Origin of the sequence: Chryseobacterium sp. CBTAP 102, assembly GCF_003201365.1 — a bacterium.
Taxonomy (GTDB): domain Bacteria; phylum Bacteroidota; class Bacteroidia; order Flavobacteriales; family Weeksellaceae; genus Chryseobacterium; species Chryseobacterium candidae.
Window position 1 is genome coordinate 57,672 of the sequence record NZ_QICX01000002.1, and the last position, 56,738, is coordinate 114,409.

The 56,738-nt window shown below is 36.3% G+C and carries 63 protein-coding genes and 1 pseudogene; 16 read left to right on the forward strand and 48 right to left on the reverse strand.

The window, feature by feature from the left end; translation table 11 throughout:
• Window positions 1–174: 174 nt before the first annotated feature.
• The 4 genes from C8D70_RS03550 to C8D70_RS03570 all read right to left on the reverse strand — a co-directional run bounded on the left by C8D70_RS03550 (window position 175) and on the right by C8D70_RS03570 (window position 3,400).
• Window positions 175–498 carry a hypothetical protein gene (locus tag C8D70_RS03550; RefSeq protein WP_076596989.1) on the reverse strand — a complete coding sequence of 108 codons (324 nt, stop codon included), beginning with the start codon at window positions 496–498 and terminating at the stop codon, window positions 175–177.
• Between the two features lie 67 nt (window positions 499–565).
• Window positions 566–1,354, reverse strand: a complete 789-nt coding sequence (locus C8D70_RS03555) for a sensor histidine kinase (protein WP_110366420.1) — start codon at window positions 1,352–1,354, stop codon at window positions 566–568.
• Between the two features lie 596 nt (window positions 1,355–1,950).
• Complete coding sequence (locus C8D70_RS03565; RefSeq protein WP_110366422.1) at window positions 1,951–2,763, reverse strand: hypothetical protein; 813 nt, start codon at window positions 2,761–2,763, stop codon at window positions 1,951–1,953.
• Between the two features lie 4 nt (window positions 2,764–2,767).
• The gene (locus C8D70_RS03570) at window positions 2,768–3,400 is read right to left on the reverse strand and encodes a response regulator (protein WP_110366423.1); all 633 of its coding nucleotides are present in this window, start codon (window positions 3,398–3,400) and stop codon (window positions 2,768–2,770) included.
• 568 nt (window positions 3,401–3,968) lie between these two features.
• Between C8D70_RS03570 and C8D70_RS03575 the strand changes: the two genes are divergently transcribed.
• Complete coding sequence (locus C8D70_RS03575; protein ID WP_076596993.1) at window positions 3,969–4,403, forward strand: hypothetical protein; 435 nt, start codon at window positions 3,969–3,971, stop codon at window positions 4,401–4,403.
• Between the two features lie 140 nt (window positions 4,404–4,543).
• On the opposite strand, the gene rplQ is transcribed toward C8D70_RS03575, so the two are convergent.
• The 29 genes from rplQ to C8D70_RS03720 all read right to left on the reverse strand — a co-directional run bounded on the left by rplQ (window position 4,544) and on the right by C8D70_RS03720 (window position 19,361).
• Window positions 4,544–5,065, reverse strand: coding sequence for a 50S ribosomal protein L17 (rplQ, locus tag C8D70_RS03580; protein ID WP_066695984.1), 522 nt, complete (start codon window positions 5,063–5,065; stop codon window positions 4,544–4,546).
• 6 nt (window positions 5,066–5,071) lie between these two features.
• Window positions 5,072–6,067: a DNA-directed RNA polymerase subunit alpha gene (locus C8D70_RS03585; RefSeq protein WP_047376582.1), complete on the reverse strand. Its 996-nt coding sequence runs from the start codon at window positions 6,065–6,067 to the stop codon at window positions 5,072–5,074.
• A gap of 33 nt (window positions 6,068–6,100) precedes the next feature.
• Entirely contained in the window at window positions 6,101–6,709 is a 609-nt protein-coding gene (gene rpsD / locus C8D70_RS03590; protein WP_076596994.1) for a 30S ribosomal protein S4, read from the reverse strand.
• A 19-nt stretch (window positions 6,710–6,728) separates the two neighbouring features.
• Window positions 6,729–7,118 (reverse strand): 30S ribosomal protein S11, encoded by a 390-nt coding sequence (rpsK, locus tag C8D70_RS03595; protein ID WP_002983263.1) that lies wholly within the window; start codon window positions 7,116–7,118, stop codon window positions 6,729–6,731.
• A gap of 12 nt (window positions 7,119–7,130) precedes the next feature.
• On the reverse strand, window positions 7,131–7,508 hold the full coding sequence (rpsM, locus tag C8D70_RS03600) for a 30S ribosomal protein S13 (protein WP_002983260.1): 378 nt from the start codon (window positions 7,506–7,508) through the stop codon (window positions 7,131–7,133).
• A 7-nt stretch (window positions 7,509–7,515) separates the two neighbouring features.
• Window positions 7,516–7,632, reverse strand: coding sequence for a 50S ribosomal protein L36 (gene rpmJ, locus C8D70_RS03605; protein ID WP_007839480.1), 117 nt, complete (start codon window positions 7,630–7,632; stop codon window positions 7,516–7,518).
• 63 nt (window positions 7,633–7,695) lie between these two features.
• Complete coding sequence (infA, locus tag C8D70_RS03610) at window positions 7,696–7,911, reverse strand: translation initiation factor IF-1 (protein WP_027381317.1); 216 nt, start codon at window positions 7,909–7,911, stop codon at window positions 7,696–7,698.
• Window positions 7,912–7,914: 3 nt separating this feature from the next.
• Entirely contained in the window at window positions 7,915–9,294 is a 1,380-nt protein-coding gene (gene secY, locus C8D70_RS03615; RefSeq protein ID WP_062673613.1) for a preprotein translocase subunit SecY, read from the reverse strand.
• A gap of 9 nt (window positions 9,295–9,303) precedes the next feature.
• On the reverse strand, window positions 9,304–9,753 hold the full coding sequence (gene rplO, locus C8D70_RS03620) for a 50S ribosomal protein L15 (protein WP_034694692.1): 450 nt from the start codon (window positions 9,751–9,753) through the stop codon (window positions 9,304–9,306).
• Window positions 9,754–9,774: 21 nt separating this feature from the next.
• Window positions 9,775–9,951: a 50S ribosomal protein L30 gene (gene rpmD / locus C8D70_RS03625; protein WP_029297759.1), complete on the reverse strand. Its 177-nt coding sequence runs from the start codon at window positions 9,949–9,951 to the stop codon at window positions 9,775–9,777.
• 11 nt (window positions 9,952–9,962) lie between these two features.
• Window positions 9,963–10,484: a 30S ribosomal protein S5 gene (rpsE, locus tag C8D70_RS03630; protein WP_002983245.1), complete on the reverse strand. Its 522-nt coding sequence runs from the start codon at window positions 10,482–10,484 to the stop codon at window positions 9,963–9,965.
• Window positions 10,485–10,503: 19 nt separating this feature from the next.
• Complete coding sequence (gene rplR, locus C8D70_RS03635) at window positions 10,504–10,857, reverse strand: 50S ribosomal protein L18 (RefSeq protein ID WP_002983242.1); 354 nt, start codon at window positions 10,855–10,857, stop codon at window positions 10,504–10,506.
• Window positions 10,858–10,872: 15 nt separating this feature from the next.
• The gene (gene rplF / locus C8D70_RS03640) at window positions 10,873–11,418 is read right to left on the reverse strand and encodes a 50S ribosomal protein L6 (protein ID WP_076596995.1); all 546 of its coding nucleotides are present in this window, start codon (window positions 11,416–11,418) and stop codon (window positions 10,873–10,875) included.
• Between the two features lie 17 nt (window positions 11,419–11,435).
• Window positions 11,436–11,834, reverse strand: coding sequence for a 30S ribosomal protein S8 (rpsH, locus tag C8D70_RS03645; RefSeq protein WP_002983236.1), 399 nt, complete (start codon window positions 11,832–11,834; stop codon window positions 11,436–11,438).
• A 147-nt stretch (window positions 11,835–11,981) separates the two neighbouring features.
• Window positions 11,982–12,251 (reverse strand): 30S ribosomal protein S14, encoded by a 270-nt coding sequence (rpsN, locus tag C8D70_RS03650; RefSeq protein WP_002983233.1) that lies wholly within the window; start codon window positions 12,249–12,251, stop codon window positions 11,982–11,984.
• A gap of 3 nt (window positions 12,252–12,254) precedes the next feature.
• Entirely contained in the window at window positions 12,255–12,806 is a 552-nt protein-coding gene (gene rplE, locus C8D70_RS03655) for a 50S ribosomal protein L5 (protein ID WP_034694682.1), read from the reverse strand.
• Window positions 12,807–12,817: 11 nt separating this feature from the next.
• On the reverse strand, window positions 12,818–13,144 hold the full coding sequence (gene rplX, locus C8D70_RS03660) for a 50S ribosomal protein L24 (RefSeq protein ID WP_047427597.1): 327 nt from the start codon (window positions 13,142–13,144) through the stop codon (window positions 12,818–12,820).
• A 21-nt stretch (window positions 13,145–13,165) separates the two neighbouring features.
• Window positions 13,166–13,534, reverse strand: coding sequence for a 50S ribosomal protein L14 (rplN, locus tag C8D70_RS03665; protein WP_002983226.1), 369 nt, complete (start codon window positions 13,532–13,534; stop codon window positions 13,166–13,168).
• A 2-nt stretch (window positions 13,535–13,536) separates the two neighbouring features.
• Window positions 13,537–13,791, reverse strand: coding sequence for a 30S ribosomal protein S17 (rpsQ, locus tag C8D70_RS03670; RefSeq protein ID WP_027371715.1), 255 nt, complete (start codon window positions 13,789–13,791; stop codon window positions 13,537–13,539).
• 12 nt (window positions 13,792–13,803) lie between these two features.
• Entirely contained in the window at window positions 13,804–13,989 is a 186-nt protein-coding gene (rpmC, locus tag C8D70_RS03675; protein ID WP_027381309.1) for a 50S ribosomal protein L29, read from the reverse strand.
• A 12-nt stretch (window positions 13,990–14,001) separates the two neighbouring features.
• Window positions 14,002–14,427 (reverse strand): 50S ribosomal protein L16, encoded by a 426-nt coding sequence (gene rplP, locus C8D70_RS03680; protein ID WP_076596996.1) that lies wholly within the window; start codon window positions 14,425–14,427, stop codon window positions 14,002–14,004.
• Window positions 14,428–14,524: 97 nt separating this feature from the next.
• The gene (gene rpsC / locus C8D70_RS03685) at window positions 14,525–15,274 is read right to left on the reverse strand and encodes a 30S ribosomal protein S3 (RefSeq protein WP_034694675.1); all 750 of its coding nucleotides are present in this window, start codon (window positions 15,272–15,274) and stop codon (window positions 14,525–14,527) included.
• A 7-nt stretch (window positions 15,275–15,281) separates the two neighbouring features.
• The gene (gene rplV, locus C8D70_RS03690) at window positions 15,282–15,680 is read right to left on the reverse strand and encodes a 50S ribosomal protein L22 (protein WP_002983214.1); all 399 of its coding nucleotides are present in this window, start codon (window positions 15,678–15,680) and stop codon (window positions 15,282–15,284) included.
• Between the two features lie 2 nt (window positions 15,681–15,682).
• Complete coding sequence (gene rpsS / locus C8D70_RS03695; RefSeq protein ID WP_002983209.1) at window positions 15,683–15,961, reverse strand: 30S ribosomal protein S19; 279 nt, start codon at window positions 15,959–15,961, stop codon at window positions 15,683–15,685.
• Between the two features lie 2 nt (window positions 15,962–15,963).
• The gene (gene rplB / locus C8D70_RS03700; protein WP_027381305.1) at window positions 15,964–16,785 is read right to left on the reverse strand and encodes a 50S ribosomal protein L2; all 822 of its coding nucleotides are present in this window, start codon (window positions 16,783–16,785) and stop codon (window positions 15,964–15,966) included.
• A 22-nt stretch (window positions 16,786–16,807) separates the two neighbouring features.
• Window positions 16,808–17,098 (reverse strand): 50S ribosomal protein L23, encoded by a 291-nt coding sequence (rplW, locus tag C8D70_RS03705; RefSeq protein ID WP_002983204.1) that lies wholly within the window; start codon window positions 17,096–17,098, stop codon window positions 16,808–16,810.
• 3 nt (window positions 17,099–17,101) lie between these two features.
• Window positions 17,102–17,731 carry a 50S ribosomal protein L4 gene (gene rplD / locus C8D70_RS03710; protein ID WP_034694672.1) on the reverse strand — a complete coding sequence of 210 codons (630 nt, stop codon included), beginning with the start codon at window positions 17,729–17,731 and terminating at the stop codon, window positions 17,102–17,104.
• On the reverse strand, window positions 17,722–18,348 hold the full coding sequence (gene rplC, locus C8D70_RS03715; protein WP_002983195.1) for a 50S ribosomal protein L3: 627 nt from the start codon (window positions 18,346–18,348) through the stop codon (window positions 17,722–17,724). Before rplC ends, rplD begins: the two co-directional genes overlap by 10 nt.
• Before the next feature lie 248 nt (window positions 18,349–18,596).
• Window positions 18,597–19,361: a DeoR/GlpR family DNA-binding transcription regulator gene (locus C8D70_RS03720; RefSeq protein ID WP_110366596.1), complete on the reverse strand. Its 765-nt coding sequence runs from the start codon at window positions 19,359–19,361 to the stop codon at window positions 18,597–18,599.
• 116 nt (window positions 19,362–19,477) lie between these two features.
• Between C8D70_RS03720 and C8D70_RS03725 the strand changes: the two genes are divergently transcribed.
• The 7 genes and pseudogenes from C8D70_RS03725 to C8D70_RS03755 all read left to right on the forward strand — a co-directional run bounded on the left by C8D70_RS03725 (window position 19,478) and on the right by C8D70_RS03755 (window position 28,769).
• The gene (locus C8D70_RS03725; protein ID WP_110366424.1) at window positions 19,478–21,076 is read left to right on the forward strand and encodes a glycerol-3-phosphate dehydrogenase/oxidase; all 1,599 of its coding nucleotides are present in this window, start codon (window positions 19,478–19,480) and stop codon (window positions 21,074–21,076) included.
• 10 nt (window positions 21,077–21,086) lie between these two features.
• Window positions 21,087–22,583 carry a glycerol kinase GlpK gene (glpK, locus tag C8D70_RS03730; RefSeq protein WP_110366425.1) on the forward strand — a complete coding sequence of 499 codons (1,497 nt, stop codon included), beginning with the start codon at window positions 21,087–21,089 and terminating at the stop codon, window positions 22,581–22,583.
• A gap of 21 nt (window positions 22,584–22,604) precedes the next feature.
• A pseudogene (locus C8D70_RS03735) lies at window positions 22,605–23,339 on the forward strand (MIP/aquaporin family protein); the annotation flags it as partial.
• A gap of 4 nt (window positions 23,340–23,343) precedes the next feature.
• Window positions 23,344–24,156, forward strand: coding sequence for a hypothetical protein (locus C8D70_RS03740; protein ID WP_110366426.1), 813 nt, complete (start codon window positions 23,344–23,346; stop codon window positions 24,154–24,156).
• 191 nt (window positions 24,157–24,347) lie between these two features.
• Entirely contained in the window at window positions 24,348–24,770 is a 423-nt protein-coding gene (locus C8D70_RS03745) for a hypothetical protein (RefSeq protein ID WP_110366597.1), read from the forward strand.
• Between the two features lie 224 nt (window positions 24,771–24,994).
• The gene (locus tag C8D70_RS03750; protein WP_110366427.1) at window positions 24,995–25,972 is read left to right on the forward strand and encodes a hypothetical protein; all 978 of its coding nucleotides are present in this window, start codon (window positions 24,995–24,997) and stop codon (window positions 25,970–25,972) included.
• A gap of 76 nt (window positions 25,973–26,048) precedes the next feature.
• Window positions 26,049–28,769, forward strand: coding sequence for a hypothetical protein (locus C8D70_RS03755; protein ID WP_110366428.1), 2,721 nt, complete (start codon window positions 26,049–26,051; stop codon window positions 28,767–28,769).
• A 40-nt stretch (window positions 28,770–28,809) separates the two neighbouring features.
• Here C8D70_RS03755 and C8D70_RS03760 read toward each other — a convergent pair whose 3' ends face one another.
• The 9 genes from C8D70_RS03760 to C8D70_RS03800 form a co-directional block, all read right to left on the reverse strand.
• Window positions 28,810–30,630 carry an acyltransferase family protein gene (locus C8D70_RS03760; RefSeq protein ID WP_110366429.1) on the reverse strand — a complete coding sequence of 607 codons (1,821 nt, stop codon included), beginning with the start codon at window positions 30,628–30,630 and terminating at the stop codon, window positions 28,810–28,812.
• Between the two features lie 143 nt (window positions 30,631–30,773).
• Complete coding sequence (locus tag C8D70_RS03765; protein ID WP_410493703.1) at window positions 30,774–31,259, reverse strand: low affinity iron permease family protein; 486 nt, start codon at window positions 31,257–31,259, stop codon at window positions 30,774–30,776.
• 136 nt (window positions 31,260–31,395) lie between these two features.
• Window positions 31,396–31,683 carry a hypothetical protein gene (locus C8D70_RS03770; protein ID WP_110366430.1) on the reverse strand — a complete coding sequence of 96 codons (288 nt, stop codon included), beginning with the start codon at window positions 31,681–31,683 and terminating at the stop codon, window positions 31,396–31,398.
• 14 nt (window positions 31,684–31,697) lie between these two features.
• Entirely contained in the window at window positions 31,698–33,953 is a 2,256-nt protein-coding gene (locus C8D70_RS03775; RefSeq protein WP_110366599.1) for a TonB-dependent siderophore receptor, read from the reverse strand.
• Between the two features lie 329 nt (window positions 33,954–34,282).
• Entirely contained in the window at window positions 34,283–34,588 is a 306-nt protein-coding gene (rpsJ, locus tag C8D70_RS03780; protein WP_002661363.1) for a 30S ribosomal protein S10, read from the reverse strand.
• Window positions 34,589–34,604: 16 nt separating this feature from the next.
• Window positions 34,605–36,722 carry an elongation factor G gene (gene fusA, locus C8D70_RS03785; RefSeq protein WP_076597006.1) on the reverse strand — a complete coding sequence of 706 codons (2,118 nt, stop codon included), beginning with the start codon at window positions 36,720–36,722 and terminating at the stop codon, window positions 34,605–34,607.
• Window positions 36,723–36,728: 6 nt separating this feature from the next.
• Entirely contained in the window at window positions 36,729–37,205 is a 477-nt protein-coding gene (gene rpsG, locus C8D70_RS03790) for a 30S ribosomal protein S7 (protein WP_062673583.1), read from the reverse strand.
• A gap of 23 nt (window positions 37,206–37,228) precedes the next feature.
• Window positions 37,229–37,642 carry a 30S ribosomal protein S12 gene (gene rpsL / locus C8D70_RS03795; RefSeq protein WP_002983146.1) on the reverse strand — a complete coding sequence of 138 codons (414 nt, stop codon included), beginning with the start codon at window positions 37,640–37,642 and terminating at the stop codon, window positions 37,229–37,231.
• Window positions 37,643–37,956: 314 nt separating this feature from the next.
• Window positions 37,957–39,087, reverse strand: a complete 1,131-nt coding sequence (locus C8D70_RS03800; protein ID WP_146212848.1) for a hypothetical protein — start codon at window positions 39,085–39,087, stop codon at window positions 37,957–37,959.
• 235 nt (window positions 39,088–39,322) lie between these two features.
• Between C8D70_RS03800 and C8D70_RS03805 the strand changes: the two genes are divergently transcribed.
• The 5 genes from C8D70_RS03805 to C8D70_RS20645 all read left to right on the forward strand — a co-directional run bounded on the left by C8D70_RS03805 (window position 39,323) and on the right by C8D70_RS20645 (window position 43,866).
• Window positions 39,323–39,799, forward strand: coding sequence for a Dps family protein (locus C8D70_RS03805; protein WP_110366432.1), 477 nt, complete (start codon window positions 39,323–39,325; stop codon window positions 39,797–39,799).
• Between the two features lie 89 nt (window positions 39,800–39,888).
• Window positions 39,889–41,067, forward strand: a complete 1,179-nt coding sequence (pncB, locus tag C8D70_RS03810) for a nicotinate phosphoribosyltransferase (RefSeq protein WP_076597009.1) — start codon at window positions 39,889–39,891, stop codon at window positions 41,065–41,067.
• Between the two features lie 15 nt (window positions 41,068–41,082).
• Window positions 41,083–41,616, forward strand: a complete 534-nt coding sequence (locus C8D70_RS03815) for a YciI family protein (RefSeq protein WP_228402607.1) — start codon at window positions 41,083–41,085, stop codon at window positions 41,614–41,616.
• A gap of 182 nt (window positions 41,617–41,798) precedes the next feature.
• Window positions 41,799–43,394 (forward strand): GEVED domain-containing protein, encoded by a 1,596-nt coding sequence (locus C8D70_RS03820; RefSeq protein ID WP_136521098.1) that lies wholly within the window; start codon window positions 41,799–41,801, stop codon window positions 43,392–43,394.
• Window positions 43,395–43,629: 235 nt separating this feature from the next.
• Window positions 43,630–43,866 (forward strand): hypothetical protein, encoded by a 237-nt coding sequence (locus C8D70_RS20645; RefSeq protein ID WP_146212849.1) that lies wholly within the window; start codon window positions 43,630–43,632, stop codon window positions 43,864–43,866.
• Window positions 43,867–43,949: 83 nt separating this feature from the next.
• Here the strand turns inward: C8D70_RS20645 and C8D70_RS03830 are convergent, their stop codons facing one another.
• Window positions 43,950–45,350 (reverse strand): MAC/perforin domain-containing protein, encoded by a 1,401-nt coding sequence (locus tag C8D70_RS03830; protein ID WP_110366434.1) that lies wholly within the window; start codon window positions 45,348–45,350, stop codon window positions 43,950–43,952.
• Window positions 45,351–45,492: 142 nt separating this feature from the next.
• Between C8D70_RS03830 and C8D70_RS03835 the strand changes: the two genes are divergently transcribed.
• Window positions 45,493–46,248, forward strand: a complete 756-nt coding sequence (locus C8D70_RS03835; RefSeq protein WP_110366435.1) for a DUF5995 family protein — start codon at window positions 45,493–45,495, stop codon at window positions 46,246–46,248.
• Window positions 46,249–46,305: 57 nt separating this feature from the next.
• Here the strand turns inward: C8D70_RS03835 and C8D70_RS03840 are convergent, their stop codons facing one another.
• The 5 genes from C8D70_RS03840 to C8D70_RS03860 form a co-directional block, all read right to left on the reverse strand.
• The gene (locus C8D70_RS03840) at window positions 46,306–49,404 is read right to left on the reverse strand and encodes an efflux RND transporter permease subunit (RefSeq protein ID WP_110366436.1); all 3,099 of its coding nucleotides are present in this window, start codon (window positions 49,402–49,404) and stop codon (window positions 46,306–46,308) included.
• Window positions 49,404–50,519: an efflux RND transporter periplasmic adaptor subunit gene (locus C8D70_RS03845; RefSeq protein WP_110366437.1), complete on the reverse strand. Its 1,116-nt coding sequence runs from the start codon at window positions 50,517–50,519 to the stop codon at window positions 49,404–49,406. Before C8D70_RS03845 ends, C8D70_RS03840 begins: the two co-directional genes overlap by 1 nt.
• Window positions 50,520–50,522: 3 nt before the next feature.
• Window positions 50,523–51,797, reverse strand: coding sequence for a TolC family protein (locus C8D70_RS03850; RefSeq protein WP_228407972.1), 1,275 nt, complete (start codon window positions 51,795–51,797; stop codon window positions 50,523–50,525).
• Between the two features lie 146 nt (window positions 51,798–51,943).
• A complete protein-coding gene (locus C8D70_RS03855) occupies window positions 51,944–53,308 on the reverse strand; it encodes a sensor histidine kinase (protein WP_110366439.1) in 1,365 nt (454 codons plus the stop codon).
• Window positions 53,309–53,310: 2 nt separating this feature from the next.
• Window positions 53,311–53,985, reverse strand: a complete 675-nt coding sequence (locus C8D70_RS03860; protein WP_076597035.1) for a response regulator transcription factor — start codon at window positions 53,983–53,985, stop codon at window positions 53,311–53,313.
• Window positions 53,986–54,177: 192 nt separating this feature from the next.
• Between C8D70_RS03860 and rmuC the strand changes: the two genes are divergently transcribed.
• Window positions 54,178–55,683, forward strand: coding sequence for a DNA recombination protein RmuC (gene rmuC, locus C8D70_RS03865; RefSeq protein WP_076597017.1), 1,506 nt, complete (start codon window positions 54,178–54,180; stop codon window positions 55,681–55,683).
• Window positions 55,684–55,889: 206 nt separating this feature from the next.
• Window positions 55,890–56,657, forward strand: a complete 768-nt coding sequence (locus C8D70_RS03870; RefSeq protein ID WP_110366440.1) for a TrmH family RNA methyltransferase — start codon at window positions 55,890–55,892, stop codon at window positions 56,655–56,657.
• The last annotated feature ends 81 nt before the right edge of the window (window positions 56,658–56,738 follow it).

The following is a 56,738-nucleotide window of genomic DNA, read 5'->3' on the forward strand; positions in this document are numbered from 1 at the left end:
TTTCAGGGGTATTTCAGCGTATTTTTTTGAAATAAATCCGAGTTAAATTTTAGTTAATTTATATTATGATAATTCCCCATTTTAAAGCCAATAGATCAGGAGTTTAAAATAGGCCAATAATAAAGAAAACTCACCTTAAAAAGTGAGCTTTATTATACGTTACATAAGTTACTGTTATTTTCTGGGAGAAGGAGATAAAAGACCTGCAAGGGCACCTATTGCTCCTGATGAAATAGTAGCAAAGATTGTTACCAGCTGACTATCCGGTTTTTCTTTACTGTGAACGGAAAGAATAATAAGTCCTGCAATAATGGCGATCACCGCCAGCCCGAGCATAAGAACAATAATTCGGTAGATCCAATAATCGGTTTCTTTCGGATTTCTTATCTCTACACCTTTTATAGCTTCTACAGGGTTGGTTTTGAATTTTTCCTGAAGATCACTGTTGTTTTTTAAAGCACCTTCTAAGTCTTCGATGTCGTTAATAAGAGTTTTCATGGCTTTTAGTTTTATATATCAAATTTCCCTCTAAAAACCAGATCTGTCAATTACACAAAAGGGTAATTTATACTGTTATTTTGAAAACCATACTGGTTCCGGGGTTTTCGGTTATGATGTGACATTCACCAGACAATTCGCTCATTCTTCGTTTCATATTTCTAAGACCATTACCTTGCTTATGTACCTCAGAAATCCCGATTCCATTATCTGATATTTTCATAGAGAAATTATTTCCTTCCTGTGAAAATGAAAGTTTCAAAATATTTGCATGACTGTGTTTGTACACATTATTAACAGCTTCTTTTAAACAGAGAAAAAGATTACGTCTCATTTCTGTAGAAATAGGCTTTTCTGCTATGATACCTTCATATTCTGACTGCACGACTATTTTCGTTTTCTTCAAAAAGTTTCCGGTATAAAAGATAGCATAGTCCACAAAGCTTCCCAGAGTGTCATTTCCTGAATTCAGGCTCCAAAGCATTTCTCTCATGGAGATATTCATTTCTTCGGACGTTTTCAGAAGTTCATCGATATCGTTTTGCAGATCATCGTCTTCTGCTTTCTGTTTCAGAAATTCTGCCTGAAGTTTTAATGCTGAAATTCCGGCTCCGAGATCATCATGCATATCGTGGGAGATACGTTCTCTCTCCTGTTCCAGCATTTTTTGTTTTTCCAGTTCTTTCTGGAGGAGCTGGTTTTGGTACTCAGCTTCTTTGAGCTGTTGTTCTTTAAGATAAAGAAGTTGTTTTCGATTGTATGTTAGAACAACAAAGATGATAAACAATACAAACAGCATCACTACAATGATAGCCGTTATATATACGATCTTTATTTCTAATGGAAGATTTTTCATCGTTTGCAAAATAAACCTCGTAAGAATAATGAATATGCAATTATATTAATTATAGTAAACACATAAGATATTTCTTTTAAAAACTCAGGGTCTTTTTTATTAAATAAATACATCGGAAACATCCTAAAAATATAAAACATTGCCCAAAATAATAATGAACTGCTTATCCAAAAAAAACATAAATTCAAAATATTCTCTTCTTGATCTTTACTTGATATTTTCTTATAAAACCAAAACAAGGAAATGAAAAACAAAAAAATACAATATAAGTACCCTGTAATGATGGAATAATTAGTTTTGGAAATGAAAATAAATATTCCTCCCAATATAAAAAATAAAAGGGTGGTTACCTTAATTACGTATTTATCATTAATCTCTTTATTATAAATATATCCAAAATAAATTATACAGAACAGATCCAGATAATTATACATTCTTGCAGCTACAAAGCTTGCTTTTATTGTAAATAATATTTCAGTTATAATTGTAATTCCGAAATAAATCCAAAATAATTGTTTCCATAATTTCTTTTCAATTATGGAAACAGTAAAATTTGTAATAATTACAATATAGTATATTATATCAAGAATGATCATTTAGCACCCCGGAGGACAGAGTCCGTTTCTATCATAAGCACCTAAACCAGATATCGGGGTAAATTTATTCCCTTCGTAATAACCCAATATCATAATAAATGTTAGTCTGTGATTATAGTTTGCTTTAAAAGAAGTTCCATCATCCTTTACTACTTCAACCAAATCGTCTGAAATATGCATTGCCGGATGAAAAGAGATAACAAGATTCGGATACTTTGGTTTTAGTCTCACAAGTTCAGCATAAAAAGTATCATATAAGATAAATCTTTCGGTATTTGAAGTTGCTGGATCATGCCTACGAATAAGTGCATCTAATATTTTTTTAAGCCCATCATTATACGTCTTTTTATAGTTGTCAAATTCATCTCTAATGATTTTCTCTTTAGCTAATTTGTTATCTAAAATATAGTACTCATTTTTATTTTCATCTTCGTATAAAAAAACTAATCCATATTTATCTGCACCTATAAAAATTTTAACCTTTTTATTATTTTTAAATAAATCTGTGGCTACTTCATAGGATATGTGAAGAATTTCTTTATAAACTCCAGCAATATCATCTGACTTACTAAATGCATTTGTCATGTCCATGGCAGTTCCTGCATCAATTTCATGATTTGTACTTTGTTCTCGAATTTTATAATCATTCCAGTCAATTTCTGTACGCTCTATAAATTCACTAGAATTGAGCCTAGAAATTTCATCGTTACAGAATGATTTTATCTGACTTAACTCATCAACAGTTACAATTCCGTAATCCACGAGTTGGTGAATTCTCCCTGTTAGGTTTAATAAATCTTGTTTTTCACTCATAATTTCAGTTTTTAAAATGGTTAAACTTATTAATTGCCTCCACTTTGTTGTTTACGTGAAGTTTTCTGTAGATATTTCCGACGTGTTTTTTCACGGTATCAATGCTGATGAATTTCTGATCTGCGATTTCTTTGTAGAGAAGTCCCTGTGAAAGAAGTTCAAGAATTTCCTTTTCACGTTCGGTAAGTTCATCGAAACCCTTAATCTCAGGAAGTTTTTTCTCAAAATGCATAAGTACTCTTCGTGCAATAGAAAAACTCATAGGAGCACCTCCGTGGTATACGTCCCGGATGGAAGAAAGAATCTTGTCCATACTTTCTCCTTTTACAAGGTATCCCATAGCGCCAGCTTTTAAGGAATTAAAGATCTTTTCATCATCGTCAAAGCTGGTACACATGATGAACTGTGTATTGGGCATTTCTTTTCGCAGCTTTTCTATGATTTCGATTCCGAGCATATCCTGTAATTGGATATCCATCATCACTACATCCGGAGAAAAATCGGCTAGGTTTTTCATAGCATCATTCCCGTCAAAGAACTGAGCGATTACTCTCATGTCGTTCTGGTAATTGATGACCTTCTTCAACGCATTGTTGTAGTTTTTTTCGTCCTCTACTATGGCAATGGAAATGCTCATGACCTTTTTTGTTTGTAGCAAATTTCAACAGAAAACAATTTGAAATCAATTACACCTTTGTGTAATATTAGAGTTTGAGTTTGAAGTTATGTTCAGTCTTTTAGTTTTTACTAAATTTAATCATTTTTTCACTTTAAAAACAAGATTAATCCAAATATTTCACAATAAATTAAAATAAAAATCAAGAAGTTATAATTACAATTTTAAAATTAATTATTATTTCATAATCTGATCAAAGATAGGATGATCAATACTGCTTACGGTATTATGGAATTTGATCCACACAAAAATCTGAATCCGGTTCTTATCTTTCTTAAACCATATTCCAGGAATGTAAAGCACTTGCTCATAACCTGATATGGTTCACCAGTATCTTCCGGCATTTTCTCATTTGATAAAAAGAACCGCCTCTCTCTAATTTCAAAATTTTCTTTTTGTCTAGACCTAATGTTCAAGGAGAAAAATAAAAGAATTATGCCTCAATATCGGTTAAAATTTCTCATATTGTAAGGCATGATTTTTGTAAAATTAAAGTATAAAATCATATTGAATATCAAATAATATAATCATGAAAAAAAGTCTTTTAGCACTAAGTGCTGTACTGGCACTAGTGGTAGTGAGCTGTAAAAAAAGTGAAAGCGGAAACAAAAGTGTTATCAAAACAGAAAGTTCAGAAACTGTGGTTACAGACCATAACGGAAAAATAGATTCGGTAACCCAAAGCTCCTCGACAGTGGATATCAACGGTCAGAAGACTGAGAAAACAGATTTTGTTTATAAAGCTACAGACGGAACGTTAGTAAAGGTAGTATTCAAAAATGATCCGAAGGAAAGTACAGTAGCCATTACCAGCAATAAGAAAACATTTACATTACCTAAATCAGAAACTAAAGGTGATGAAACGATTTACAAAAAAGATGATATGACTGCAAGAGTAAAAGGAGACAGTCTTCACCTTGAACAGGGTAATAATATTATTGAGTTGAAAAGAACAAAAATCTAAATAAAAAATGTCCTTCAATATTGAGGGACATTTTTATCGGGTACCTCCCCATTATTTCTCAACATACCTTTTCATCCATATTATGGAAAATAAAAAAACCATCCGAAAACGGATGGTTTTTATGTATATCTGAATGAATATTACTCTTCAGTTTTTTCTTCAGTAGTATCAGCTTTAGCTTCTTCTACTTTCTCTTCTACTGCTGGAGCTTCAGCAACTACTGCTTCAGCTTTTTTAGGTGCAGCAGATGATCTTCTGCTTCTTCTTGTAGCTTTTTTCTCCTCTGCATTCGGGTTGTAAAGCTCGTTGAAATCTACCAATTCGATAAGAGCAGTATCAGCAGCATCACCTGGTCTGAATCCTGTCTTGATGATTCTTGTATAACCACCGTTTCTTTCAGCGATTTTAGGAGCTACAGTTCTGAATAATTCAGCAACCGCAAATTTATTTTGAAGGTAAGAGAATACTACTCTTCTGTTGTGTGTAGTATCTTCTTTTGCTTTTGTTAATAGAGGCTCAACATATACTCTTAAAGCTTTAGCTTTAGCTACAGTAGTGTTGATTCTTTTATGCTCAATTAGAGAACAAGCCATATTAGAAAGTAAAGCACTTCTGTGAGAAGCTGTTCTTCCTAAGTGATTGAATTTTTTACCGTGTCTCATTATTAATTATTTATCAGCGTCTAACTTATATTTTGCAACGTCGAAACCGAAGTTAAGACCTTTTGAATGCACTAATTCTTCTAGTTCTGTCAAAGATTTTTTACCAAAATTTCTGAATTTCATCAAATCAGACTTACTGTAAGAAACCAATTCTCCAAGAGTTTCTACTTCAGCTGCTTTCAGACAGTTAAGGGCTCTTACAGAAAGATCCATATCTGCTAATTTAGACTTAAGAAGTTGTCTTGTGTGAAGAGTTTCTTCATCGTACTGGATAGATGCTTTTACAGCTTCAGTTTCAAGCGTGATTCTCTCATCAGAGAACAGCATGAAGTGATAAATTAATATCTTGGAAGCCTCAGTTAAAGCATTCTGAGGGCTGATAGACCCATCAGTTTCTATATCTAATACAAGTTTTTCGTAGTCTGTTTTTTGCTCTACACGATAATTTTCAATGCTATATTGTACTTTCTTGATCGGCGTAAAAATAGAGTCAATAGCAATAGTTCCTACAGGAGCATTGTTTGATTTATTTTGTTCAGAAGGAACATACCCTCTACCTTTTTCAATATTGAAAGTAATTTCGAAAGTTACATCACTGTTTAGGTTGCAGATCACCAAATCCGGGTTTAAAACCTCAAATCCGTTGATAGACTTTCCTAAATCACCAGCAGTAATAACCGTTTGACCTGAAACTTTAGCAACAACCTGCTCGTTAGCCTGGCCTTCTGCTGCAGCTTTTAATCTTACCTGCTTAAGGTTTAGAATAATTTCGGTAACGTCTTCGATTACTCCTGGAATAGTTGAAAATTCGTGCTCTACACCTTCTATTTTGATAGATGAAATAGCGTATCCTTCCAGAGAAGAAAGCAACACTCTTCTCAAAGCATTACCGATTGTAAGCCCGAAACCTGGTTCTAAAGGTCTGAATTCAAATTGACCTTTAAATTCATCAGAGTTAAGTAAAATTACTTTATCGGGTTTTATGAATTGTAAAATTGCCATATTATTGGGTTGAGCAAAAATTTGATTAAAAAATTATTTAGAGTAAAGTTCGACGATAAGGTTTTCCTTAATGTCCTCCGGAATCTGGATTCTTTCAGGAGCAGAAATGAAAGTTCCTTCTTTCTTCTCATCGTTGAATTGTAACCACTCATAGTTTGACTTAGAAGCCAATGCATTGGTAACAACTTCAAGAGACTTAGACTTTTCTCTTACAGTGATTACATCACCAGCTTTTACCAAGTAAGAAGGGATGTTAAGAATCTCTCCGTTCACAGTGATGTGTCTGTGAGAAACCAATTGTCTAGCACCAGATCTTGTTTTAGCAAAACCTAATCTGTATACTACGTTATCCAATCTTGATTCACAAAGTTGTAATAGAACTTCCCCTGTTACACCTTTACTTCTGTGTGCTTTGTCAAATAAGTTAGCAAACTGTCTTTCTAAAATACCGTAAGTATATTTAGCTTTTTGTTTTTCTGCCAACTGAACTGCATATTCTGATTTTTTAGCACCTCTTCTTTTGTTAGGACCGTGTTGTCCTGGCGGTTGGTTTTTTCTTTTTTCGAAGTTTTTATCATCTCCGTAGATTGCAGCACCAAACTTTCTAGCAATCTTAGTTTTAGGTCCAATATATCTTGCCATAATGGGTAAATTCTAAAAATTAAACTCTTCTTCTTTTTGGTGGTCTACATCCATTGTGTGGCATAGGAGTCACATCAATGATTTCGCTAACTTCAATTCCTGAATTGTGGATAGATCTGATAGCAGATTCTCTACCTGCACCCGGACCTTTCACAAACACCTTTACTCTTCTTAAACCAGCTTCGTGAGCTACAGCAGAGCAATTTTCAGCTGCCATCTGAGCAGCAAATGGAGTATTCTTTTTAGAACCTCTGAAACCCATTTTACCGGCAGAAGCCCAAGAGATAACCTCTCCGTTTTTATTTGTTAAAGAAATGATGATGTTATTGAAAGAAGCCTGAATATGAGCTTCACCAATAGCTTCAACTTTTACTTTTCTTTTCTTAACTACTTTAGTTTGTTTTGCCATAATTCCTAACGATTATTTACTAGCTTTTTTCTTGTTAGCAACAGTTTTTCTCTTTCCTTTTCGGGTTCTAGAGTTGTTTTTCGTTCTCTGGCCTCTTAAAGGTAATCCAAGTCTGTGACGTATTCCTCGTTGGCATCCTATGTCCATTAATCTCTTAATGTTCAATTGCACTTCAGATCTTAATTCTCCTTCTACTTTTACGTTTTCTGAGATATACGTTCTGATTGCAGCCAATTCATCGTCATTCCATTCGTTGACTTTTTTGTCTTCGCTGATACCGGCAGCTTTAAGGATTTCAGAAGAAGTACTTCTTCCAACTCCATAGATGTAAGTTAAACCGATAACTCCTCTTTTGTTTTTTGGTAAATCAATACCTGCAATTCTCGCCATAATTTAATTAACCTTGTCTTTGTTTAAATTTTGGGTTCTTCTTGTTGATTACGAATAGTACACCTTTTCTGCGTACGATTTTGCAATCAGCGCTTCTTTTTTTAATTGATGCTCTTACTTTCATTTTGATAGTATTTATTTTTTAACAATAGCCAAATGAAATCCTAAGACTCCATTTGGCATTTGTTTAATATCTAAATGTGATTCTCCCTTTTGATAAATCATAAGGAGACATTTCTAGTTTCACCTTATCACCAGGTAAAAGTTTAATATAATGCATTCTCATTTTACCAGAAATATGAGCGATAAGAATATGCCCATTTTCTAGTTCTACACGGAACTGAGCGTTCGAAAGTGCTTCCGTTATAACGCCGTCTTGTTCAATATGTTTTTGTTTTGCCATAAATTAATATCCAGTCGTTCTTGATAATTTAGACTGCATTAAGCCATCATAATGATGGTTCAGCAGATATGTATTAATCTGTTGAACTGTATCTAAAATTACACCCACCATAATTAATAGTGACGTTCCCCCGAAAAATAGGGCAAACGCATCTGTCTGAACAAAGGTTCCGTGCACAATTGCCGGAAGGATTGCAAAGATAGATAAAAATATTGCACCTGGCAAGGTAATTTTTGATAAAATATCATCTAAATAATCAGCCGTCTCTTTTCCTGGTCTTACTTTCGGTACTAAACCTCCATTTCTCTTCAAATCATCAGCCATTTGGTTTACCGGGATTGTAATTGCAGTATAGAAAAACGAGAAGATAATAATTAATAGCGCAAACAATACGTTGTACTGCCAGCTAAAAACATTCTTGAAACCTGCAAGAAAAGTATTAGACTCATCGAATTTTGTTAATAATCCTGGTACGAACATCAGTGCCTGAGCAAAGATAATCGGCATTACACCAGCAGCATTTACTTTCAATGGAATCCATTGTCTTGCTCCCTGCATAAGATTTCTGTTTACACCTCCTCTTGCTTGAGCTCTGCTTACATACTGAATGGGAATTTTTCTAACAGCTACTGATAAGATTACTGCTAAAAGAACTACCAACATCCAGAATAATACTTCAATAAGGATCATGATAGATCCCATTCCTCCTTTTCCGTTCTGCACGGCCATCTCCTGTACGAATGCCTCAGGTAATCTTGAAAGGATCCCCACCATAATAAGGATAGAGATACCATTTCCGATTCCTTTATCGGTAATCTTTTCACCCAGCCACATTGCGAATACTGAACCGGCAACCAAAATAACAATACTTGGCAACCAGAACATGATTGAATTTGGCTCTACATAGTATGCAGACTGGAACTGAGCATATGGTAAGAATAATTGAGTAATAGAAGTTAAGTAAGAAGGTGCCTGTACCAGACAAACTCCAATTGTTAACCATCTTGTAATTTGGTTCAATGTATTTCTACCTGACTCTCCATCTTTCTGAAGCTTCTGAAGATAAGGAATAGCCATCCCCATCAACTGAACAATAATAGAAGCAGAAATATAAGGCATGATTCCCAACGCCATTACGGAAGCGTGGCTGAAAGCTCCCCCCGTAAACGACGAAAGCAAGCCAAGGAGACCTGCTCCTTGCTTGTTACCGCCTTGATTTTTATAATGCTCTAAGAGATCTCCCACCTCTGCAAGGTTAATTGCAGGAAGCGAGATATAAGATGCGAATCTATACACAAGGATAATACCTAAAGTAAAGAGAATTTTATCTCTAAGTTCTTTAAGACTCCAAATATTTTTAAGTGTTTGTATAAATTCTTTCATTAGTAAGTATTATAAGGTAATTGCTTTTCCACCTGCTTTAGCAATAAGCTCTTCAGCAGATTTAGTGAATTTGTCAGCAGAGATTGAAACCGCAGATTTCAATTCTCCTCTACCCATAATTTTCACTAATTCGTTTTTAGAAACTATCCCGTTTGCTACTAAAACTTCTTTCGTGATATCTCCAGTGATGGATTTGTTCTCGATTAAAGTTTGAATAGTATCAAGGTTAACTCCTCTAAACTCTTTTCTGTTTACGTTTTTGAATCCGAATTTAGGTAATCTTCTTTGTAAAGGCATCTGTCCACCTTCGAAACCGATTTTTTGAGAATAACCAGCTCTAGCTTTCTGACCTTTGTGTCCTTTTGTTGAAGTACCTCCTTTTCCGCTACCCTGACCTCTACCAATTCTCTTTGAGTTGAAAGTAGATCCTGCAGCAGGTTGTATGTTATTTAAATTCATTTTAATTTCTCTTTTATAAAATTATTTTTGAACTTCAAGTAAGTGGCTTACTGCAGCGATCATTCCTAAGATTGAAGGAGTAGCTTCGTGCTCTACAACTTGGTGAAGTTTTTTTAATCCTAATGCTTCAAGCGTTCTCTTTTGGGTTTTTGTTCTACCAATAGCGCTTCTTACTTGCTTTACTTTAATTGTTGCCATTGCTTTAATTATTAACCGTTAAACACTTTACTTAGAGAAATTCCTCTCATTCTAGCGATTTCTTCAGGTCTTCTGATATCTAATAACGCTTTGAAAGTAGCTTTCACCACGTTGTGAGGGTTAGAAGATCCTTTAGATTTTGAAAGGATATCGTGAATACCAGCAGATTCCAATACCGCTCTTACCGCACCTCCGGCGATCAATCCTGTACCGTGAGAAGCAGGTCTTAAAAAGATATCTGCACCACCGTATCTGGCAGTAGTTTGGTGAGGGATAGTATGGTTCATTACAGGAACTTTCACAAGGTTTTTCTTAGCGTCTTCAACTGCTTTAGCAATTGCAGAAGCTACCTCTTTAGATTTTCCTAAACCGAAACCGATAACACCTTCTTCGTTTCCTACTACAACAATAGCAGAAAATCCGAAAGCTCTACCTCCTTTTGTTACTTTTGTTACTCTGTTAACAGCTACGAGACGATCTTTTAATTCTAATCCTCCCGGTTTTACTCTTTCTATATTATCTAGTCCTAACATATTTTCCGAAATTTAATGATTAGAATTTAAGTCCACCTTCTCTCGCTCCATCAGCAAGAGCTTTCACTCTACCATGGTAAACGAATCCGTTTCTGTCAAATACAATACTTTCAATTCCTGCAGCGATAGCTTTAGCAGCGATAGCTTTACCAACAGCAGCAGAAACTTCAGTCTTAGTACCTTTAGCGTCTACACCTTTTTCTCTAGAAGAGGCAGATACTAAAGTTTTACCATTTTTATCGTCGATTAACTGAGCGTAAATTTCCTTATTACTTTTATATACAGATAATCTTGGCAATTCAGAAGATCCAGAGATTTTCCCTCTTACTCTTCTTTTGATTCTTATTCTTTTTTCTAATTTACTTAATGCCATAATACTTATAATTTATTAAGCAGATTTACCAGCTTTACGTCTAACAATTTCTCCTACGAATCTTACACCTTTTCCTTTGTATGGCTCAGGCTTTCTGAAAGAACGGATCTTTGCAGTAACCATTCCTAGAAGTTGCTTGTCGTGAGACGCTAAAGTAATAATTGGGTTTTTACCTTTTTCAGTCAATGTATCAACTTTTACTTCACTTGGAAGTTCCAATACAATACCGTGAGAGAATCCTAAAGCTAACTCAAGTTTTTGACCTGAGTGAGAAGCTCTGTATCCTACCCCTACTAGTTCTAGTTTCTTTTCGAAACCTTCTGATACACCAACGATCATGTTAGCGATCAACGCTCTGTATAAACCGTGAAGCGCTTTGTGTTGTTTAGAATCAGATGGTCTGTTTACGTTAAGTTCACCATCTTTTTGTTCTAAAGTAATTCCTGCTGTAAGCTCCTGAGAAAGTTCTCCTTTAGCTCCTTTTACAGTTACTACACCGTTGTTTTCAGTGATTGTAACTCCTGCTGGAATTGTTATAATTGCTTTACCAATTCTTGACATTTTCCTGTGATTAAAAATTAATAAACATAGCAGATTACTTCACCGCCTACTTTCTCTTCTCTAGCTTTCTTGTCAGTCATTACTCCTTTAGAAGTAGAGATGATAGAAATACCCAAACCGTTTAGTACTCTTGGAAGCTCAGCTGAACCTTTGTACTGTCTCAAACCTGGTCTAGAAGCTCTTTGGATAGACTTGATAGCCGGTTTGTTAGTTTGCTTATCGTACTTTAAAGCGATTTTGATCACTCCCTGAACAGCGTTATCTTCAAACTTGTAGTTTAAGATATACCCTTGATCAAATAAGATCTTAGTAATCTCCTTTTTGATTTTCGATGCAGGAATTTCCACCACTTTGTGGCCTGCGCTTTGTGCGTTCCTTACTCTTGTTAGGAAATCTGAAATTGGATCTGTTACCATTTTTCTTTTATAAATTATTGGTTAAAGAACAATCAGTATTGAAAAGACTTGAAGATTAAAATATCAGACTTCAGAAATCTTCGGTCTGATATTTTTATTCTTTAGTATCCTGACAACTTAATTGTCCCGATTTTTAATTAGTAATTATTACCAACTAGCTTTTCTTACCCCTGGGATAAGACCGTTGTTTGCCATTTCTCTGAAAGTTACTCTGGAAATACCGAACGTTCTCATGTATCCTCTTGGTCTACCTGTTAGTTTACATCTGTTGTGTAATCTTACAGGAGAAGCATTTTTAGGCAATTTTTGAAGTCCTTCGTAATCACCAGCTTCTTTAAGAGCTTGTCTTTTAGCAGCGTATTTAGCAACCAGTGCTTCTCTTTTGCGCTCACGCGCTTTCATTGATTCTTTAGCCATTTCTTAGTTCTTTTTAAATGGTAAACCGAAGTGAGTTAATAATGCTTTAGCTTCTTTATCTGTTTTCGCAGTAGTAACGAAAGTGATATCCATCCCCTGGATTTTTTTCACTTTGTCAATTACGATTTCAGGGAAGATAATCTGCTCAGTAATACCTAAGTTGTAGTTACCTCTACCATCGAAACCATCAGCTTTGATACCAGAGAAATCTCTGATACGTGGTAAAGCAGAAGCAGTAAGTCTGTCTAAGAATTCATACATCTGATTTCCTCTTAAAGTAACTTTTGCACCTACAGGCATACCTTTTCTCAATTTGAAAGCAGCTTCGTCTTTCTTAGAGATTGTACCAACAGCTTTTTGACCTGTGATATTTGTAAGCTCTTCTACAGCATAATCAATGATTTTTTTGTCTGCAGTAGCATCACCTAAACCTTGTGATACAACGATTTTCTCTAATTTAGGTACTTGCATTACTGACTTATACCCGAATTCTTCCATCATTGCAGGAACAATTGTCTCTTTATATGCTTTTTTGGGTCTTGCTATATATTCCATGTTAATTCAAATTATAAAGTTTCACCCGTTTTTTTGTTAATTCTTACTTTCTTATCTCCTTCGATTTTGTAACCGATTTTGATAGCTTTTCCGTCTTTACCAACTAAAGCTACGTTTGAGATATGAATAGAAGCTTCCTTTTCAGTAATTCCTCCCTGAGGATTAGAAGCTGAAGGCTTAACGTGTTTTTTAACGATGTTAAGTCCTGCAACGATTACTCTTGGGTCTCTACCTTCTTTCTTGATCACTTCAATAACTTCACCAGTCTTACCTTTGATATCTTTCTTACCAGTAGTAATGATGACGTTATCTCCTCTTTTTATTTTTAACTTTGACATTTCTTTTAAAAATTTTTAAAATTAAAGTACTTCAGGAGCTAATGAAATGATTTTCATATATTCTTTGTCTCTCAACTCACGAGCAACTGGTCCGAAAACACGCGTTCCTCTCATTTCTCCCGCTGCGTTTAGTAATACACAAGCATTGTCGTCGAATTTGATGTATGAACCATCTTTTCTTCTTACAGCTTTTTTAGTTCTTACTACTACAGCTTTAGATACCTGACCTTTTTTAGCGTTTCCAGATGGCGTAGAATCCTTGATCGTAACAACGATTTTATCACCAACTGAAGCATATCTTCTTCTGGTTCCTCCCAGAACTCTGATCACTAGTACTTCTTTAGCACCTGTGTTATCAGCAACTTTTAATCTTGATTCTGTTTGTAACATTATTACTTAGCTTTTTCAATGATTCTTACTAATCTCCATCTCTTGCTCTTGCTCAAAGGTCTAGTTTCCTGGATCAAAACTGTATCACCTTCTGTGCATTCGTTGTTCTCGTCGTGTGCAGTATATTTTTTCGTTTTCAAAACGAATTTACCGTACATCGGGTGCTTTACTCTTGTAGTTTCGCTAACAACAATAGTTTTTTCCATTTTATTGCTGGAAACCACTCCGATTCTTTCTTTTCTTAAATTTCTATCCATTGTAAAATGAAATTATTGTTTGTTAGTTAACTCAGTATTTAGTCTAGCGATTGTTTTTCTCAAATCTCTGATTTGAATCGGGTTTTCAATTGGGCTGATTGCATGAGCCAATTTCAATTTAGAATATTGAGCTTTTGCTTCAGTTAATTGAGCTTGAATATCACCCGCGCTTAAATTTTTAATATCAGCTTTTTTCATTGTATTCAAAGATTAAAGAGGTTTAACAAAATCGTTAGCAACGATGAATTTAGTAACTACTGGTAATTTTTGTGCAGCAAGTCTTAAAGCTTCCTTAGCGATATCGTAAGGCACACCTCCAACTTCGAACATAATTTTACCTGGTTTTACTACAGCTACCCAGTATTCAACAGCACCTTTACCTTTACCCATACGTACTTCCGCTGGTTTCTTAGTAATTGGCTTATCCGGGAAGATTTTGATCCATAGTTGACCTTCTCTCTTCATATATCTTGTCGCAGCGATACGAGCTGCTTCAATCTGTCTTGCAGTGATCCAAGCTCCTTCCGTTGCTTTGATCCCAAAAGTTCCGTATGCAAGTTGACTACCTCTCTGGGCATTCCCCTTCATCTTCATCTTATGAACTCTACGGAATTTGGTTCTTTTTGGTTGTAACATAATTTCTAAATTTTAGATTTTAGATTTTAGATTTTAGATTTTTTTTATTTTAAAAAAGTAACGGTAATTTAAAATTCAAAATTTCTAATCTAAAATTTTAATTATTATTGTTATTGTTGTTGTTTTTTCTAGGTCTTCTGTTGTCTCTGTCTCCTCCTCTGTTTCCTCTGTCTGACTGACCTCCTTTTTTCTGTTGTCCCACTAGTGGAGAAAGTTCTCTTTTACCGTAAACTTCACCTTTCATGATCCAAACTTTTACCCCTAGTCTACCGTAAGTAGTGTGAGCTTCTGCCCAGTGGTAATCGATATCAGCTCTGAAAGTTGACAATGGAATTCTTCCTTCTTTGAAAGATTCTGATCTTGCCATCTCAGCTCCGTTTAATCTACCGGAGATTTGAACTTTGATACCTTCAGCACCCATTCTCATAGTACTTGCCATTGCCATTTTAACAGCTCTTCTGTAAGAAATTCTGTTTTCAATTTGCTTAGAAATACTATCAGCAACTAATACAGCGTCTAATTCAGGTCTTTTGATTTCGAAAATGTTGATTTGAATATCCTTACCAGTCAATTTCTTCAACTCTTCTTTCAATTTATCAACTTCCTGACCTCCTTTCCCGATGATAAGTCCCGGTCTAGCAGTAGTAATAGTTACTGTAACTAATTTTAAAGTTCTTTCAATATAAATTTTTGAAATACCACCTTTAGATAATCTAGCTTCAAGGTATCTTCTGATTTTGTAGTCTTCAGCGATTCTGTCTCCATAATCGTTTCCACCAAACCAGTTAGAATCCCATCCTCTGATGATACCTAATCTGTTACCAATTGGATTTGTCTTCTGTCCCATACCTTGATTAATTTTCTTTGTTACCTAAGATTAATGTAACGTGGTTAGATCTTTTTCTGATTCTATACCCTCTACCTTGTGGAGCTGGTCTTAGTCTCTTCAATTGTCTTGCACTATCCACAAATATTTCTTTAACGATAAGGTTTGCTTCCTCAATGTCAGCACCTTCGTTTTTTACTTGCCAGTTAGCCATAGCAGAAAGAAGTAATTTCTCTAACTTGTTAGAAGCATCCTTCTTAGAATATTTTAGGATATAAAGTGCTTTGTCTACCTGCTCTCCTCTAATGATATCAGCAACTAATCTCATTTTTCTTGGAGAAGACGGGCAATTATTTAATGAAGCTTTTACAACGTCTTTGTTAGCTTCTTTTCTTGCGATTGAACTATCTTGTTTTCTTGATCCCATGATTATCTGCTTCCTTTGTTTTTGTTACCACCATGACCTCTGAAAGATCTTGTTGGAGAAAATTCGCCTAACTTGTGACCAACCATGTTTTCTGTAACGTAAACAGGGATAAAAGATTTCCCGTTGTGTACAGCAATAGTTTGTCCTACGAAGTCCGGAGAGATCATAGATGCTCTAGACCAAGTTTTGATAACTGTCTTCTTACCAGACTCTATATTTGCCTGAACCTTCTTATCTAAAGTATGATGAATGAACGGTCCTTTTTTAAGTGATCTTGCCATAATTATTTTCTTTTAGATACGATGTAACGGTTAGACACTTTGTTTTTCTTTCTAGTTTTGTAACCTTTAGCCGGTTTACCGTTTCTAGATCTTGGGTGACCTCCTGAAGAACGTCCTTCACCACCACCCATTGGGTGATCTACCGGGTTCATTACAACCGCTCTTGTTCTTGGTCTTCTACCTAACCATCTGCTTCTACCAGCCTTACCTGATACAGTTAATTGGTGATCTGAGTTGGAAACAGAACCAATCATTGCCATACATTCAGTAAGGATCATTCTTGATTCTCCTGAAGGTAACTTGATGATTGCATATTTCCCATCTCTGGAAGTTAATTGAGCTGAAGAACCAGCACTTCTTGCTAAAATTGCACCTTGTCCAGGCTTCATTTCAACACAAGAGATTACAGTACCCAATGGAATATTTTTCAATTTCATTGCGTTACCTACGTTTGGTTCAACGCTTTCTCCTGATACTACTTTCTGATCAACTTTGATACCGTTTGGAGCGATGATATATCTCTTCTCTCCGTCTGCGTACTCTAATAAAGCGATAAATGCAGTTCTGTTTGGATCGTATTCTACAGATTTTACAGTGGCTTCAACGTTTGCTTTGTTTCTTTTGAAGTCAATAATTCTGTATTTCTTTTTGTGTCCACCTCCGGTGTAACGCATGGTCATTTTACCTGTTTGGTTACGTCCACCTGACTTTTTAATACCAACTGTTAGAGATTTCTCTGGTTTGTTGGTAGTAATTTCCTCAAAATTGTTTACAATTCTGAATCTCTGTCCCGGGGTGATAGGTTTTAATTTTCTAACAGACATTACTATTATTTATAATTAATAATTAATTTACAGCAAAAATATCGATAACCTCACCTTCAGCAAGTTTGATTACCGCTTTTTTCAATTTATTTGTCTTTCCTACTTGAAGACCTTTTTTAGTGTATTTTGAAGAAACCTTCGGAGCATAAATCATTGTGTTAACGTCTGCTACTTTTACACCGTAAGCCGCTTCAACAGCTTTTTTGATCTCGATTTTATTCGCCTTAGGATTCACTAAGAAAGAATAAGAACCTCTTAAATCTGTAAGGTAATTAGCCTTTTCTGAAATAACTGGTTTAATAATAACTGACATGATTTATTTCTTTAAATTTTCCTGGAATTTTTCAACTGCACCTTCAAAGAAAATAATCTCACCAGCGTTTACTAAATCGTAAGAACTGATCTCGTTGAAGTTCATTACTTTAGTTTTAGGCAAGTTTCTTGAAGATAAATATACATTCTTGTTAGCTTCAGGAAGAACGAATAAAGATTTTTTACCGTTAAGTTCCAATGCATTCAATACATTGATGAAATCTTTAGTCTTAGGAGCATCAAAGCTCACATCTTCTAAAACTTTAATGCTGTTGTCTCTCATTTTCTGAGATAAAACAGATTTCTTAGCTAATCTCTTAAGAGCTTTGTTCAATTTGAATCTGTAGTCTCTTGGTTTTGGTCCGAATACTCTACCTCCACCTCTGAATACCGGAGATTTGATATCACCGTATCTAGCAGATCCTGATCCTTTTTGCTTCTTAAGCTTTTTAGTAGAAGCCGTAATTTCGCTTCTTTCTTTTGCTTTATGAGTACCTTGTCTTTGAGCAGCAAGATACTGTTTAACTTCTAAGTAAACCGCGTGCTGATTTGGCTCAATTCCGAATACTGTTTCGTCTAGAGTTACTTTTCTTCCGGTCTCTTTTCCTGATGTATTTAATACTACTAGTTCCATTTTCTGATAATTACATAAGAATTTTTAGCTCCCGGAACAGCACCTTTTACTACTAAAAGATTTTGTTCTTGATCAACTTTTAACACTTGAAGGTTTTGAACAGTTACCTGCTTACCTCCCATTCTTCCAGCCATTCTCATCCCTTTGAATACTCTTGAAGGGTCTGAACCAGCACCGATAGAACCTGGAGCTCTAAGTCTGTTGTGCTGACCATGAGTTGCCTGCATTACACCTCCAAATCCGTGTCTTTTAACAACACCCTGGAAGCCTTTACCTTTTGAAGTTCCTGTTACGTCAACATATTCACCTTCAGCGAATAAATCAACTTTTACCTCTTCTCCTACTTTTACTTCATCAACGAATTCTCTGTAGAATTCAACTAATTTAGCTTTAGGAGCAGAACCAGCCTTTTTAAAATGGCCAGCTAACGCTTTACCAACGTTCTTCTCACTCTTGTCATCGAAACCTAACTGAACAGCTTTATAACCGTCTTTTTCTAAGGTTCTGACCTGTAAAACCGAGCATGGACCAGCTTGAATAACTGTACAAGGAATGTTTTTCCCTTCTTCGTTAAACAAAGATGTCATACCGATTTTTTTACCAATAATACCTGACATTGTTTATATTATAATAAAATTTATCCTTTATTTTTCCCATTTTTCGGAGGTCTGAAGCAATTTCTACTTTTGATATAGGCATACTACGCCCCTAAAATGAGTGTGCAAATTTATGAATAATTTTGTAACTGACAAATATTTCGACTAAAATATTTTGATTTTTAATCAATTAGATGATTTTGAAAAAATCCAGAACAAAATTCCCAACAATTTATTTTGATTTTTAAAAAGAAATTAAGATGAAGACCTTACTGCGTGATCACCTTCACCCCCACTTCTTCCAGCCCAGCTCTATCCTCAGCACAAATACCACTATCTGTTATAAGATAATCCACCTGATCCAGTGCCGCTATCTTTCCGAATCCTTTCTTATTCAATTTTGAAGAATCCGCAAGAATCACCGTCTGATCAGCACACTCCATCATAATCTGATTCAAATGAGCTTCTGCAGCATTAGAAGTACTGATTCCGAACTCAGTATCAATTCCATCTACTCCCAGAAAAAGTTTATTACATGAAAATTGTTTTAGAATTCCTTCTGAAATAGAACCCACTATAGAAGTAGAGCTTTTTCGCACTTCACCTCCCAGCTGTATAATATTAATGTTGGGATTATTGCAAAGTTCAATAGCAACCCGTAAAGAAGAGGTCAATACCGTAAGCGGTCCAAAATTCACCAGCATCCTGGCAAGATAATGCATGGTTGTTCCGGATGCCAGTATAATGCAGTCATTTTCCTGAATCAATGACAGCGCTGCTTTTGCTATAACCTGCTTTGCTTCTACATTGATACTCTCTTTCTCCCCAACATTTTTTTCATAAGCATATCTTACCTGCTTACTCGCTCCTCCATGATTCCTGAAAAGAAGCCCCAGACTTTCGAGATAGTTCAGATCCTTTCGGATCGTAACCGAAGAAACATTGAGCTTTTCACATAGATCCTGAACAAGCACATATCCTTTCTCATCAAGCTCTTTAAGTATTTCATCCTGCCTTGGTAATAGCTTTTCCATTTTATTCGTTTCATCAAAATTATCGATTTTTTCCGACATGCTAAAATTTCATTTATTTTCTTTTTGCTTTCATTTTTAATTTATATATTTGAAAACGAAACATAAACGAAACATTTATGAAACGAAACGAAGAACTCAATAAATTAACCCAAGTAAAAGAATGGGACTTTATAGTCATAGGAGGAGGAGCCAGTGGTTTAGGTTCAGCATTAGATGCAGTAAGCAGAGGATTCAAAACATTATTGCTAGAATCTCATGACTTTGCAAAAGCAACATCCAGCAGAAGTACCAAACTGGTACACGGCGGAGTTAGATATCTCGCTCAGGGAGATGTCGGATTGGTAAAAGAAGCATTGAAGGAAAGAGGATTACTAGCAAAGAACGCAGCTCATATCGTAAAAAATCAGTCTTTCATCATTCCAAACTATACATGGTGGGGAGGAATTTACTATAAAATAGGATTATCTGTTTATGACTTTCTTGCCGGAAAACTGAGCCTGGGTAAAACGAAATACATCAGCAAAGCGAAAACAGTTGAAAAGCTTCCCACTATTGAACAAAATCACTTAATGAGTGGTGTTGTTTACCAGGACGGACAGTTTGACGATGCCCGACTTGCAATCAACCTTACCCAAACTATTATTGAAAAAGGGGGAAGTGCTGTTAACTATGTAAAAGTAATTAACCTTTTGAAAGATGCTTCCGATAAAGTAATAGGTGTAGTTGCAGAAGACAAGTTTTCTAAGCAGCAATATCAGATACACGGTAAAGTAGTCATCAACGCTACCGGCGTATTTACGAATGACATTCTTAATATGAACAACCCTAAGCATGGTAAACTTGTAGTACCAAGCCAGGGAATTCACCTTGTGCTGGATAAATCCTTCCTGAAAAGTGATGATGCTATCATGATCCCGAAAACATCTGACGGCAGGGTTTTATTTGTTGTTCCGTGGCATGACAGGGCTTTAGTAGGAACCACAGATACTCTTTTAAAGGATGAAAGCTTTGAACCCCGTGCACTGGAAGAAGAAATCAGCTTTGTTTTAAACACAGCAAGACAATATTTAGCAAAAAAGCCCACGCGTGAAGATGTAAAATCTGTTTTCGCAGGTCTTCGTCCGCTTGCAGCTCCTAAAGACGGAAGCAAAAGCACAAAAGAAGTTTCCCGAAGCCACAAAGTCATTACTTCAGAGACAGGATTAGTTTCTATTATCGGAGGAAAATGGACTACCTACCGTAAAATGGCAGAAGACACCGTAGACGAAGCTATTAAAGTTCACAGATTGGGAAATACTCCATCAAAAACAGAACATCTTTCTATCCATGGAAATGTAAAACCCGAACAGGTAGACAGAACCAATCATCTGTACGTGTACGGCTATGATATTCCAGCCATCAGAAAATTACAGGAAAGCAACCCGCGTTATGCTCAAAAGATCCACCCGGATCACCCTTTCACGGTAGCAGAAGTGGTATGGGCTGTAAGAGCAGAAATGGCAGAAACCATTGAAGATATTCTGGCAAGAAGAGTACGCTTACTGTTCCTCGATGCAAGAGCTGCTATAGACAGCGCTCATAATGTAGCAAGAATCATTGCTGAAGAGAAAGGTTATTCTGAAGAATGGTCTCAGCAGCAGGAAAATGAATTTATTGAACTGGCAAAAGGATATTTATTAACACCTTATTCCCCTAAAGTTATCAACCTAAATTAGCACTATATACATGAATGAAAAGCTTATCCTCGCTCTAGATCAGGGAACAACTTCCTCCAGAGCGATTCTCTTCAACCATAGTGGAGAAATTAAGTATGTATCTCAGAAAGATTTCAGACAGATATTTCCTACTCCGGGTTGGGTAGAACACGACCCCAACGAAATCTGGTCTTCACAGATATCCGTAGCCGCAGAAGTTATTGCAAAAGCAGGTATCTCCGGACTGGAAGTTGCCGCTATCGGAATTACCAACCAACGTGAAACTACCATCGTCTGGGATAAAGAAACCGGTGAACCTGTCTACAATGCTATTGTATGGCAGGACCGCAGAACTTCAAAGTATTGTGACGAACTGAAAGAACAGGGGCATACAGAAACAATCAAAGAAAAAACAGGACTTGTTCTGGATGCTTACTTTTCAGCAACCAAGTTAAAATGGATCCTGGACAATGTAGAGGGAGCAAGACAAAAAGCTGAAGAAGGAAAACTATGTTTCGGAACAGTTGATACATGGCTTGTATGGAAACTGACCCGTGGAAAAATGTTTATCACAGACGTTTCCAATGCGAGCAGAACAATGCTTCTGAATATTCATACTTTAGAATGGGATAATGATTTATTAGAATTATTCAACATCCCTAAAAACATTCTCCCCGAAGTAAAGCAAAGCAGCGAAATATACGGAGAGACTGCTACTACTCTATTCTCTACCAAAATTCCTATTGCAGGTATTGCCGGTGACCAGCAGGCTGCCTTATTCGGACAGATGTGTACCACTCCCGGAATGGTAAAAAACACTTACGGAACAGGATGTTTCTTATTAATGAATACAGGAACGGAAGCCGTTTCTTCCAAAAACAATCTTCTAACAACCGTAGCCTGGAAAATCAATGGAGAAGTCAACTATGCTCTTGAAGGAAGTGTATTCGTAGGAGGCGCAGCTATTCAATGGCTGAGAGACGGCCTTAAGCTAATTCGTTCTTCTGATGAAGTAAATAGATTGGCTGCTTCTGTACCAGATAATGGTGGCGTTTACTTTGTACCTGCGCTGACAGGTCTTGGCGCTCCTTACTGGGATCAGTACGCCCGTGGAACAATTGTAGGAATCACCCGCGGAACAACTGATGCACATATTGCAAGAGCCACCCTGGAAGGAATTGCATTTCAGGTTTATGAAATTGTAAAAGCGATGGAAGCAGATTCAGGAAGAGCAAGTCTTGAATTAAGAGTAGACGGCGGTGCTTCTGCCAGCGATCTTCTGATGCAGATACAGTCTGACCTGTTCGGTTTCAAAACCACAAGACCTAAAACACTTGAAACAACAGCATTAGGAGCAGCTTATCTTGCCGGACTAGCTGTAGGATACTGGAAAAGCATTGACGAAATCCAGGAACAATGGATTGTAGACAAAGATTTCCATCCTCAATTAAACAGAGAACAAGTGGATAAAATGACCCACTTCTGGAAGAAAGCTGTAAAAAGCGCTCAAAGCTGGATAGAAGATTAACTCACTTATCAAAAAAAAACTTATATGACCCCATTTATTGCAGAAGTTATCGGAACGATGCTTCTTATACTGTTAGGCAACGGTGTTGTAGCCAATGTTGTCTTGAAAGATACGAAAGGAAATAATTCCGGATGGATTGTTATCACTACCGCATGGGCACTGGCCGTATTTGTGGGGGTAACCGTTGCAGGACCAATAAGTGGGGCCCATCTGAATCCGGCTGTAACCATTGGTCTTGCAACTGCAGGAAAGTTTTCGTGGGATCTGGTTCCCTCTTATATTGCAGCCCAAATGATCGGCGGAATGCTGGGTGCATTTTTAGTATGGCTGTTTCATAAAGATCATTTTGCCATCACGGAAGATGAAGGCGCAAAACTGGCATGTTTCAGTACAGGCCCGGCGATCAGAAAAACATCATCCAATCTTATCAGTGAGATTATCGGAACATTTGTACTGGTATTCTGTGTCTTCTATTTTGCCAATCCAAGCATTACTTTACAGGCAGATCCAACGGCTAAAGTAGGATTAGGTTCTATTGGAGCAATCCCCGTTACATTTGTAGTCTGGGCAATAGGCTTATCTCTTGGAGGAACTACCGGATATGCCATTAACCCGGCAAGAGATCTTGCGCCAAGAATCATGCATACCATTTTGCCTGTAAAAGGAAGCAGTGACTGGAGCTACGCATGGATTCCGGTAGTAGGTCCGATTACAGGAGCTATTATCGCAGCAGTACTATATGGATTTTTAAAATAAACACATGATGAGAAAAATCTTAAAAGGGATCTTCTTTCTTGTTTTAGGAACAGGAAAGCTACTTTCACAGGAAAATACTGAACCCAAGGCAACGAAAGAAGGAAGACTTGATTTTACGGCCAACATTCAGAACAATCACTTATGGAGAGGTCTTATTATTACTGATAAACCTGTTGTAATGGGAAATCTGTCGTATGCCCTAGATGAAGAGAAAAAATGGAAGGTAGGAATCTGGGGAGCATCTGCACTGGCGGATGATAAAGACAACACCCATTATAAAGAGATCAATTATTATATTCAATATTCTGACGGTCGTTTTTATATCGGGTTATGGGATCTTTATAACTCCAGGAACATCAATACTGCAGTAGCTGCAGATGATATTTTCAGTTATTCACAGAGAAGAACTGCTCATATTATTGATTTAAGAACCAACTATACTTTCGGGCCGTCATTTCCGATCAATATTGAAGCTGATATCATGCTGTACGGAGGAGCCAATGCAGGAGAAGTTATTCTTGAAGCTGACGGAAGCTACAAAAAGAACAGATATTCTACCTATGTGCAGGCAAGCTATCCTGTTATTAAGGGACAGAAAGTAAATCTGGATGCATTTGTAGGAGCCGGATTTGCTCTCAATGACAAAACGTTTTTATACGGCAATGGCCAAAACAGCTTTGACATCGTAAATGTAGGCGTAAAAGCCGGAAAAACTGTTAAGATTACGGATCATTACAGTCTTCCGGTATCCATGATGGCCATGTGGAATCCATCCAATAAGTTTGCAAGGATTCAGCTTGCAGCCACCGTTTTTTAATCTGATTTGAACTCAATGATAAAAAGCCACTTCTTTAAGGAGTGGTTTTGTTTTGATGAAACACCTTCCAGCCAAAGAAAGTAAACCGTTTTGCAACTCCATTATCCAGGCCTTCTATTTGATAATTTACAACAACCGTGTTTTTACAATGAATGTTTTCCTTAAAAATCTTTACTTTTGAAAAAATATCTATGAAAAAGTTTTTCAGTGTAATGATTCTGTGCATCAGTATTTTTACATGGGCACAGCAGACAGAAGTTCCATTTATTGGATACAGAGCTTTTGATATTATGAAAGGATATAGCGGTACTGGTACTCCTCATTATTATCTGGATCTAAAAAACAATGGTGATGTGCATTTTGGATACGTCCAGGTGAATCAGGCGAGCGGAGAAGAAACAACGGAGGAAATCAATGCCGGAAAATATGCTCCGAATAAGGTAATGAAAGTGGTCTTTAAAAAATATGAGGAAACATTTTTCGTGAAATTTGATAAAGATAAAATCTACCTTACCGATGAAAAAGGAAACGTTAAGAATCTTGAAGGCTGCTGCTCATCCACTGAGAGCATCAATAAAGAAACCTGTACATGCGAAAGCGAATTTTTAAAGTAGTACAATAATATACAAAGAAATCCATTCCATCCGGGGTGGTTTTTTTGTTGTGAGATATCATCCTGAAATTGCAAAAGGATACTATGATAATTTTCCGTCTGCAAAAACTTTATACATTTGTTACAGTTCATCTTCATATAGTCGAGTCTCATTCTCCAATCACCGGGATTTTACGGTATATATTCTGCCAAAATATCTTTAATTTTGAAAAGTCATTTTCACCGATGAAAAATTTAAAAATTTTATTTCTATTTCTTTTGTTCCTTATTGCGTCATGCAACAGGAAAGAGAATCATCCTTACACTTTTTATTACTGGAAAACCAAACTGAAGCTTGATAATGCAGAAAAGAAAGCATTGGATAAAGCAACAGTTCCTTATTTGTACACCAGATTCTTTGATGTAGATAAAGTGAACGGAAAATTTCAGCCGGTAGCAGTGATTACCAAAGACCAGAGTTTTCAGACAGGCAAGAAGATCGTTCCTACGGTTTTTATTACTAATCAGACCTTGTTGGATATCTCTGCAGAAGAGATCCGATTTCTGGCAGAAAGCATTCACCTTTTAATTCAAAAGAAAGCAGAAGAATATCACCTGAAAACCAATAATGAAATTCAGATCGACTGCGACTGGACCGCCGGAACACGAAATGATTATTTTAAATTTCTGAAAGAACTCAAAAGAATTTCCGGAAAAGAAATTACCTGCACTCTACGTCTTCATCAGGTGAAAGATAAAAAGCAGACCGGAATTCCTCCCGTCGGGAAAGTATACCTGATGTGCTACTCTACTTCGTCACCTCTTGAAAACTCTGATAAGAATTCTATTCTGGATGTCAATATTCTGAAAAGTTATCTTTCGAAAATAGAAGATTATCCTGTCAAAAATATTGAAGTGGCACTTCCGATTTATTCGTGGGGAATTGTTACCAATCATTTGGGTAAACATAAACTGATTAATGCATTATCCAAAAAAGATCTGGAAAACTCCGATTTTAAAAAGATTTCAGATCACGAAGTTGAAGTTTTGAAAGACGGATTCTACTTCGGAAGTTATTTGAATAAAGGTTTCAAAATAAAGGCAGAGGAAATATCTGAAGAACAACTTAATGATGTTTTTGGTTTTTTACAGAAAAAAATCCCGCATTTTAATATCATTTATTATCAATTAGATAGTAAATTTGTGTCAGACCGGAAATTTTAATCTCTAAGAGATAGAGGCACACTTGCCAGAACACTACATCATACAATATTAAAACTAAAAAAACACTGCACACCCTATGAAAAAGTATATTCTTTCACTTGCGGTTGTATCACTTTTCTATACACAATCTGATGCCTGCGCGTGGTCAGATCCTGATTATGATTACTTCAACCTTTTTACGCAAACCATTATCAAGGACAAGGCTTATCTTCCTTTTCTGCATAATTACTCAAGCAGGTTTTATGGAGGATATAACTCAGCACTGATTCCTGATGACAATGTGGAAACATGGAAAAAGTTCTTCAACAATCAGCTGAGCTATTCTGAAACCCAGAATCTGGTGTATAAAATAAGCATGAACGACCTGAATGCTTTAAAGAACGGAAATCCTTCCAACCCTCTTTTACAAAAACTGGGCACCGACTTTTACCAGAAATATAAGGAAGGAATTGATTATCTGATTGAGGCCAAGTATCTTGAGCCTTTTATGAGCATCAATTATATAGAAAGTGAAAACTCATTCTATTACGACAGAGATACGAGCAGAAAAAATGCTACAGCTCTTGATTACAATAAAACGATCGCTGCTTTAACCTCATTATACAATGCGGCGAGAAATCCTGAAATCAAACAGCGTTACGGATATCAGCTGGTACGTCTGAATCATTATACAAGAAATTACGATTCTGCCGTGCAGGCTTTCAAGACCTATGTTGCTCCCATCAAACTAAAAGGAACAGTTTACTTCATGTCTCTGGACCAGCTGGCAGGAGCACAAAGAGGACTGGAAATGAACAGTGATGCCAACTGGAACTTCTTTCAGGTATTTATGAACAGCAAAGACCGTAAGGAATCTGCTTTTGTCTCGATGAAACTTTCAGACACCGCATCTTTCAGCAATATTCTGAAAAGAGCCAATACGAATGAAGAAAAAAATATGGCTTATTTCCTGTTAGGATACGAGGAATTCAACAATCCTGTTCCGATGATGGAAAAGATGTATGAAATTGATCCTGATTCCGAAATTCTGAAGGTAATGGCCGCCAGAAGTATCAACGAACTTGAAAGAAGTTATCTGCCTACCTATTACTATACTTCCGATGCTCAAAAAGCAGCTACTAAAGAAAATTCAACGGATAATTCCGCAAAAGATAAATCTACAGATCAAACAAAAACTGAAGGAAAGGAAGAAAAACTTTCTTTCTGGCAGAAAATTGTAAGATTCTTTAAAAATCTTTTCGGAGGTTCGAAATCTGACAAAACTGGCGATAATGCTAAAGCTGACCAGAGTGATGACGAGCTGTTCAGCAACCCGGACAGAATCCCTTTCTACACCAGAACAGGTTATTATTACGACGAAAAAACGCAGGACTTCCTGGACAGCCTTGAAAAGTTCACAGATAAAACAAAAGAAAAGTCTAAAGACGAATACTGGCAGATTGCAGATGCTTATCTTAAGTTTTTAAAGAAAGATTATAAACAAAGTTCTGAAATTCTGAATGACATTAAAACGACCAATCCGGAATACCTGGAAGAAATCAAAAGAATGAAAGTTCTGAATGATATTGTTTCCCAGCCGAAAATTGATGCGGAGTATGAAGATCATCTGATGAAAGACTATGCGGAATACTTCGTAGAGAAAAAGGTAGAAAAAGATACAACAGCTGCAGCTCAATTCGATTATTATGGTGAAGTACCTTCTACAGCGGATTTCCTTAAGGATGTTATTGCGAACCGTTACTTCCTTCAGGGTGAAGACGGAAAATCATTCCTGATGAATAATAAGCTTTCGGACCTGCAGTACAATCCGAATTCCAGTCTGGTAAAAAGCGTGGAAGAGTTTTACAGGAAGCCTGATAAAACCCAGTTTGAGCAGCAGATCATCGCGAAAAACATGGACAGTGTAGGTAATATCGATGCCTTCTTCAGTAACATTTATGGAGACAGAGCAATGAGACTTGCCGATTTTGAAAAAGCAAAAGCTTATTATGAAAAAGCAAAAAGCTTCGCAGGTATTCCAAGACAGAATTATGAATGGACAGAAAAGAATGGCCAGACCATCACTCCAAAACAATATGCTCCTGCAGAATACAACGGATTTAAAAATATCTCCAATCTTGTCTTCGGACATAATGTGTGGGAAAGTTTTGGAAGCCCCGATACCGAAAGTATGAAAGCTGAAAATTATACAGATTTCCCTTTCATCAAAACAAGTATGGACAAACTTGAGCTGGCAGATGCATTGATTCAACTGAAAAAGATTGGAAACGGCACAGGTGAAAAGGCAGCAAAAGCTAATCAGCTTATCGGAAACTTATTGTACAATACTTCTATTTTAGGGTATTACCGTCAGTTGTTCGTTATGGATATCGACAACAGCAACGGAGGCAAATATGATTTCTGGAATACGGACAGAAAGAATCCTTACAAGTATTATTATAAAAACTTCCTTGATACTTCTTATATTGAACCAGATAATTTTGACCTGTCAATCAATTATTATCAAAAAGCACTTAAGCTTTCCAATAATAAAGAGGAAAAAGCAAGAATCTTATTCCAGATGGCAAGTGCTGAACAGGGTAAATATTATCAGTATGAAGCAAAAGCACCAAAAGATTTTGATTATTCTGATCCGAAATGGTCTGAAAAAGAAGATGCCCGCCAAAAGGAAATGGACAATCTAAAAAACCAGAAGTACAGAACCTATTTTGCTCAGCTGAAAGCTCACTATTCCGATACCGAGACAACGAAGAACTTAATGGGAAGCTGTAGTTATTTTAATTATTTTATGAGATAATTTTGTCACAAATAAAAAAATAAAGGATCATATTGATTCTTTATTTTTTTATAAGTGGATTGAAAAAATTCATAAAACTTTGATCAAGATCTTTCGCCAATTTTATAGATCCCAAGGTATTGATGTGCTCCTTATCATAGTAAAAAACGGTATCATTAATATAAGGGGCGGTCTCGAATATTCTGCTTTTAGAAACATCATATACATATACATTTTTATATTTCTTAGAGAGATCATTTAAAAACAGATTGTCACTCTTATTATATAAAATGTCATATTCAAATTTATTTTTCCTGATAAAACTATTATTAATTCTCAAAGGACTGTGATCCAGCTTAGGAAAACTCTTGATAAAAATTATTTTCTGATCGCCATTCAAATTAGCAACCATTTTTTCTAAAGAACTTTTTAAAGACGGAACCCTTGTATAACCTATACTATTGATAATAATAACTTTATTTTTCTTAATATTTTCCGTTGTTGCATTGGCAAGCTTTCTCGAATTTTCGTAAAAAAACAGATCTTTTTCAGGAATTTCTGATTCATTAATTCCTTCTACGGCAGGATATCCGTCGCACGTAATAGTATTATACGAAAAATGATGCTTCTTACCAAGATAATTCAGAAAAGGCTTTAGCATCAGGGCATGGCTGTCACCAATTAAAAGAATGCTGTCATTTTTAGAAATATCACCAAACTTTTCTACCTGCCCATCATAATGAGATTTTATCCCAAAAAATGCTTTGGAATAATATTCCGGAATTGCATTTACTTTAGTGATAACCGGCAGAAAATAAGTATACAATAGAAGAACAGCCGTTGCCGGAAGAAAGATTTTATAAAATAATTTAGACTTTGCAACCCGTAATTTTGTTTCAATAAAAGTGTATGACAGATAAGATAAGATAAAAGTGGCCACGCAGACAATAAAAATTTGTGTGACAGAAAAATCATAAGTATCGAATTTATACCTGATAAATGCCATCACCGGCCAATGCCATAAGTATAAAGAATAAGATAATTCGCCAATATAAACGGGAATTCTTTGTCCTAAAAAATCGCTAACCATATTATTCTTTAAGCTTAATAATCCCGCAGCCGCAATACACGGAACCAATGCTAATATACCCGGAAAATTACTGTTTTCGTTAATCACAAATGAGCAAACCGCTAATACAACAACACAAAATACAGCGATAATATTTTGTTTTTTCCTTTTTATTAAATCTAAATTTCCAAGGCTGATACTAAAAAACGAACCTACCAAAAACTCCGGAATTCTAGCCGAAAGAGAGAAATAGGTATGGCCTTTACTATTCCAGAAAATGAGTTTGTAAGTGGTGTATAATGATAAGAAAATGATTAAACCCAAAATAAACGCAGGAAGATACTTTTTATTGATAAAAATAAGCAGCAAGGGAAGGAAAAAGTAAAACTGCATTTCTACAGATAAGGACCACGTGTGCAGCAATGGGTTTTCGACCATCTTGGCACCAAAATATGAATTACCCGCAAAAAAATGATTATTCGAAATAAATATTGCTGATTTTAAGATCGACTGTTTCAGGGTATTAATATCAACAGACATGTAAATATAGCTCCCGACAAGGCTGATACAGAGCAAAACAAAAAAATAAACCGGCACTATTCTCTTTAATCTTTTTGAATAAAAATCAATAAAACTAAATGTTTTTTTTTCTTTTTGATGAAGAATAATAGAAGTCATAAGGTAGCCTGAAATGACAAAAAAAACGTCAACCCCAAGAAAACCTCCCGGCAGCCATCCTGAATTTAAATGAAATATAAAAACAAGTAAAAAGGCCACTGCCCTCAGACCCTGAATATCACTCCTAAAATGCATCCGCAAATATAAATATTTATATCAACATTTTACTATTCGAATTTTTTCTGTCGAAAAATTGATTTAAATGTAAATTATTACTTATTTTAATCATTACATGATTTGAAATATTTCATAAACAAAAATTCAGTTTATTTTATGTTTTAACTTCGGTATTTGAGCCATTCTTCATGTTTTCTTTTAAAGAAATCATATTTGTAATCCTGATTTCGCTGTGCGGCATCAATAGAATGGGAAGTATGAATATCTGCATCTTTTTTGGCAAGCTCTCCCAGCCTTTCATAGTAGATATGGAGCTGATCCAGTTCTGCTTCTGTAAGGTCTTCAATATCCACAATACGATTGCTTGCTTTTTCGTGAGCCGCAATAAGTTCATTGAGTTTAATCTGTATGGCTTTGGAGTCTTTGTTCTGAGCTTTCTGAATCAGGAATACCATCAAAAAAGTAATGATTGTAGTTCCGGTATTGATTACCAGCTGCCAGGTTTCGGAATAATCAAAAAAAGGTCCGGTTACCGCCCATAGTAATACGATAAGAAAAGCTCCTATGAAGGCATATGGGCTTCCTGTAAATTTTACAGCCCAGTTTGAAAATTTCTCAAAAAAGCTATGGTTCATTTTTCCCATCATCGTTGTTTTATAGATTGATTAAATGTATAAAATTAACAGGAATCAGGGATAATAAATACTGACAAAAAAAAACATTAAAACAGAAGTCTGTCTTAATGTTTTTTAATTAAAATTGATATGAATGATTGAAGTTATGTTATTTGATTTTCCCTGGGAAACGGTATTCCAGGTTTTGTTTTTCTTCTGCTATGATACTTTTTCCGATTTGAGCAGGTGAAAAAGTTTTAGGATACAATGTATTATTCCAATGATCTTTCCAGGGAGAAATGTTACCCCAAGAGTATATGCTTATGGGATTTGTATAGTGTTTTTCAATATTTTCCCTGGCTGTTTTCAGTTCTTCTTCAGACAAATGTTCTTCGGAACAGGAGGCCAGAGCAGCTCCGGCAATTAATACTGAGAATATTTTTCTGGTAATTTTCATACTATTTTTTTGAATTAGAATTTATAGTTTACCTGTACAGCAAAGTTTCTTGGCTGGATCTGATCAATGTATCCTCCTCTGAAATAAGAGCTGTACCCTACGCTGTCAAAAATATTATTAAAGAATACTCTTATTCCCATTCCGTTTTTCAAGGTATACCCTACCTGAGCGTCTACCGTAGTGTACTCCGGCATATCGAAAGGTTTATCTCCTGGTTTCACACTGTTCATGTGGCCTGCTGTAAATGTTTTCTGAGTCCATTCATCAACCGGTCTTTTTCCTACATAGTAAATTCCTGCACCTACATCAAGTCCTGATAAAGTTCCTTTGTTGAATTTATAATTCAACCATCCGTTTGCAGTGTGTTTAGGAGCATTCATTGGTGCAGATCCGTTGATGTAAGCCGGGCTGTCCTGATATTGTGCATCCAGATAAGCCCATCCAGACATCACCTGAAGGTTGGGAAGAATTCTTCCGATTAATTCTACTTCAACTCCTTTTCTTCTAAGATTTCCTGCAAGACCATACATGGTTTGTTTGTCAATTACTACAGGATTGTAATTTTCATCAAGGATGGTGAAAGAAAGGTGATCCGTTTTAATGTCAAATACTGTTACGTTAAATCTTAAACGCTCATTGAACCAGTCTGATTTAATACCTGCTTCCCACTGTTTAGTCATTGATGGACCTACTCTGCCCCCGTCTAAAAGGAAGTTATTGGCAGATCTTAAAGAGGTTGTTGTGGTGTATGATCCAAATACGTTCACGTTTGGAAGCGGAGAAACAATTAATCCGAAATTAGGATTCCATGTATCTACAGACTCGTTAGCAGAACCATTCAATCTGCTGTAACGGACTCCTAAATGTGCTTTTACATATTTCCCGATCGTCATTACATCCTGAGCCATAGCCCCGATACTTGGTGTCAGTACTGGGTTTGATCTTCCAAGGCTTTTGTAAATAACATTTACAGGAAGCTGATTTGGAATACTTCCGTTTACTACATCAAAAATATCCAGTGGATTGGCAGCATAAGTTGTACTTCCAATTTTTGTAGCACGAGCGGTAATTAAATTCCCCGGTGCTATTGAGTTTTTATAAGCTTCATAGGTTGTTGATGAAGTTTCTGTCTCTCTCCAGTCAAAACCAACCTGGAATGTATGATTAATAAATCCTGTTTTTATCTGTTCTCCGATGAAGTCTAACTGTAATACTTTATTGATATCTTCACCCTGCGATTTTCCTATGGTACGCTGTCTGATATTATAGTTCGTTTCACCTGCCGGTAATGATACGGATGAAGCTTCGGAATCAGTGTTGCTTACAGAATTAACGAAAGCTGCTCTTACTTTTAATTTATCGGTAACGTTACGAACGATTGTCGTAGCGAAGTTGAAAGTTTCTGTTTTTGAATAATCAGATGCGTATCCTAAAAACTTTCCTTTTGGCATATGATATAATGCTTCAATGGTTCCCGGAGCAAGATTAATAGTTCCTCTGTCCGGTGTTCTTTTATCATGCAGATAATCCATTTCCACATTGATTAATGTTTTATCATCCGGACGGAAAGCAATTGATGGGTTTACATAGATTCTTTCTCCTTTTACATGGCTTCTGAATGAATTGTTATTCTGATATGCCCCATTGAATCTAACTGCTACTTTACCCTGAGAATCCAATACTCTCTGGAAGTCTACTGTAGGTCTGTAAAAATCCCAGCTTCCATAGCGGAATCCTACATTAGTCTGATCAATAAACTGTGGTCTTTTCGTCACCACGTTGATCACCCCTCCTGCAGAACCAAGACCATTTCCTATTCCCTGTCCAATGGCTGCAGACCCTTTGATCACCTGAATGCTTTCAACTCCCTGCATATCTGTGATCATCCCCGCAGTACGGAAATCTGAATCCAGCTGAACTCCGTTTTTCAATACGGGAACTCCACGGTATCCCCTGATAGACATACTTTCGTTTCCTCCACCATAACTTGAAAATAAGGTTACCCCCGGAACATTTTTGGCAACATCAGTGACTGTAAGTGCTCCTAATTCTTCAATTGCTTTATGGGAAATTACTGAAATACTCTGAATCTGGTCTCTGGTTTTCAAAGGCAATCTCGTGATTGCATCAAGACCTTGCGGCTGTTTCTTTTTTTCACCAAATAATTCTACTTCTTCAATTTTCTTGTGTTTAATTGAATCATTTACTGTCTGTGCATTGGCCAGAACTCCACCCAATACAAGCAGAGAAAAGGATACTACTTTATTCATCTGATAATTTTTTACAAAATTATTATTTTTATTAATTCTAAATAAATAAAGAAGTGTGACATATGTCACCATGAAAAGCCCTGTTAATATCAGATCATTAATCCAATAAGATGACTCATTACAATCATCAAACATATCTGATCTATTATTAAGACAAATCCTTTAAAGCTTTTTTATGATTACAGAAATTTCAATTCAAAAAAAGCAGATTTAATGCATTACAAACCTGCCTTTTTGCTATTGATGTAGTTATATAAAATAGCATATACATAAAAAAATCCGTTCCTAAAAAGGAACGGATTGTATAATCATTGCAAAGTATGCATTTATCACACTTTAATTTCAACGTCTACACCTGAAGGAAGTTCTAATTTCATTAGAGCATCAACAGTTTTAGAAGAAGAAGAGTAGATATCCATTAGTCTCTTGTGAGCTGAAAGTTGGAACTGCTCTCTTGCTTTCTTGTTTACGTGCGGAGATCTCAATACTGTGAAGATTCTCTTATTCGTTGGCAATGGAATTGGACCGTTTACAACAGCACCAGTAGCCTTTACCGTTTTTACGATTTTCTCAGCAGACTTGTCTACCAAGTTGTAATCGTAAGATTTTAGTTTTATTCTGATTCTTTGTGACATTTCTTTAATTTAAAAATTAACCTTTTGCTTTAGCTATGATTTCTTCAGCAACGTTTTGTGGAGTAGCCTGGTACTTCTCTAATTCCATAGAAGAAGTAGCTCTTCCTGATGAAAGTGTTCTTAGAGTCGTTACATATCCAAACATTTCAGAAAGTGGAACAGAACCTTTGATTACAACAGCACCGTTTTTCTCTTCCTGACCACTGATAGTACCTCTTCTTTTGTTAAGGTCACCAATGATGTTACCCATATATTCTTCCGGAGTTACAACTTCCAGTTTCATAATAGGCTCCATAATTACTGGCTTAGCAGCACGTCCCGCTTCTTTAAATCCTAATTTAGCAGCCATTTCAAATGAAAGAGCATCAGAATCCACTGCGTGGAAAGATCCATCTTTAAGAGTAACTTTAATACCTTCAACTTCGAAACCAGCCAATGGACCGTTCTTCATTGCAGCTTTAAATCCTTTTTCAATAGCAGGAACAAATTCTCTAGGAACGTTACCACCTTTGATCTCATTGATGAATTCTAAACCAACTTTACCTTCGTCTGCAGGTCCTAGTTCAAATACAATGTCAGCAAATTTACCTTTACCACCAGATTGTTTTTTGTAAACTTCTCTGTGTTGAGCAACTTTTGTTAAGTTTTCTTTGTACTCTACCTGAGGTTGTCCCTGGTTTACTTCAACTTTGAACTCTCTCTTCATACGGTCAACAATGATATCTAAGTGAAGCTCACCCATACCAGAGATAATCGTTTGTCCAGAAGCTTCGTCAGTTCTAACAGTAAACGTAGGATCTTCTTCTGCCAGTTTAGCTAAAGCGTTACCCATTTTATCCTGGTCAGCTTTGGTTTTAGGCTCAACAGCGATACCGATTACCGGATCAGGGAAAACCATCGATTCAAGAACGATTGGATTTTTCTCATCACACATCGTATCACCAGTTTTGATAGACTTGAATCCTACCGCTGCACCAATATCACCAGCTTCAATATATTCTACCGGGTTTTGCTTGTTAGCGTGCATCTGATAGATTCTTGAGATTCTTTCTTTATCTCCTGAACGAGAGTTCAAGATGTAAGAACCTGCATCCAGTCTTCCAGAGTAAGCTCTGAAGAATGCTAATCTTCCCACAAACGGGTCAGTAGCAATCTTAAATGCAAGAGCTGCGAAAGGCTCATCTACAGATGGCTTTCTTGTGATTTCAGCGTCTGTTCTTGGATCAGTACCTTTGATATCATCCTTATCTAATGGAGAAGGCAAGTATTTACATACTGCATCCAACATAAACTGTACTCCTTTGTTCTTGAATGAAGAACCACAAGTCATTGGGATAATAGATAAATCGATAGTAGCAGCTCTCAATGCAGCATTGATTTCTTCTTCTGTAATTGAATCCGGATCTTCAAAGAATTTCTCCATCAAAGTTTCGTCATATTCAGAAACAGCTTCTACTAGTTTCTCTCTATATTCAAGAACTTCATCTTTCATATCTTCAGGAATTGGCACTACTTCGAAAGTAGCTCCTTGTCCTGCTTCATCCCAGATGATCGCTCTGTTTTTAATTAAGTCAACAACACCTTTGAAATCTTCTTCAGCACCGATTGGTAAAACGATTGGAACTGCGTTAGATCCTAACATTTCTTTAACCTGATTTACCACGTTAAGGAAGTCAGCACCTTGTCTGTCCATTTTGTTTACGAATCCCATTCTTGCAACTTTGTAGTTGTCAGCAAGTCTCCAGTTTGTTTCAGACTGAGGCTCTACTCCATCTACTGCAGAGAATAAGAATACCAATCCATCCAATACTCTTAAAGATCTGTTTACCTCTACTGTGAAGTCAACGTGTCCCGGTGTATCAATGATGTTGAAGTGGTAAGGTTTAGTTTCTGGTAAAGCTTTTCCTTGATCTGTTGGAAAGTTCCAAGAACAAGTGGTAGCTGCAGAAGTAATAGTAATACCTCTTTCTGCTTCCTGCTCCATCCAGTCCATTGTAGAAGCACCATCGTGAACCTCTCCAATTTTGTGGTTTACCCCTGTATAGAATAGAATCCTTTCTGTAGTGGTAGTCTTACCTGCATCAATGTGAGCAGCGATACCAATATTTCTTGTGTATTTAAGATCTCTTCCCATTTCAGATTAGAATTTGAAGTGTGAGAAAGCCTTGTTAGCTTCCGCCATTTTGTGAGTATCAGATTTCTTTTTGAAAGCAGCACCTTCTTCTCTTGAAGCAGCTACAACTTCATTAGCTAATTTCAAAGCCATAGACTTATCATTTCTAGCTTTAGAATATTTGATTAACCATTTCATTGCCATAGAAATCTTTCTATCAGCTCTGATTGGCATAGGGATCTGGAAGTTTGCTCCACCTACTCTTCTGGAACGTACTTCTACGTGAGGCATTACATTTGTAAGTGCATCTTTCCAGATTTCAAGTGCAGTTTTTTCGTTATCTCCTTTTTTAGTTTCTACGATATCTAATGCATCATAGAAAATTTTGAATGCGATTGACTTCTTACCGTCAAGCATTAAATTGTTTACGAATCTCGTTACCAATTGATCATTAAATTTCGGATCTGGTAACAACGGTCTTTTTTTCGCTTTTGTCTTTCTCATTGCTTTTGTACCTTATTTAATGATTATTTTTTCTTTCCTTTTGCAGGAGCAGCAGCTGCTTGTCCTGGTTTAGGTCTCTTAGCTCCGTACTTAGATCTTCTCTGTGTTCTTCCATTTACACCAGCGGTGTCTAATGCACCTCTTACGATGTGGTAACGTACTCCCGGTAGGTCTTTCACCCTTCCGCCTCTAACCAATACTATCGAGTGCTCCTGAAGATTGTGTCCTTCGCCCGGGATATAGGCATTCACTTCTTTACCGTTAGAAAGTCTTACCCTTGCTACTTTTCTAAGTGCAGAGTTAGGTTTCTTAGGTGTAGTTGTATATACTCTCGTACATACACCACGTCTTTGTGGACAAGAATCTAGGGCAGCCGATTTGCTCTTCTTGGCAAGCGTGGCTCTTCCTTTTCTTACTAATTGTTGAATAGTAGGCATTTAATTGCTTTTTATTTTAGGGTGCAAAAATAGTAATATTTTTTTAATCTACAAACACTTATATAAAAATTAAAATCAAATACTTACATAAAAATAAAAGACGTTTCAATATAACAATACGGAAAATATAATATACATGAGGAAAAGGGGAAAAAATATACTTTTTTCAAGCTTAAAAAAAAGCGTATTAAATAATTGTGAAATTTATTGATTCCTGATTTTCAATATTTTTTCCTTTAAAATAGATTCCGGAGATCAGATCTGATGTATTTAAAACTTTCTTATCCTGTAGAATTTAAACTTCAATTTTAATTCTACATAAGATAGCTTTGGATCCATTCAATCATGGTATCGTGCTGAAGATGCAAGAGAACCAATAAATAAAAAACACCGGAAAAAATAAGATACGAAGATTTTATTGCGTTATTATTAAATGATATAACTCCGGAATCATTTCTTTTTAACAGCAATGTAAAAACAATAAATAATAATGTGGAATAAATATAATTCCATCTCATCCAATCAATTCCGAGATAATATAAAGGAGTAACCCAAAGAAGACAGATCACATTACAGAAAAGATAGTTATAAAATGATTCTTTTTTAAACAGATAAACATAGAGTCCCATTTGAAATACCATGATAAGAAGCTCAATAGCATGAACCAGAAATGATAATTTATACTGAAGAACATAATTAAAATCAAAATAATATTCCATATCAAAAATATTCTCTTTCTGAAAAACTACCCCTCTGCTTTTCAAAATAGATAAACTTTCTCCTTCGTTCACATTTCCACCAAAAAAATAGATAATTCCCATAGTGGCAAAAGCAGCTACTGTAATAGACAGGAAATATTTAATATTAATTTTCTGCCACTTGGAATAATTAATCCATAATAAAAACGGAAAGAAAAAAAATCCTGCCTCGTGTATGAAAAGAAAAATGACATAAAAAATCCATAATAACGCATCATTAAGCTTAGATTTTTTTACAAAAGAATACCAAAGCATTATAAGAATCAGTATGACTTCTCTTCTGCCAGCATTTCTCACAGTCAATGCAGGAAATAAAAGAATATAAGGAGAGGCCATTATGGCCAGATAAAAAAGATCAACTTTATATTTTTTCAAATATAAAAGTGTCCCATACAGAATTCCTGAAAGACTCATGATCTGAAGAATAAAGATTTGAAATTGTAATTTCAGTCCCGTTATATCCTGTATATAAAAAAACATTTCTCCCAAAAGACCTCTTCTTTTAAAACCGCCATCTGTATAGTTGATCAGCCAATCAGAAAGAGTCCAGGCTGAAAATGGTTCATCAGCCTTAAGATATAATGCTATAAAAACACCTATATAAATCAGTACAATTACAATACTGAAATATTTAACCAGTGATCTTTCTTTATTTTCAGGCATATTGATGAGAGTATCGAAAAGCATAAGAGTATATAATTTCTGAGGTATATTTTAGATAAGCACAATATTAATATTTCCAAACTATATTTAAAAACTTTCTTATAGTTATGATCTATTAATAACCAGGAGAGTTCGGCACGATATTTCGTAAATTTGAAGTATACAAAATGATAAACCATCAATCACATCAACAAAGCTTCATCCCATACTGAATGGAAGCAGTGATTGTATCTAACCTTAAAAAAATAAATATATACATATGAAAAATGCTAGTATCATTGGCCTTAAAGAAGCCGATTGCAAAAAGATTTCAGAAAAATTAAACGTTTTACTGGCTAACTATTCTGTATTCTATCAGAACACAAGAGGTTCACACTGGAATATTAAAGGAGAGCAGTTCTTTACCCTTCATCCGAAGTTTGAGGAATTGTATAACAGCCTGGTTTTAAAAATTGATGAGATTGCAGAAAGAATCCTTACGCTAGGAGCTACGCCTGCACATAATTATTCAGATTACCTGAAAGTAGCAACCATTAAAGAAAGCAAAGAAGTAACGGATGGCACTAAAAGTGTTGAGCAGATTCTCAATTCATTCAAAGTGGTAATTGATCTGCAGAGAGAACTTCTGGACATTACAGATGAAGCGGGAGACGAAGGTACCAATTCGCAAATGAGCGACTATATTACCGAGCAGGAGAAAGAAGTTTGGATGTACAACTCTTATCTTGGAAAATAACTCCATCATGGAAATATTTCAAAAAAATCGCCTTACATTTAGGCGATTTTATTTTTTATTTTTATATTTGCGTTAAAATTACACATATTATGAGCGACGTAAGGTTAAACTCTATCCTTGATAATGATTTCTATAAAATAACCATGCAGAATGCTGTGGTAAAGCTATTCCCGAGTTCTATTGTAAAATATGAATTTATCAACAGAGGGAAACACCACTTTCCTGAGGGGTTTGACGTTGCTTTAAGAGAAGCTGTCAATAAAATGGCCGAACTTAAACTTTCGAAAGATGAAAAAAAGTTCATGGCAAGAACATGTCCTTATATAGATCTGCCCTACCTCGATTTTTTAGAAGGTTATCATTATGACCCCTCTGAAGTAAAAATTCATCAGGAAGGAGGTGATCTTTCCGTCATCGTGGAAGGACTATGGTACAGAACGATACTTTGGGAGGTTCCATTGCTTGCATTGATCAGCGAACTTCATTATGAAATGAACCACTTGGAAAGAGATTCCAACGAAGTGGTCATGAGTAAAACAATAGAAAAAGCGGACTCGTTGGGCAGGCTTGGAGTAACGTTTGCAGAATTCGGGACAAGAAGAAGACACTCTTACAAGGTACAGAATCTGGTAATGGAAGCTTTAACCCAGAAAAAAGAATCTACTTTTATCGGAAGCTCAAACGTTCATTTTGCGATGAAGTATGGTGTAAAACCCATCGGAACACATGCTCATGAATGGTTTATGTTCCATGCTGCCGAATATGGATTCAAAATGGCCAACGAATTGGCACTGGAACACTGGGTAGATGTATACAGAGGAGATCTTGGAGTAGCCCTGTCTGATACTTATACTACAGATGTATTCTTCCAGCAGTTTGATAAAAAATTTGCCAAGCTTTTTGACGGCGTGCGCCATGACAGTGGTGATGCTTTGGAATTTGCAGATAAAACCATTGCCCACTATCAAAATAATGGGATAAACCCAATGTTTAAATATATTATTTTTTCCGATGCTCTTAATCTTGAAAAAGTAGAGGAAATTACCAATTATTGCAGAGGAAAAATAGGCATATCGTTCGGGATCGGAACCAATCTCACCAATGATGTGGGGTTAAAACCCATGAATATCGTAATGAAACTCATCGGCGTACAGGCTCCCAATAAAGAATGGATTCCTACAGTAAAACTTTCCGATGAACATGGTAAATATACCGGAGATCCAAAGATGATCGAACTGGCGAAAGAATTTTTAAGAATAAAAGATTAACCATAAAAGCGCAAAATGATGAAAAAAATAGCAATCCTGTGCGTAGTTTCTCTTTCTGTAATTTCATGTACCATTTATACAAAAGGTGAAGATGGTAAACCTGGAGTTCCTGCAAAATCAGCTAATGCAGAAACTTCATCAAAGAAAGATGAAAAACCAAAATTCAATCAGGAACTGGCAACCTCTTTAGGAGCCGATAAATATGGGATGAAACCTTATACAATCGTTATGCTGACCTCGGGTTCCGTTAAGATTGAAGACAAAGCCAAAATGGGCGAGCTTATGAAAGGTCACATGGCTAATATTGGTAAACTGGCAGATGAAGGTAAAATTGTTGTGGCCGGCCCTTTCCTTGAAAAAAATAAGGAAAACTACCGCGGTATGTTTATTTTCAATACCAAATCTAAAGAAGAAGCAGAGCAATGGGTAAAAACAGATCCTGCAGTTCAGGCTGGCGTTTTCAGTTATGAAATTTTCCCTTGGTATGGTTCTGCTGCCCTGCCTTTATACCTTAAGCATCATGATGAAATTTCGAAAGAAAATCCTTAGATAATTAATCCCCACCTATTCAAATGTAAAATTAGTAATTTCAAACAAAAAGAGCAAAATACTCAAAACTATTTAAATTAAGATCAAAAACACAATTAAATTACTTGTCAAATGTAAATAATAATAAATATTTGGTTTTATAACAAAATAGTATTATATTGGTAAATAAAACTTTTACCAATATGAAAAAATTACTATTCTTGAGCTTTACGGCGCTCTCTATAATGGGCAGCGCTCAGATTTTAGTCACAGAAAGTTTTGAAAACGGAACTTATCCTGGTTTTACAATTACTGGTGGATACACCGCAACTCCTACTACCTATATTGTAGGGAATTGTGACGGCGCAATATCCATAGGTGCTGAATCATACGGCTCCAATACTGCCAACAGAACTATAAACCTGTTATATACCAAACCGGCAAGTGTAACTGCCAATGGAAAAAAAATTGATATTTCTTTTTCATATTCAACAATTGCTTATGATACTTCAAGTTTGATCGGAGGAAATATTAACGTGGAATACTCTACAGACGGCGGTACCACATATACACCGGTTAGTACTCCTATTACATTAACTTCGGCCGCCCAAACCTGCGCTTCATATACAGGTACAATCCCTGAAAGTGCCAATGTAAACGGAAATTTTATACTCCGAATTCAAACAGTAGGTACTACGGGAACTACTTATGATTTTTACAGTTTTATAGATAATGTAAAAATTAAACAGGAGGTTACTGCCACACCTGCATGTACCACTATAAGTGCTCCTGTAAATGGTGCAACCGGAGCATCTGTACGTCAGCAGATTTCCTGGGCAGCAACAGCCGGAGCAGAATCCTATAAAATTAAAGTAGGTACTACTTCAGGTGCCTCCAATATCTATAGTGGAACCACATTTAACACATTCTATACTCCTACAGCATCAAGTGCTTTTCCTCAAAATACAACATTATATGCAACTGTAACTCCTACCAATGCTTTAGGAGATGCTACAGGATGTCCGGAAATTTCATTCACAACCGGGGCTAATCCTTTTGCTCCTTATTGTGGCCCTCTTCTTGCTAAACTTGGTGTATATCCTATATCCAATGTTGTTTTCAGTGATATGACAAACGCCTCCAGCGCTACTGCAAATACAGGTAACGGCCAGGAAAACTTCACCAATAAAATAGCCAGCGTTATAAGAGGTACTTCTTATCCTATAAGTATGACAGGTACTTCAGTTGGCACCACCAACCGATTCGGATTTACTGTATTCATAGACTGGAATCAAAACGGAAGTTTTGCTGATGCTGGTGAATCTTACTTTGTTACTTCCGATTTTGCAGGAGGTACCGGCACACCTTTAACTGTTAATAAAACTATCGCTGTTCCCGCTACTGCCACTTTAGGGAACACCAGAATGAGAATTAAATATCATTTTAACAGCTCAACAACTTCCGTAAGAACAGAATTATCTAATCCATGTGCGGATCTTAGCCAAGGCCAGGCAGAAGACTACACCATAAGTGTTCAGGACGTACTTTCTACTTCAGACATCAACCTGAACAAGAAAACAGAGATCTCTGTTTACCCTAATCCATTTAAAGATGTACTTAGAATTTCTGATACTAAAGGCGTAAAATCTATTATAGTGAGTGATGTTTCTGGCAGACAGATCAAAACCCTTAGCCCAAGCAATGAACTGAATCTTTCTGAACTGAATTCAGGACTATACCTGATCAATCTTCATATGGAAGATGGAACTGTAAAAGCGATTAAAGCAATTAAAAAGTAAAGTTCTAAGAAATTTTATAATAATAAAAAGGTTATCCCAAAATGAGATAACCTTTTTTACTTACATAATGATTAGATAAAATGATCCCTCTTGAAAAAGATTATTATAATTTAAAAGCATTATAACAAAGAGAAATATCTTGCTTCAATGAATGAATTAATTTAATGATTTCAGCACTTAAGCAGCTTATTTTAAATAAGTTAATCAGAAATCAAACTAATTAAGAATTAATCTCATGAAAAAAATGAACTTTACAAAGCTTACAAGAACAGAACTGAAAGATGTATTCGGCGGAACATTGTATCCGGCAGAGTGTCCGGGAGGATGCCATGGTGAAGCTATGATCAGATGTCCTGACGGCACAACCACTATGACTAATTTTATATGCATGGGCGGAACCTGCCAACCTGCAGCAATATGCAGGCCATTGATTATTGAACCTTTTCCTGATCCGATTATAATAACGCCGTAATCAGATAAACAACAGAGAATGTTTAAAAAGTAAAAGAGACTGTCTTCTGTGACAGTCTCTTTTTTTATCATTATAACTTTAAATTAAAAAATATCGCTACCAATGATATAGCCATTTGTACCATTTATTTTTTTAACTGCATTATTATTAAACCTGTATTTATTATAGATACCAATATTTGGAATATATCTTAAAATATTACCTTCCCTCATATATATCTTATTGGTATAATTATCCTGTTTCAAATCATTATCAGGTGTCAAATCAGCTCCACGTTCTACTGTTGACAAATTGCTTGGACTCACAGTAGCAATCTCACCACTGGTAATATTAAATAATCCATAAAGTGTCATAGGGCTTTGAATATATCTCAGTTTGTTTTCAAACATAAAAAAGATCTGGTTGGTAGCAGGATTTCTTACAAAATTACCATTCACAAGATTGGCTGTGTTTGTATAATCCAGTCTCACCTGATTGTCAATTAAATACTGATCTATATAAGCTTTTAATTGAGCCTTCTTTACAGGATCTTTAACCAACTCATAAAGAGGCACCAAACCATTACTTCCAAATTCTACCAATACCGCATTAGCTGGTGTTGAGCTGTTTTGCCAGCTGGAAATATTAATTTTAGGATTTGCCTGGTCAAGGTTTAGCTCTCCCACCAAACTCTTCGATGGATCTCCACCTCTGGTTTTAAAGGATAATTTTCTGGAAAAGTTTTTACTTGATTCTGATGTATCGATGTCGTTATCAACATTAGCATCAAAAATACTCTTTACCCCAACTTTGACTCCAACTCTGGCTGCTTTTTCACGGCTTTGATTTGTGGTTTCAGATTGAAACATAACATCTAACTTGGCACCCGTGTAAATATCAACTGCAACGTGAGTACCATAATCGTTTACAAGCTGTGCAGGACTATTGGACTGCAAATCGATGGAAAACTCAGGGGTCAAATAATCAGATAATAATGCAGGAGTAGCATTAAATCTGAATCTTCTTTGTTTGATTAAAAGATTATAACTGCCATAAATGTACTTTGCATCAAACTTATTGGTAGTAGTGTTGCTAACTGCGGAACTAAAAGTAACCGAAATAAGTTTTTTAAATAAAGAGAAACCAGCTGAAGCTCCTACTTTCGTTGATACCATTTTTGAATAAGCTTCTGCATTTTCTCCATATTCTTCAAGATACTCCTGAGAATATACATTATCAGTAATCAATCTGCCCGCCTGTTCGTTTTTAAATCTTTCAATATCAATCACCTGATATCCTGAGGAGTTAGAATTAGCATATTCTCCCGTTGCGTTATATCCGTACCCTAAAACATCATAAATACCATCACCGGCACTTTTAGCAAAACTTCTCCCTGAATTTTTTTTTGAGTTTTCATTTAGGCTAGGATTTTCCAGCTCCTCAGTGGAGCAAGAAGCTGCAAACAGTAATATAATACTGGCAAAAAAGAAACTTAGTTTTTTCATAATTTTATTTTAAGTCCACAAACTTAATTTTTTGTATCCAAAACACGAATGACATAAATCATAAATAAGGGAATTAACACAAACTCTTACTCAATATATTGTGATAAAGTATTTTCTCAATATCTTTAAACAAAAAACCATCATGAAAACTATTGAGGAAGTTCTTAAAAGACTGGATGAAATCATCATCTGGTGTAAAGAAAATCAAAGTCCGGCTGGATATTTTGCCTGTACATACAGAATTATGACCGCACAGGTTCTGAAAGGTATTCAACAAAAAAAATTTGAAGACAATCCGAGGATGACTTCGCTTGACATTGCATTTGCACAGAGGTATCTTCAGGCATGGGACAGCTACAGCAAAGGAGAAAAATGCACCAATTCCTGGTATATTGCTTTTGAAGCGGCTAAAAACAAAAATCTGCTGATATTACAGCATATATTTCTGGGAATGAATGCACACATCAATCTGGATCTGGGTATTTCTGCTGCTTCCATCATGCCTTACCGGAAAATAAACCCCTTGAAAAAAGATTTTGAAAATATTAATAATGTTATCGCTTCCATTAATCAGAATGTACAGAATTCACTGAATAAGATCTGTTATCCTGTAGATCTTGTTGACAAACTTTCCAATGGAAAGGATAATGCCGTTCTTGATTTTGCTATTTCAAAAGCAAGAGATACTTCATGGGCAACGGCAGTCATTGCCTCCAACACTCCCAATTTCTTACGGGAATCTGTGATTGGCATTGTAGATTATGCAGCAGCAAAAGTTGCTACCCAAATCCTGAATCCGAAAATCTTAACTCCTGCTCTTTTAAAGGAACTTAAAAAATGTGAAAGCAGCGATGTGGTGAAAAATATTGAGATTCTGGAGTCTACAAAAACTTCATAAAAAAGGCCGGGATCTTCCTCACGGATCCCGGCCTCATAATGAACAAAATGAAAGAAACTATAGTGCTTCCTTATGCTTTTTGCGATAGGCATAATGGAAAATAATAGGCAGTACAGTAAATGACAGCAGCATACAGATAATTAATCCTCCAACAATCATAATGGCTAACGGTTTCTGAATTTCAGAACCCATTCCGTTGGACATCGCTGCGGGAAGAAGTCCCATAGAACCCATCAGGGCAATCATCACCACCGGGCGGATTCTGCTTTTCACTCCCAGTGCTATGGATTCTTTGAGTGACATTCTGTTTTGCAGATTCTCTTTCATAACTCCGATCAGAACGATACCGTCTATGGTAGCCACTCCAAACAGGATGATAAACCCAATTCCCGCTGAGATCCCGAAGATGGTTCCTGTAAACCACAGGGACAAGAATCCTCCAATGAAAGCAAATGCCAGCGTAATGGACGAAATCAGCGTATCTTTTATGTTTCCGAAATTGAAATACAGCAGCATCAGAATAAGAACTAAAGAAATCGGTACTACCATAGCCAGCTGTTTTGCCGCTCTTTCTTTACTTTCAAATTCTCCGGCCCACGTCATTTTATGATTTTTCGGAAGCTTCACTTCCTGATCTACTTTCGCTTTGGCTTCTTTGATGGTACTTCCCAGATCACGCCCTTCAATATTAAATCCAACTCCGATATATCTGCTGTTTCCTTCACGGTAAATAAATGACGGTCCGGTGTGATAATCAATGGTTGCAATTTCTTTCAGCGGAACTTTTTTATTGTCCTGAGTCGGGATCAGAATATTTCCCATCTTTTCAGGTGTATCTCTGTAATCTTTTTCAAATCTGAGCATTACATCAAACATTCTTTCCTGTTCGTAAAACTTGGTGGCAGCCTGCCCTCCGATTGTCATTTCAATGACCGCCTGTGCATCTGCTGTGGACACTCCATATTTTGCCATCTTGGAATCGTGAAGCTGTATTCTCAGCTCAGGAAGTCCGATATTTTTAAAAACATTCACATCGGATATTCCCGGAACTGTTCTGATGGAATTGGCTACTTTATTGGCATAATTTTCCAGCTCAAATAAATCATTTCCAAAAATTTTAATGACCAGCGGTGCTTTTACTCCCGCTACATACTCTTCTACGTTATCCTGTATCGGCTGGCTGAATCCAAAATTGATACCCGGAAATTTCTCAAGAGAGACTCTCATTTCTTCAAGGAGTTCTTCTTTGGATATTTTTTTCTTCCATTTATTTTCCGGCTTCAGCTGAATATTAAATTCGATATTAAAAAATCCGGTGGGATCTGTTCCGTCATTGGGACGGCCTGTCTGGGTCATGACAAATTGTACTTCATCATATTTCATGAGAATCTCCTTCATTTCTTTGGTTAACCTAACAGATTCATCCAGATTGACACTGTTGGGAAGGGTTGCTCTTACATAGATGGCACCTTCGTTCAGTTTGGGTAAAAATTCAGATCCGTAATTGGAGAATCTCCATCCACAAACGGCAAGCAAAGCAACGAAACCAATAATGAATCCTTTTTTGTGACGATCACTGAATTCGTAGATTCTATAAATATTAACTCTGAAGAATCTCGAAATAAAGTTTTCTTTTTCTTCGATGTTTTTTGTCAACAGCAGCTTACACATTGCCGGAACATAGGTTAAGCTTAAAATCAATGATCCCAATAATGCATATCCCAGTGTAAATGCCAAAGGAGAGAACATTTTACCTTCTACTTTCTGGAAAGAGAAAATCGGCATCAGGGCAACGATAAGAATCAACAGGGCAAAGAAAATATAACTTGCCACACTTCCTGCGCTTTTCTTGATGATTCCCAGTTTTGAAATTTTATTGAATCTCCGAAGCCCTATCTTTTTCGCTTTAAGCTCGAGGGCGACAAAGACGTGTTCGACAATAACCAGTGTTCCTTCCAGAAGCAGCCCAAAGTCCAGTGCTCCCATGGAAATCAGGTTGGCCGGCAGACCCTGAATTTTCAGCATAATAATAGCAAACAGAAAAGCCAAAGGAATTACTGATGCTACGATGAAAGTCGTTCTCCAGTTGTAAAGGAAAATAAATACAATGACGGAAACCAGAATGATTCCTTCAATAAGGTTTTTGGAAACGGTATGAACGGTTGTGTTCACAAGCTCCGTACGATCAATGATTGGAACAATCTTTACATCACCGGGAAGCTCTCCGCCATTCAGTTCTTGTATTCTGTCTTTCAGCCTTGCAATGACTTCGCTTGGATTTTCACCACGAAGCATAATCACAATTCCTTGTACAACATCATTTTCTTTGTTGTATCCTACCTGTCCTAATCTCGGTTTTGCAGAAACTTTTACTTCGGCAACGTGCTTTACCAAAATAGGCGTAGAACCTTTTACCTCGATCTGAATATTTTCTATATCTTCTTTTTTCTCCAAAAGACCGATCCCCCGCACTACATAGGCCTGATCACCTTTTGCCACTACATCTCCTCCTACATTGATATTACTCTTCGAGACTGCTTCATACACATCCAGGGGGGAAAGGTCGTAATTGTGTAATTCTGTAGGATTAATTTTTATTTCATATGTTTTTTCTTCTCCGCCAAAGCTCACCACATCTGCCACACCAGGAACGGCCAGCAATTCTCTTTCTACCACCCAGTCCTGAATGGCTGTCACTTCTTTGATGGGAAGCTTACTCTTGATAATGTATCTGTAGATTTCGCCTGTAGCACCGGAAGGAGGTTCAATACTGTACTCTGCTCCGGCTGGAAGCTCCACATTTCCGAGTTTATTGGAAGCATATTGCTGTGCATAAAAATCATTGACATGGTCATCAAAAATAACCGTCACCACAGATAATCCGAATAAGGAAATAGAACGTACCGAAGTTTTATTCGGGATGGCATTCATTTCCTTTGAAATGGGTAATGTGACAAATTTTTCTATTTCCTCAGCACTTCTCCCCGGCCATTGGGTAATCACTCTTACCCTTGTATTGGTAACATCCGGAAATGCTTCAATGGGTGTATGTATGTAGGAATAGATTCCTCCAGCCAGCAATAGAAAAGTTCCCAAAAGAACAATCAATGAGTTTTTTAACGAGAAGGAAACTATATTCTGTACAAATTTTCGCATTACTTCGTGGAATTATTTAATTGGTTTTTCAGATTTTCATAGATCAGCAGTCCGTTGGAAGCAATAACATTTTCACCCGGTTTTAAATTGCCTTCTACATAGATATATTGACTGTTGGAAGCGATTTCCGTTACGGGTCTTATCTCAAGCTCACAATCCTTTTTATAAACCACGACATAGCTTTGGTTATTATCAAAAATTAAAGCTTTTGCAGGAATTGCCAATGCGCTTTTGTTTTGTGAGTTGATGGGTAATACAACATCCGCGGACATTCCCGGCCTCAGTTTCATTCCATTATTATCCATAATGATTTTGGCTTTGAGTACCCTTTCGTTTTCATTGAAAACCTGGGAAATGGTATTAATCTTACCTGAAAAACTGTCATCAGGATAAGCAAGTGTTTTTACCACAACCGGCTGATCTGCATAAACGTGTCTCATATTGGTGGCATATACATTGGCCATTACCCAGACTTTATCCAGGTTGGAAATGGTAAACAGCTGATCTCCTCCTGCGGTAACAGGCATTCCTTTGGAAATATTCTTCGAAATAACATATCCGTCTGCAGGGGCTTTGATCTGAATCGTACTTCCTCCTGCAGAATACAGCTGCATATTTTTCTGTGTCTTGGAAATATTGGACTGTAATATTGCAACTTCGGAACGTGCTTCCTGCAAATCTTTCTGAGAGGCAATATCATCTTTATACATAGCTTCTACAGAGGAAAGTTTTCTTTTCGCAACAGCCAGCTGTGCCTGTAAGGTCTGCGTATCATCTTGCATTTCATTAACAGCTGTACTTTTTACACTGGCCAGCGTCTGTCCCTTTTTTACATAGTCACCAAGAGAAAAATAGGTATCCATCACCACTCCATCCACAAGGCTCACAAAAGGAACTGTTTTATCAGAATTACTTTCTACTTCTCCGGTAAGTGTAATACTTTCTTCTATGGGAAGCATTTCTGCCTTAGCCAGTTTAATCTCTTTTTTAAGTTCTTTGCTGATGCAATAAGCTTTTTCAGGTTCTTTATTTTCTACTTTTCCGGCACAGCCTGTAAAAATAATGAGGGCAGACAGGTAAGCTGCAGCGCTGTATTTAGTAATATTTTTGTTCATAGCTTATAAATCTTGTCCTACAACATACTGCAGGTTTTCGTAGTATTGATTCAATTCTTTTTTAGTATCCAGGATAATCATTTTATTTCCGATGTAGGTATCCAGAAAATCCATGTACTCCAGCATGCTGATATTTCTGAGTCTGAAGTTTTTCTCGTGGCTTACCAGCAAACCATCGAGTGTAGCTTCATAATGGTCATCAATTTCTTCCGAAACCTGTTGTGTTCTGATATAGTTTCTGAAAACAGAGACAATTTCATTCTCAGATTTCAGCATGTTTTTGCGGGTCTCAAGCTTGCTTTTCTCGATCTCAAGCTTCGCTTCCTGAATATTTCCTTTATTGCGGTCGAAAATGGGCAGATCAACAGAAACTCCCAGCCCTATAAAGTCTTTCATAATATTTCCTCCCCGGTCATAGCCTATAGAAACGGCAACATCGGGAGTCTTCATGGCGTTTTGAATTTCCAGATTTTTGGAAGCATGCTTCTCTTTATTTTTTGAGATCATAATATCCGGGCGGTTTTCTTTTGCTTTTTCTATCCATTGAGTTACTTCCAGCTCTGAAAGTTGTTTTTCAGGCATAACAAATGAATCTGAAATCTCCAGATAGGTTTGGGAAGGCAACATTAATAGCGCTTTCAGTTCTACCTGCTGATCTTCAATTTCCTGTTTTAATGAAACCAGCTTCTTTTTAAATTCAATTTCCTGTGCTTTTAAGCGGACATATTCAGCTTTACTGATATTCCCAAGGTTTAATTGATTATTATAGGATTTTGTTAATTTCTCAATGGAAGCAATCTGCCCCTGATAGATTTTCTGTTGTTCCTGATTGTAAAGAATTTCAGTAATGGTATTTCTGAGCGTCTTCTTAAGTTCACGTAAAACTTCCTGCAGTTCATACTTCTCACCTTCCACTTCTATTTTCTGAAGTTCGATATTTTTCCTTCTTTTACCCGCAGTCTGAATCACCTGTTCTATCTCGGCAGAAATCTGAGTACTTTTTCCCCAGTTTCCGATGAGCGCAGGCTGCTCTTCGATATCATAGGTTCTCCATAAATTAACTTCGCTGACACTCAATGTGGGATTAGGCCAGTATTTAGCCTGAACAGCTCTCGCCTCGGCTTGTGAAATTTCAAGCTTCTGCGCAATAAGGTCAAGGTTTTTAGCAAGAAAAATAGTTTCAGCCTCCTTTCTGCTGATTTTCATAGTGTCTGAAATCTGTGCAGAAAAGAAACTGAAACAGGGAATATAAAATAGGGTAAAAAATAGCTTCTTCAAAGTCTTTTTATTTAAGACCACAAAGCTATTTGTCTTATATTAGAGGGAATTGTAAAGAAAATTAAAATTCGGTTAGTTCAACATTAGAGTTTGATTAGAACTTTTTTAAAACACTAATAACACAAATATTTTCACTAATGACACGATTATGAATAAGCCGGAAATTCAAGAAGCACATTAGTCCCGACATGAACAGCAGAATCTATTTTCATGACAATATGATGATGATCAAAAATACTTTTAGAAAGGGATAATCCAATCCCACTGCCTTTCACCGTATCTACATTTTTTCCTCTGTAGAACGTTTCAGCTATTTTCACAAGATCATCAGCCGGAATTCCTCTTCCTTCATCTCTGACCTCAATATTCAGCTGATTGCTTTTTTCTGATAATGTGATCACTATAGGTTTGTCATAGGAATATTTAATCGCGTTTTCTACAATATTATATAATGCAAGGTAGAGAAGTGTCTCGTTTCCCGGGAATTCCAGCAAAGCAGGTTTTGTTACCTGAAGCTGTATTTTGATAGATGAATTGTTTTCTTTTGCTTTGGGTTCTAATTTTTCATAAATTTTCCAGATCAGCTCATCTACTCTCATGAGTTTGTGAGAAGACTCCAGTTTTGTCATTCCGGACATCAGCAAAAGATTGTTGAGAATATTTTCAATCTCATACACGTTTTCCAGTGACTGCCTTGCCACTTCTTTATATTCTTCCGGTGTACGGTCTTTTTGGGCAAAGACTTCCAGATTTCCGGATATTGCCGCTAAGGGCGTTTTGAATTCATGAGAAACATAATTGATAAAGTTCTGCTGCAGAAGCACATTTTCAGAAATTCTGCCCAGCAGTTTATTATAAGATTTAATAAGATCTTCAATCTCATCATTGGTATTCGTGGAAGTAATAATTGCCGTAGAGAGGTTATTATATTCCACTTTATTGATGCGTTCCACTACATTGGAAATAGGTTTATAAACCACCTTGGAAAGATATCTGCTCAGAAAATAAATCGCAAGCAGACCAATGACCAATACCGAAAGCATGATAATAGCCAGTCTGAGAATCTGCGACTGGAAAGAATCGTTGGAAGATTTCACGAAAACCACAAAATCTCCCTGATTGTCCGGATAAAAAATCCCGTAATAGAATTGATTATCAGACATAAACTGTATTCCTTTGTTGTTTCTGACAGCCTGTAAATGGGACAGTTTTATATTCTTATCGTTCAGATTATGTCCAAAAGTAACTTCATTATTCTGATTATAAACTGCTACCCTGTTATTCTGAATCAGATGATTGTATTCTTTTTTGATCTGGGCATGTCTGTCTTTGGGAAGCTCATCTTTTTCAAGATAATAAATAGCAGAAATTAACGCCGTATTCCGCAGCTTTTCAAAATAGAAAATCCTGGTACTGTCATAATAGGCAAAAAATATCACCGCAGATGTAATGATAGAAACAATGCCGAATGAAAGGCTTGAAATAAGGGTAAATCTGTTTCTGAGCGTCATTTTCAGTCTTTGATCAAATAACCGGTTCCTTTTACCGTATGAATAATTTTATGTTCTGTCTCATCAATCTTATTACGCACATAGGAAATGTAAACATCTACTACATTCGTTGTATTATCAAAATCAATTCCCCAGACTTTATGCAAAATCTGGGTTCTGCTCAATACCTTATTTTTATTCTCCATCAGGAAAGTAAAAAGTTTGTATTCCGTAGGGGAAAATTCTATTTCTTTACCGTTCTGAGTTACTTTATGGAGATCCGTATCAATGGTGATATTGCCGCATGATAAAAGCTGATCGTCTTTCTGATAACTTAATTTATTTCTTCTGGTTAACGCTTTAATTCTTGAAATCAGTTCTTCAAAATGGAAAGGTTTTGATAAATAATCATCAGCGCCCATGTCCAGCATTTTGATTTTATCATCAGGACTGTTCAAGGCACTTAAAACCAAAATCGGAGTATAATTTCCTTTAAATCTGATAATCTGTGTAAGCTGCATTCCATCCAGTCCGGGAAGCATGATATCCATTAAAATAATATCAAAATCATAGGTATGAAGAAGCTCACGCGCCTTTTCCCCGGAATCTGCCAGGGTTGTAATATAGCCAGCCTCGGAAAGGCCTTTTATCAGGAAATTACTGATTCTTTGATCATCTTCTACCAACAAAATATTCATAAGTCTCTGAAATTTCCCATAAATATAAGTATTCTTCTTCAGAAAGGAAGATGGAAGATGGATGCTGGAAGAGAGAAGTAATGGAGCTGCTCTATTCACTAGCCTCAGACATTTCATCAATCTTTTAAAATAGTAGAACAAACAGGCGGTATTGTTCATACAGCTTCCAGCCTTTTTTCATAATTTTGGAAGATGGAGATGATCTATTTAATTATTGGGTTGGTTGCCGGTGGTGTACTGGGCGCGGTTATTTTATATTTTGCACTGAAATCGTCAATGGTTTCCAGAAGTTCTTATGATGCACTGAATACCTTATCTATTAAAAATCAATCTGATCTTGAAAATTCCAATCTGAAAATTCAGGAGCTTCATCAGAATATCAGTAAAGAGAAAGAAGCCAATATGCTTCAGCAGGATCTTTTGGATGATCTGAAAAATGAATTTTCTAAAATATCCGCCGAATATTCTTCTTTAAACATCCAGTTTCAGGAGTTAAAACAAATCAATCAGAGACAGACTTCTCAGATAGAAACCCACATTCTTGAAAAACAGACTCTTTTTGCTAAAAACTCTGAGCTTTCTGCTAAAAACGAAAGTCTCCAACAATCACTTGATACACAGAAAGAAGAAATTATCAAGATTCAGGAAGAGTCTAAACTTCAGTTCGAAAACCTCGCGAATAAAATTTTAGAAGAAAAGACAGAAAAGTTTACGGCTTTAAATCAAAATAACTTAAAAAATATCCTTGACCCTTTTCAGGAGAAAATTGCAGACTTAAAAAACAAAGTTAACGAAGCCTATGAAAAGGAAAATAAAGAGCGTTTCTCCCTTGCTGAAAAAGTGAAGGAACTGGCGGAACTGAACCAGCAGATTTCCGAAGATGCCAAAAAACTGACCCGCGCTCTGAAAGGAGAAAGCAAAACACAAGGGAACTGGGGTGAAATGATTCTGGAAAGTATTCTTGAAAAATCGGGACTGGTAAAAGGAAGAGAATATTTCCTGGAGCATGAATTACGCGATGAAGACAACAAAGCTTTATTCTCCGAATTTTCCGGAAAGAAAATGCGACCTGATGCCGTTGTAAAATATCCGGACGAAAGAAATGTCATCATTGATTCTAAAGTGTCACTGACTGCTTTTACCGAATTGGTAGACGAAACCGACGCCGATGTTTATGCCATAAAACTGAGCCAGCACCTTGGATCTATCAAGAATCATATTAATCAGTTAAGTCAAAAAGCATACGATGACTATGGAAAATCATTGGATTTTGTGATGATGTTCATTCCTAGTGAGCCTGCTTATATTGCTGCAATGCAGGCGGATCAGAATCTTTGGAACTATGCCTATGAAAGAAGAATCCTTCTGCTTAACCCAAGCAATCTGATCACTTCCCTTAAGCTGATTGCCGATCTTTGGAAACGCGAATATCAGAACCGAAATTCTATTGAAATCGCTGAACGAGGAGCCAGACTCTATGATAAATTCGTTGGCTTTGTAGAAAACCTGGAAAAAGTAGGCAGAAATCTGGATCAGGCTAAAAATGTATACAATGATGCTTACAAACAGCTTCATACCGGAAATGACAACCTGGTGATCCAGACTCAGAAATTGAAATCATTAGGCATTAAAAATAAAAAAGATCTGCCTCAAAGTCTTATTGACAACAGCAGTTTCACAGAAACATCAGAAAGCTAAACCTCAGAAAAGCTATTCCCCTTAGTTATTGGAAGCAGTATTCTTCTGAGCAAGCTATGTTCGGAATAAAATGGCTATTAATTGACTTTATGACCATTCTTATCTTTTTTTTAAATGGAAAAATAAACTCCATTTGAGACTACTCGGAAAACCATTTTTGTTAAAACCAGAGAAGTTCAATCATAAATTTTGCATAATTTTGCAGCATGTTGATAGAAAGTTTTCAAAACGATAAAATAAAAAATGTCACTAAGCTTCTTACTGACAACAGGTTTCGTAAAAAATCAAAAGTTTTTGTAGTAGAAGGACAGCAGGAAAATGAAAGAGCCATGCAGTATGATTTTGAGCCGCTGGAGTTCTTTATCTCTGAAAATATCTTTAAAGGAACTCTTCCCGATGGAAAAATCCATTATGTAAGTGAGAAGGTATATGAAAAAATCGCTTACAGAGGAAGTTCCGAAGGAATTATCGGCATTTACCATACTAAAGAAAATTCACTTTCATCATTTGTTCCTAAAAAAGATTCTACGGTAATTATTGTTGAAGGTGTAGAAAAGCCAGGAAATCTTGGTGCTATTTTAAGAAGCTGTGAAGCTTTTGGAGTGGATGCACTGATTGTTGCTGACGGAAAAACTGATTTCTACAATCCTAATGTAATCAGATCCAGTGTTGGCTGCCTTTTCGGGATGGAAGTATATCAGGCTGAAAACGAAGAAACATTGGAATTCCTTCAAAAAAACAGTTTTAATATCTATACAACGATTATGGACGAAAGTGCTGAAGATCTTTATAAGAGAGATTTCAGACAGCGTTCTGCGGTATTATTCGGTACGGAACATTCCGGACTGAGTGATTTCTGGATCGGAAAAGGAAAAAACACGCTTATTCCTATGGCAGGAAGTATTGATTCATTAAATCTGAGTAATGCTGTGGCTATTACGTGTTATGAATCTCTGAAGCAAAAGAAGGGATAGACTATTGGTCTTATTTTTTATAGTAAAGAGATTACTTCACCTGCGGCCCGCAAATGACTAAACATAAAAAAACCGTTTCAC

What these genes read in the sequence shown, in the direction of transcription:
- C8D70_RS03835 (WP_110366435.1), top strand. Translation starts at nt 45,493, where the DNA reads ATGAAAACTATTGAGGAAGTTCTTAAAAGACTGGATGAAATCATCATC.
- C8D70_RS03565 (WP_110366422.1), bottom strand. Translation starts at nt 2,763, where the DNA reads ATGAGTGAAAAACAAGATTTATTAAACCTAACAGGGAGAATTCACCAA.
- C8D70_RS03755 (WP_110366428.1), top strand. Translation starts at nt 26,049, where the DNA reads ATGAAAAAGTATATTCTTTCACTTGCGGTTGTATCACTTTTCTATACA.
- C8D70_RS03860 (WP_076597035.1), bottom strand. Translation starts at nt 53,985, where the DNA reads ATGAATATTTTGTTGGTAGAAGATGATCAAAGAATCAGTAATTTCCTG.
- C8D70_RS03570 (WP_110366423.1), bottom strand. Translation starts at nt 3,400, where the DNA reads ATGAGCATTTCCATTGCCATAGTAGAGGACGAAAAAAACTACAACAAT.
- rplO (WP_034694692.1), bottom strand. Translation starts at nt 9,753, where the DNA reads ATGAATTTAAATAACATACAACCTGCTGCAGGATCTACTTTCAACTCA.
- rpsK (WP_002983263.1), bottom strand. Translation starts at nt 7,118, where the DNA reads ATGGCAAAACAAACTAAAGTAGTTAAGAAAAGAAAAGTAAAAGTTGAA.
- C8D70_RS03840 (WP_110366436.1), bottom strand. Translation starts at nt 49,404, where the DNA reads ATGCGAAAATTTGTACAGAATATAGTTTCCTTCTCGTTAAAAAACTCA.
- rplC (WP_002983195.1), bottom strand. Translation starts at nt 18,348, where the DNA reads ATGTCAGGTATTATTGGTAAAAAAATCGGTATGACATCTTTGTTTAAC.
- secY (WP_062673613.1), bottom strand. Translation starts at nt 9,294, where the DNA reads ATGAAAGAATTTATACAAACACTTAAAAATATTTGGAGTCTTAAAGAA.
- C8D70_RS03775 (WP_110366599.1), bottom strand. Translation starts at nt 33,953, where the DNA reads ATGAATAAAGTAGTATCCTTTTCTCTGCTTGTATTGGGTGGAGTTCTG.
- rpmC (WP_027381309.1), bottom strand. Translation starts at nt 13,989, where the DNA reads ATGAAAAAAGCTGATATTAAAAATTTAAGCGCGGGTGATATTCAAGCT.
- C8D70_RS03745 (WP_110366597.1), top strand. Translation starts at nt 24,348, where the DNA reads ATGAAAAAGTTTTTCAGTGTAATGATTCTGTGCATCAGTATTTTTACA.
- rplB (WP_027381305.1), bottom strand. Translation starts at nt 16,785, where the DNA reads ATGTCTGTTAGAAAATTAAAACCTATCACCCCGGGACAGAGATTCAGA.
- rplF (WP_076596995.1), bottom strand. Translation starts at nt 11,418, where the DNA reads ATGTCAAGAATTGGTAAAGCAATTATAACAATTCCAGCAGGAGTTACA.
- C8D70_RS03870 (WP_110366440.1), top strand. Translation starts at nt 55,890, where the DNA reads ATGTTGATAGAAAGTTTTCAAAACGATAAAATAAAAAATGTCACTAAG.
- C8D70_RS03760 (WP_110366429.1), bottom strand. Translation starts at nt 30,630, where the DNA reads ATGCATTTTAGGAGTGATATTCAGGGTCTGAGGGCAGTGGCCTTTTTA.
- rpsL (WP_002983146.1), bottom strand. Translation starts at nt 37,642, where the DNA reads ATGCCTACTATTCAACAATTAGTAAGAAAAGGAAGAGCCACGCTTGCC.
- C8D70_RS03830 (WP_110366434.1), bottom strand. Translation starts at nt 45,350, where the DNA reads ATGAAAAAACTAAGTTTCTTTTTTGCCAGTATTATATTACTGTTTGCA.
- C8D70_RS03555 (WP_110366420.1), bottom strand. Translation starts at nt 1,354, where the DNA reads ATGAAAAATCTTCCATTAGAAATAAAGATCGTATATATAACGGCTATC.
- C8D70_RS03770 (WP_110366430.1), bottom strand. Translation starts at nt 31,683, where the DNA reads ATGAAAATTACCAGAAAAATATTCTCAGTATTAATTGCCGGAGCTGCT.
- rpsQ (WP_027371715.1), bottom strand. Translation starts at nt 13,791, where the DNA reads ATGGATAGAAATTTAAGAAAAGAAAGAATCGGAGTGGTTTCCAGCAAT.
- C8D70_RS03855 (WP_110366439.1), bottom strand. Translation starts at nt 53,308, where the DNA reads ATGACGCTCAGAAACAGATTTACCCTTATTTCAAGCCTTTCATTCGGC.
- rplQ (WP_066695984.1), bottom strand. Translation starts at nt 5,065, where the DNA reads ATGAGACACGGTAAAAAATTCAATCACTTAGGAAGAACAGCTTCTCAC.
- C8D70_RS03805 (WP_110366432.1), top strand. Translation starts at nt 39,323, where the DNA reads ATGAAAAATGCTAGTATCATTGGCCTTAAAGAAGCCGATTGCAAAAAG.
- C8D70_RS03750 (WP_110366427.1), top strand. Translation starts at nt 24,995, where the DNA reads ATGAAAAATTTAAAAATTTTATTTCTATTTCTTTTGTTCCTTATTGCG.
- C8D70_RS03720 (WP_110366596.1), bottom strand. Translation starts at nt 19,361, where the DNA reads ATGGAAAAGCTATTACCAAGGCAGGATGAAATACTTAAAGAGCTTGAT.
- pncB (WP_076597009.1), top strand. Translation starts at nt 39,889, where the DNA reads ATGAGCGACGTAAGGTTAAACTCTATCCTTGATAATGATTTCTATAAA.
- C8D70_RS03575 (WP_076596993.1), top strand. Translation starts at nt 3,969, where the DNA reads ATGAAAAAAAGTCTTTTAGCACTAAGTGCTGTACTGGCACTAGTGGTA.
- C8D70_RS03845 (WP_110366437.1), bottom strand. Translation starts at nt 50,519, where the DNA reads ATGAACAAAAATATTACTAAATACAGCGCTGCAGCTTACCTGTCTGCC.
- glpK (WP_110366425.1), top strand. Translation starts at nt 21,087, where the DNA reads ATGAATGAAAAGCTTATCCTCGCTCTAGATCAGGGAACAACTTCCTCC.
- rpsE (WP_002983245.1), bottom strand. Translation starts at nt 10,484, where the DNA reads ATGTTAGGACTAGATAATATAGAAAGAGTAAAACCGGGAGGATTAGAA.
- rpsJ (WP_002661363.1), bottom strand. Translation starts at nt 34,588, where the DNA reads ATGTCACAAAGAATCAGAATAAAACTAAAATCTTACGATTACAACTTG.
- rplE (WP_034694682.1), bottom strand. Translation starts at nt 12,806, where the DNA reads ATGGAATATATAGCAAGACCCAAAAAAGCATATAAAGAGACAATTGTT.
- C8D70_RS03765 (WP_410493703.1), bottom strand. Translation starts at nt 31,259, where the DNA reads ATGATGGGAAAAATGAACCATAGCTTTTTTGAGAAATTTTCAAACTGG.
- rpsN (WP_002983233.1), bottom strand. Translation starts at nt 12,251, where the DNA reads ATGGCTAAAGAATCAATGAAAGCGCGTGAGCGCAAAAGAGAAGCACTG.
- C8D70_RS03800 (WP_146212848.1), bottom strand. Translation starts at nt 39,087, where the DNA reads ATGCTTTTCGATACTCTCATCAATATGCCTGAAAATAAAGAAAGATCA.
- rplP (WP_076596996.1), bottom strand. Translation starts at nt 14,427, where the DNA reads ATGTTACAACCAAAAAGAACCAAATTCCGTAGAGTTCATAAGATGAAG.
- rplW (WP_002983204.1), bottom strand. Translation starts at nt 17,098, where the DNA reads ATGTCAGTTATTATTAAACCAGTTATTTCAGAAAAGGCTAATTACCTT.
- rpsM (WP_002983260.1), bottom strand. Translation starts at nt 7,508, where the DNA reads ATGGCGAGAATTGCAGGTATTGATTTACCAAAAAACAAAAGAGGAGTT.
- rplD (WP_034694672.1), bottom strand. Translation starts at nt 17,731, where the DNA reads ATGGAACTAGTAGTATTAAATACATCAGGAAAAGAGACCGGAAGAAAA.
- rplV (WP_002983214.1), bottom strand. Translation starts at nt 15,680, where the DNA reads ATGGGATCAAGAAAACAAGATAGTTCAATCGCAAGAAAAGAAGCTAAC.
- rpsD (WP_076596994.1), bottom strand. Translation starts at nt 6,709, where the DNA reads ATGGCAAGATATATTGGACCTAAAACTAAGATTGCTAGAAAGTTTGGT.
- rplR (WP_002983242.1), bottom strand. Translation starts at nt 10,857, where the DNA reads ATGGCATTAAGTAAATTAGAAAAAAGAATAAGAATCAAAAGAAGAGTA.
- infA (WP_027381317.1), bottom strand. Translation starts at nt 7,911, where the DNA reads ATGGCAAAACAAAAACATATTGAACAAGACGGCGTTATAACGGAAGCA.
- rplN (WP_002983226.1), bottom strand. Translation starts at nt 13,534, where the DNA reads ATGTTACAAACAGAATCAAGATTAAAAGTTGCTGATAACACAGGTGCT.
- rpsS (WP_002983209.1), bottom strand. Translation starts at nt 15,961, where the DNA reads ATGGCAAGATCACTTAAAAAAGGACCGTTCATTCATCATACTTTAGAT.
- rpsG (WP_062673583.1), bottom strand. Translation starts at nt 37,205, where the DNA reads ATGAGAAAGACAAAAGCGAAAAAAAGACCGTTGTTACCAGATCCGAAA.
- rpmJ (WP_007839480.1), bottom strand. Translation starts at nt 7,632, where the DNA reads ATGAAAGTAAGAGCATCAATTAAAAAAAGAAGCGCTGATTGCAAAATC.
- fusA (WP_076597006.1), bottom strand. Translation starts at nt 36,722, where the DNA reads ATGGGAAGAGATCTTAAATACACAAGAAATATTGGTATCGCTGCTCAC.
- rpmD (WP_029297759.1), bottom strand. Translation starts at nt 9,951, where the DNA reads ATGGCAACAATTAAAGTAAAGCAAGTAAGAAGCGCTATTGGTAGAACA.
- rpsC (WP_034694675.1), bottom strand. Translation starts at nt 15,274, where the DNA reads ATGGGACAGAAGACAAATCCAATTGGTAACAGATTAGGTATCATCAGA.
- rplX (WP_047427597.1), bottom strand. Translation starts at nt 13,144, where the DNA reads ATGTCAAAGTTAAAAATAAAAAGAGGAGATAACGTCATCATTACTACT.
- rmuC (WP_076597017.1), top strand. Translation starts at nt 54,178, where the DNA reads ATGGAGATGATCTATTTAATTATTGGGTTGGTTGCCGGTGGTGTACTG.
- C8D70_RS03550 (WP_076596989.1), bottom strand. Translation starts at nt 498, where the DNA reads ATGAAAACTCTTATTAACGACATCGAAGACTTAGAAGGTGCTTTAAAA.
- rpsH (WP_002983236.1), bottom strand. Translation starts at nt 11,834, where the DNA reads ATGGTAACAGATCCAATTTCAGATTTCCTAACAAGAGTAAGGAACGCA.
- C8D70_RS03820 (WP_136521098.1), top strand. Translation starts at nt 41,799, where the DNA reads ATGAAAAAATTACTATTCTTGAGCTTTACGGCGCTCTCTATAATGGGC.
- C8D70_RS20645 (WP_146212849.1), top strand. Translation starts at nt 43,630, where the DNA reads ATGAAAAAAATGAACTTTACAAAGCTTACAAGAACAGAACTGAAAGAT.
- C8D70_RS03740 (WP_110366426.1), top strand. Translation starts at nt 23,344, where the DNA reads ATGATGAGAAAAATCTTAAAAGGGATCTTCTTTCTTGTTTTAGGAACA.
- C8D70_RS03725 (WP_110366424.1), top strand. Translation starts at nt 19,478, where the DNA reads ATGAAACGAAACGAAGAACTCAATAAATTAACCCAAGTAAAAGAATGG.
- C8D70_RS03815 (WP_228402607.1), top strand. Translation starts at nt 41,083, where the DNA reads ATGATGAAAAAAATAGCAATCCTGTGCGTAGTTTCTCTTTCTGTAATT.
- C8D70_RS03585 (WP_047376582.1), bottom strand. Translation starts at nt 6,067, where the DNA reads ATGGCAATTTTACAATTCATAAAACCCGATAAAGTAATTTTACTTAAC.